Origin of the sequence: Candidatus Venteria ishoeyi, from assembly GCF_030378065.1 — a bacterium.
GTDB classification, from domain to species: domain Bacteria; phylum Pseudomonadota; class Gammaproteobacteria; order Beggiatoales; family Beggiatoaceae; genus Venteria; species Venteria ishoeyi.
The window spans coordinates 23,708-81,378 of the sequence record NZ_JAUCGJ010000014.1; the positions used below are offsets into that span (position 1 = coordinate 23,708).

The window sequence follows — 57,671 nt, forward strand, 5'->3', positions numbered from 1 at the left end:
TAGGTTGTTGACGCTGATTAAGGTATCGGGATGTTCCTTGCTCAGCACGGCTTCACGAACGCGCAAGGCCCGTTGATACAGCGGCTCGGCTTCGCCATAGCGGCCTTGGGATTGATACAAGCCCGCCAGGTTGTTGACGCTGATTAAGGTATCGGGATGTTCCTTGCCCAGCACGGCTTCACGAACGCGCAAGGCCCGTTTATACAGCGGCTCGGCTTCGCCATAGCGGCCTTGGGATTTATACAAGCCCGCCAGGTTGTTGACGCTGATTAAGGTATCGGGATGTTCCTTGCCCAGCACGGCTTCACGAACGCGCAAGGCCCGTTGATACAGCGGCTCGGCTTCGCCATAGCTGCCTTGGGCTTGATAAAGGCCCGCCAGGTTGTTGACGCTGATTAAGGTTGAGGGATGTTCCTTGCCAAACGTCTGTTCTTTCACTCGTAAGGTACGTTCTAGAAGGGGAGTTGCCGAATCGTATTGCCCCAGGGATTGGTACAGTTGCCCTAGATTATTGAGAGCATACAAAGATTTCTGGTGCTGTGCACCAAGTTTTTGCTCAGCGTATTGCCAGGTTTGTTGCGCCAACTCGATAGCTTCGCGGTATTTGCCATCCTGGTAAAGTTTGACTGCGAAGCCGTTTAAGGTGCTTACGAGTTGTTCGGGCTCCGGTGCTTGGCCAGTTTTTTCTTCCAGGACCGCGGCGACGCTGGACACCCATTCGAGTTCGGCGGGATCAAGGGTTTGCTGAGCTTCAACGGCAGTAAGCGCCAGACAGCCAAGCAATAACGGGATGGGTAATTTCATGTTCACTCCTTTCATCAGGAACAACTGCCGTATTGCGGCAAGACCCGCAAGGCCCGCACTTCACCCATAGGAATATGAAGCACCGCCGGTTGCAGACCGGGTTTGTCTTGGTAAGTGTAAAACAACAGTGCCTGCCTGCCGCTTTGCAGCAGCAGGCGATAACAGCCTTTGGGCAGCGCATCGCTAACGACTTGCAAGTCCGGCGGCTGTTGAACCTTGTCTTTGAGCCAGATTTTTACTCGCGGATAAGCGGGATAGTCTTGCTGTTGCTGGGCTTGAAAATGTTGTACCGCACTGTAGCGGGCAAGCTGATAGGCACCCACGAACAGCGCCAGAATCAGTATGGGAACCAGGGCCGTGGCCAGGGCATGTTGAATACGTGGACGCTTGCGCAACAGCCACCAGATAGCGACAATGCCCAGGTAGAGCAGGAGCAGCCACCAGTGATCAGACAAGACCCAAAAGCCATAGATAATAAAGTACTGACCGGGAATGTCGATGGACAACAGACCCAGATTAAACGCAGCATAATAGGCATAAGCATAACTCCAGCCTATCACATATATCAGCGCGGTCATCAAGGAGGGCAGGCTGATCCATTCCCACCAGCGCAGGTTGTCGTTTGCTTGTTGTTTGGCTGCTTCGCTCATGTTTAATCTCCGCTTCTGGGGATGCGATCAGTTGTAGCTGGTTGGTTGTCTTGACAGGGGGTGCAATCGGGGTGGTCGGCGGGTAGTTGTTGCCAGGTCTGTACATTTTTTTGTTCAATCATGATGCCCTCCACGTCAAAACAAAAAATACGTGGTTGGTTTTCATTTTTGCGCTGCTGTCGGGTGCAATTCTTAATCAGATTGTCGGTGGCGGGATCGCGCAGACAAATACAAGCATTCAGTAATGTTAACGGCGTTGCAGGCGGTGAGGGTATTGCGATCTTGGTGGGTGGTGCTGCGCTTGTGGCCTCAGCAGATGGCGTTTTATTGTTATCGGTACCGGTACTAGCCTGGACTTGGACGTGTATACAGAATAGTAGTAGGCTGAAAATATAAATTTTTTCCATGAACATAACAGAAATCCTTTGTTTTTTGAGTTTTTAGGTTTTGTTAAAACTTATTGCTGCTCACTTTATCCATACTTTTTATCCATATTTTGAGATGTTGAATAATTGATATTAACAGAAGCACGCAGAGCATGCTCATTTTGCTGAAAAGTGACTGAAAACAACACAGTTCTTATTAAAATGAGGTACATTAACGTAGTTTATTGATTTAATTTATTATAAATATAAAAAACTGTGCAAGCCATTGGAGTGCTGTGCCATGAAAAAATCTGTATTATTTGTGCTATTACTGCTGATGCTCAGCGGCTGCGCCAGTTTAGGCGTGAACGAGCGGCCTTATGTCAGCCTGAGCAATTTAACGCCACTGGGCATGAGTCTGTTAGAACAGCATTACCAGTTACAACTGCGTATTCAAAATCCCAGTCCGGTGCCTTTGTCCATTAATGGCATGGCGTTTAAGCTGGAAATTAATGGTAAAAACTTTGCGCGCGGGGTCAGTAATAAAAAAACCAGCATTCCGGCATTTTCCAGTCAACTCGTTGAAGCCGAAGTCAGCAGCAGTTTATTTGGCATCCTGCGTCAGGTGCAAAGCTTAAGTGACGGACAGCAAACGCATTTTCGTTATCGTCTGTCCGGCACCTTATATTCCGATGGTTTGATGAGTGTTTCATTTGAAACCAAGGATGAGATTGCCCTGAGCCAATTTCAGTAAGACATTGCATTTTGTTTAAACTCAGCTTAATTTAATAGCTTCCTATAGTAAGATGCTTATTTTTTTGTGCTTTAGGAGTGAGAATTTTATAACTTCAGCAACTTGGCTGGTCTTTTTCTCCATTTTCTACGTTATGAAAACAGTTACATAGCTTGCTATGCGCCTGTTTTCACGCCTTGAAAATGAATAAAAATCCTGCGCCCAGTTTCTGTATTTATTTCATCCTCACTCCTAATGTACAAAAAAATATTTACAATAATATTGAATCAAAGGAAGATTATGAAATCATCAACCCGTGTACTTTCCAACTTAAGTCTGGCGATTGCCATCAGCTTATCACCACTGGCCTTGCATGCTGAAGAAGCGGCTAAGCTCAGCACGGAAAAAGAACGCCTGAGTTACAGCTTTGGTCAGAAAATGGGCGCAAACTTCAAAAAGCAGGGGGTCGAACTAGATATGACGCAACTGACTCGTGGTATTGAAGACGCACTCAGTGGCAAACAAGGGCCAATGACACCTGCTGAAGTTGAAAAAACCATGCAGGAATACCAACGCGCTTATTTCAAGCGTCAGGCAGAATTCAAAAATGAGGCCGCGAATAAAAACCTGGAAGCGGGTAAAGCTTTTCTGGCGGAAAATGCCAAAAAAGAAGGCGTGAAAATCCTGGATAATGGCTTGCAGTATAAGGTCATCAAATCCGGCAGCGGCAAAACCCCTGGTGAGAAAGATTATGTTTCCGTACACTATCGGGGTACTTTAATCGATGGTACCGAGTTTGACAGTTCTTATAAACGCGGAACACCGGCAAATTTCCCGGTTAATGGCGTTATCAAAGGTTGGACTCAGGCATTGCAGAAAATGAAAGAAGGGGATAAATGGATGTTATATATCCCTTCTGATCTGGGTTATGGCCTGCGTGGCAGTGGCCAGAAAATCCAGGCTAATTCAACTTTGGTTTTTGAAGTTGAATTATTAACCGTTAAGGAAAAAGCCAAGTAGTAAAAAAACAGAAGCACGCCCGGTATAACAGCCGGGCGCATCTTATACCGCTGTAGAGGAGAAATACTTATGACTGATATTAGCAAACTCTTAGGTGAAGAAACTCAATATTTATTAGGCCATCAGTGTCAAACCCTTTCTAAAGATATGCTCAGTCTGCCGGGGTCTGATTATGTTTCCCGTGTATTAATGCAAAAAGATCGTAAACCTACGGTGATGCGTAATCTGCAAACCCTGTTTAATACCGGTCGTCTGGCGGGTACGGGGTATCTGTCTATCTTACCCGTTGATCAAGGCGTTGAGCACTCAGGTGGTGCATCTTTTGCGCCTAATCCACTATATTTTGACCCGGATAATATTGTAAAACTGGCGATTGAAGGTGGTTGTAACGCTGTGGCCTCAACCCTGGGCGTGTTATCTTCAGTTGCCCGCAAATATGCGCATCAAATTCCTTTTCTGGTAAAAATCAATCATAACGAAATTCTCAGTTATCCTAATTTTTATGATCAAACACTGTTTGCCAGCGTGGAACAAGCTTTTGATATGGGCGCGGTGGCGGTAGGTGCAACGGTATATTACGGCTCGGAACACACGCGCAGACAGGTACAGGAAATCAGTGAAGCATTTGAGCGCGCACATGAACTGGGCATGGTTACAGTGTTGTGGGCTTATTTGCGTAATCCCGCCTTTAAAAAAGACGGCGTGGATTATCACACTGCTGCCGACTTAACCGGGCAGGCCAATCATCTTGCCGTTACCATTAATGCCGATATTGTGAAACAAAAACAGGCACAGACGAATGGTGGTTACAATGCCATTCAATTTGGCAAAACCCATCCTAAAGTCTATGAGGAACTGACCAGCGAACACCCGATTGATCTGGTGCGTTATCAGGTTGCCAATTGTTATATGGGGCGCGCTGGTTTGATTAATTCTGGTGGCGCATCCAGTGGCGCGGATGATTTGCACCAGGCGGTACGCACGGCGGTGATTAATAAGCGTGGCGGTGGCATGGGGATGATTTCCGGGCGCAAGGCCTTTCAGCGCTCGATGGCGGAAGGTGTTGATTTATTAAATGCAATTCAGGATGTGTATCTGGATAAGCAGATTACAGTCGCTTAGAAGTTGTTGCTAAATGTTTCACGGATAACACCCCTGCGCAGGGGTGTTATCCGTACGTACTATCAAGTGTTAGCATGAGATGTAAGCGACTTTCAGGAGTGAAGCAGATGAATGAAGCTTAGGAGTGAGAATTTTATAACTTCAGCAACCTGGCTGGTCTTTTTCTCCATTTTCTGCGTTGTGAAAACAGTTACATAGCTTGCTATGCGCCTGTTTTCACGCCTTGAAAATGAATAAAAATCCTGTGCCCAGTTCCTGCACTTATTTCATCCTCACTCCTTACATCGAATTCAGGTTACTTCTTCATCACTCAGATAACACCCCGGATCTTCATTCCAGGCATCCCCGGTAACTTGGTAAGCTCGCACCCGGGTATTGCCACCACAGATTTTAAGATATTTGCAGCTGGCACAGCGTCCTTTTAAGGGGCGGGGATTCTGTTTTAAGCCTGCCATCAGTGGATCGGAAGTATCCTGCCAGATTTCAGAAAATGGGCGATCCTGAACATTACCCAAATCATAATTCCACCAAAATGTATCAGGGTGTACTGTGCCGAGGTTGTCGATATTAGCAATATTAACACCTGAAGAATTACCGCCCCATTGCTCCAGTTTTGCCTGTAAATGTGCAGCTTGCTCAGGGAAGTGTTTTTTAGCCCAATGCAGCAGGAAAACGCCATCGGCATCATTATTACCCGTGACAAACTCACGGGTTTTGCCTGCACGCAAGGTATTCAAGCAGGTTTCAAACAGCTTTTCCATCGCCTGCCGGGTCATCTGGTGATAGACATCATCTTTACGGTTTTTATTGCCGCGTCCGCCATAATTTAGATGTGATAAATAGAACTTATCAATCTCTTCAGTTTCCAGCAATTCCAGCATTTTGGGGAATTGTTCCTGGTTATCCTGGGTCAGGGTAAAACGCAGGCCAATTTTTATGTTATTTTGGCGGCATAAACGCACTGCTTCCAGCGAAGCGTCAAATGCCCCTTCCTGACGCCGGAACTGATCATGGGTTTTACCAATGCCATCTAAGCTGATACCGACATAGTCATAACCCATGTCAGCAATCTGCTGGATATTGTCTGCATTAATCAGGGTACCATTGGTAGAAAGCGCAACATAAAAACCCATGTCTTTCGCGCGTTGGGAAATGGTGTAAATATCCTTGTGCATCAAAGGCTCGCCACCGGATAAAATCAATACCGGCACGCCAAAGGCTTTTAAGTCATCCATTACCGTATAAATCTTATCGGTGGATAATTCTCCTGGAAAATCAGTATCTACAGAAATTGAATAACAGTGTTTGCACATTAAATTGCAGCGGCGAATCAAATTCCAGATCACCACCGGACCTTTGGGTTTACGGGCTGGTTTCAGTGGCGTGGGATTGAGTAATTCCTGGATATAAGGGGTGATGCGTAGCATTGGCGTGTTCCCATTTCAAAGCGCTAATATAAGCTGATGTTGATGACTTTTTCTAATATACGATAATAGCCATTAGTGGCAATCTTGAATTTCATCCAGATCAATATCCAGGTCAATTTTTCCTTTGTAATTTTTTAAATCAGAAATTTTTGCTTTTCTAATTAACCCTTTTAAGGCCAGCATAATCACGGCGGTTTTTGTGCCCGTATGCGTAACCATCATGGCTTCATCTATCAGATTTTCAGGTAAATCAAGTATTGTTCTCATCTGTATCTCTTTACAAAAATATGCACAACGGTAATGTTCAGCGACCGACTAAAGCGGACACCATAGCTGAATAGACCATTAGTCGAACCGCTTTGCTTGGTCTGTTGGAACTTTTTGTTAGGGAGTTATGTTGAGTTCGGCATGGTAGTTAACCAATGTCGTATAGCCAAATCTTCTATATATTTCTCTCCCATCCTCTTTCGGGAAGTTTATGTAAGAAGTTAAATATTCCTCAAATTTTTCTTGTATTTTCTTTTTGTTCTTTTTGATTTTGTCATATTCACTTCTGTTTCTAGGTCTAAATGGGGTTGCTCGTAAGTCAATGTCCTCTATTATGAGTGCTTTAGAGTAGTCAATCCCATTCCATTGGCCATTATGAAATACAGTCTTGAATCCATGAGAGTGATTGAGGTTACTGCGAAGAGGTAAAGCGAAGGTGAGGTTGTGTATTTTGATCGTAATGATGCCATATCCCCGGTTTTGCTTGTGCAATACCTCACGTAGAGTGGATATCCTATTGTACGCTTCGTCTGTCAGAAGTCTTAATTGCATTACATATTCACCTAAAAATAAAAAGCCCTCACTACTTTAGATAGTGAGGGCTTTCGCATAGGCAATCCAATGAGGTTGTTACTTATTAACGTGGGGATGCCTCTACCGCCACAAAGTCCAATGAGGTTATTACTTGTTAACGTGGGGATACCTCTACCGCCACATCGCCTACATCTGAAATGATAGTGTACTCAGTTTGAGTTGTCAACCCCCCAATTATATTTCCCTAATATATTAGTCGAAGATATAGATTCCTTCAAGCCTAATGACTGGTACCCGCCGAAAGCGTAATTTTATTATAAACGTTATATTTTCCCGAAGGTTTGTTCATAGGGATGCGTTTGATTTCTTCCAGGGTTTTTGCGTCATAAATAATAATCGCGCCATCTTTGTCCCAGATACTGACAATGGCGTATTTGCCATAGCGATCAAATTCCACATGTGCGGCAGTTTTGCCAGGAACGGGACGCAGGGTTTTGACAATTTCCAGTTTATTTTTGTCGATCACATGCATGGCATCGCGATTCTTGCCAAAAAACACATCAACCCAGGCATAATCGCTGGTTTCATGGCTGCGCATAAAAAAGCCGGGGCCTAAGGTTTTCAGATTTTTAATCTGTTGCCAGTTCTGCATATCAATAATACTGATATTCCCGGTTTTTAAGTTGGGCGTTGCAAATACGGGTTTATCCTGATAGCTCCAGGTAATGCCGGAACCCAGATGTGGCATACCGGGTAAATCCAGTTTACTGATAACGCGCCGCGCATCCAGATCGATCACCTGCCCGCCACCTTGCCGGGAAGCCGCTAACATCAGGATATAATCCTGATCAAAAAAGAAATCATCTAAATACCCCTCAGCCTGGATGCGGCGAATGGGAAATTTTTCCATTTTCCGAACATCACCAGAGTCCTTGCGATAATCATGCACCCAATTGCCAAAACCCGCTGGTGGCTCATCGTCATAAGAAATTTCCCAAGCTTCAGGAAAATCTTTCAGCGCCACCACAAAGCTGTTGCGGGGTCTGGCAGTATACACGGCACTGACCCGGGAACTGTTGCCTTTGCTGTCAATCACCGGAATAATTTTAATCAGACTTAAATCGGAAGCATTGAGCAACACCAGCGTATGCGGCAGGTAATTACCGACTATCACATAACGATTATCCGCTGATACGGCAATATTTCGGGTATTGATCGCTGCCCGGATTTCCGCCACCATTTTCAGCGTGTGCATATCAAATTTACTGATCCAGCCATCGCGGGAGGCAAAATAAACAAAACGCCCATCAGCGGTATATTTTGGCCCACCATGCAAGGCAAAGCGGGAGGGGAAGCGGTGAATCACTTCCAGTTTGTCGCCATCTAGCACACTGACATGATGATCACCGGTTTCCACCACCAGAAACAGATTCAGGGGATCGGCGCTGTAAACAGGTTTAACCTTTTCTATTTTTGTTGTTGCCAGTTCAGGTACATGAACGATGTGGCTGGCTTTAATTTCTGCTTCATTCCAAACCGGCATTTGTGCCAGGGGCGTGTAGATATAATCTGCCAGTGCCTGGATTTGTGGTTGGTTTAATAAGGGGGCAAACGCCTGCATTTGAGTGGCGACCTTACCATGAGTGATGGTTTTAATCGCTTTTGCTTTACGCAGGCGGCTGAGGTTTTCTGGCAGCAGCGCAGGGCCGCTCAATCCTAAGCGATCTTGACCATGACAACTGGCGCAGTGGGTCTGGTATAAAACAGGTGCATCATTTTGTGATAATACCTGTTTTTCTTCAGCCAGGACAAGGTTGTTGGCAGTGATGTTAAGGCATAAAGCAGTTAATAATAAACGAGGTAAAATTATTTTCATATTCCATTTCCAGCAGGCTGTTTCGGGAATGAGTAATAGCATTTCCCAAAACCGGGAAGCACGATATTTCAGTTTCGGGAAATCCCGAAACATAGATATTCTATAGATGTCTATAGCAGCATGAACATTAATAGCCCCGTAAAACCTGCAATAAAAAACAAGCCTATATTCATTATCAACCAGTTTTTCTGTTTTTCCGAAGTCAGTAAATACACAACACCACCACCTGCCGCCAGCACCATCATCAACTCAGCAAAGGCAAAGCCTGCCACCAAAGCCATTTTTATGTGCTCTGTTTCGCTTATACTCAGGTATAAAAATAACCCGATAAGCAGTCCAATGAATGAAAGTAGCGTGGGCAGTATGACTAAATAACTAATGAATGTTTTTTTATTTATTGCCATTATTGGGTTTCATGAATAAAAAAGTGAGCATTAAGCTGCATAAGGAACTGTCCAAGAACCTCAGTCTTATATTATCAGACAGTGTCCTTAGGAGGTAGTGCAAATACAGCTTGATGCTCTACTCCTTAAGAAAACCGCAAGCCGGTTTTCTTCAGAATCTTACGGCTAAACAATACGTCATGTTGTTGATTATGCGCTCCAAGCAGTGTCTTTATTTTTTCAATTTGCTGCTGAATTTCTTCATGACTACGTGCATGTACCATGGCAAACAGGTTATAAGGCCATTTGGGTAAATGACGCGGACGGCGATAACAATGGCTGACAAAATCCAGTTGCCCGACTTGTTGACCCAGCGCATCCACTACGTCATCTTTCACATCCCACACCGTCATGCCATTACTGCAATAACCGAGTTTGTAGTGGTTTGGCACCACGCCGATACGGCGGATCATGCCCTGTTCCAGCATGGTTTGCAGCCTTTGTATAACGCTGTTTTCATCGCTGCCAATTTGATTGGCAACTTCCTGATAGGGTTGTGCGCACAGGGCAAGTCCGGCTTGCGTGGCCTGAATCAATAAGCGATCAAACGACTCCAGGCTGGCGCTTGTTTGGTTTTTTTTCAGCGTGTTAACGGCGAAGCTTTCCGCAGCCTGCCCATCAGGGTTAAGCTTTAACCCCAGATAATATTCTTTTTGTTTTGGAAAATCATAAACCGGCAACCCGGTATGTAAGTGGATTTTATTAATAACCCTGGCTATATCTTCCGGTTTTTCTGTGGCGATCACAAACCACATATTTAATTCATGCTCTCGGGCGTAATTATGCGCAACTTCCGGCAAACTGTTGACATAATCCGCTACAGCATCAAACTCATGTTCTGCTGCCCGCAAAGCCGCCAGAGTCAAGCCACCACCTAAGCGTTCAGCATGATAGAGCGGGCCAAAGCGGGAAAGTATTTTATTGTCCAATAAGTCCCGCAATTGTGTCAGTAAGATATCCTCAGTAATACCTAAGCGACTGGCCGTTTGTTGATAAGGCCGGGAACATAGCGGAAAATCAATTTGCAAATGCCGGATAATGTTTTTACTTAGCGTATCCATGAGTACCAATCGTTATGCGCAGCGGGAGCTATTACGGTAGATCGCGCCACGTTGTTTAAAACAGCGACCGCTGAATAAAATATCATGCTCAATATCCATCAAATCATGTTGTCTGATTAAGTGTTGGATTTTTGTCAAAACGCTATTACGATCCTGTCCATGAATCATACAAAACAGGTTATACGACCAGTGTGGCAGGCGGCGGGGGCGCTGGTAACACAGGGTAATACCGGGGACGGAGCCAAGCTGGTTTGCAACATCATCCACCGCCTTATCAGGAATATTCCAGACGGTCATGGCGTTAGCGCAATAACCCAGTTTGCGATGGCGGACGATGATGCCAAAGCGGCGAATAATGCCCTGCCGCTGCCATTGTTGCAAAGTACCTAATACTTGTGCTTCGCTTAAACCCAGCGTATTTGCCAGTGCTGCATACGGCTTTGATAACAGTGGCAAACCCACTTGAACCGCCTGAATCAATGCTGTAGTTTGTTGTGCATCCAGCGCGGGAAAGTCGGTAACAGTATCCTGAGGAAAACCCTGAAATGATTTACGTTGATGCTTGTGATCTTGCCCGTGCTCTTGATGGGAACTGAGTAAATCAAAGCCCAAATCAATATGGTAATCCTTGAGCATGGGTAAATAGAGAATTTCAAAGCCTGTTTCCTGCTCCATTTGCGCAAGCACCTGCTGCAAATAGTTTTTGTTTTCAGCCGTTACCACAAACCAGAGATTAAAAAAATGCTCACGCTCATAGTTGTGATTGACTTCAGGATAGGCGCTGATTATTGCCGCAACTTGTTGCAATTGTGCCTCGGGTACTGACATTGCTGCAAGTGTGCTGGCACCAATGCTATGAGGCTTAAATACCGGGCCAATACGGCTGATAATACCCGCTTGCTGTAAATCATATACATGTTCCAGCAAATCTGTTTCTGTTTGTTCCAGACGCTGCGCAATACCTTGATAAGGGCGCGAAACCAGAGGAAAACCCCGCTGATAATCATTTAATAAATGACGATAAACAGGATTTTCTAATGTGTCAGTGGTTTTTGGTGAATGCTGAATAACAACAGACATCACGATCCCCTTTTCAAATACTGATTTTTACAGGCCGGTCCAATGCGCGCGGCTGGTAAAAAAGATACCACTGGGTTTATGCGCTGGCAGGCTTGCTCGTAGCTCAAACGTTGCAGTATCGTAAATATTAAGCTTGTCTTCATCCCGCACTGATACCCATACATTTTCACCACGCGGGGTGAATTCCATGTGTAAGGTGCCTTTACCGGATTTGAAGGTTTTAAGGGTTTCCAGCGTAAACGTGTCAATGATTTGCAAACTGTCGTTATTTGGCAGGGCAAAATTGACCCAGACCCGGCGTTGATCAGGCTGTGACATGACAAATATGGGTTGTCCATGTGCTGGAATGGTTTTGACTAACTGCCAGTTGCTTTTATCGATGACCAACACAGCGTGTTGACCCACTGCGGGGACAAATAAATAATTCCCCGCTTCTGCCCAACCTTCCAGATGCGGCATTTTATAAACCGGCAGCTTTTGCTGACCCTTGCCATAATTGGGCAAAATATGTTGTGCGCCTTTTTCTGCCTGCCATAAATCCAATAAGGCCAAGCCATCCTCACCAAATAGTCCCGCCAGATAATAACGTCCATCAGGGGTGATTAAGCCATCATAAGGCTGTTTACCAATATTGCTAAATTTTTGGATGTGGGGTTTTGAAAGTGATTGTTTTGCATCCAGCAGCCAGATTTCCCCAGCATCAAATAAGCTGAAGACAAATTGCTGTCCGGGCGCATCTACCAAACCAATGACTTTGGATTGTTTATTCTGTTCATAAGTTGCTGGAATGTCAGCCAATTGTGCTAAGTCGCTGGCAGCAAATAATTTGACACCACCGGGTTTATAATTGGATACAGCAACAATCTGCCCATCCTGGGAAATTGCGCCGCCAATGCTGTTGCCTGACTGCATCACCCGTTTGACAATTTTTGCCGTTAACAAATCGATCTTAGTCAGACCACCGTCGCGTCCGAAGATATAGGCATAACGGGCATCTCTGGAAAATACAGCAGAAGCGTGAGACAGATCGCCTAAACCCTCAACCCGTGCTAATTGTGTATTGCTACTGTGTTCGATAATCAGCACAGAACCAGTGGCGCGTTCAATAACAATGCCCATATCACCCGTGCCGCGCAAACCTTCAGCCTGGACAAGCGTGACCAACAGACTGAATAACGATACACGTAAAAACATTTTAATCATAACGAGCAACCCCTTAATTTTTTGGGTTAATAGCTAATTGTCTTTGGTTCAATCGCCCCTGGCGTAATTGCGATACCAACCAATTAATTTCTGTCCAGGTCAATAGCGCCCGCCAAGGTGGCATGGCAGTGCCAGGGCGTCCATAAAAAATGGTTGCACCCAGTCCATCAGGCGCTTTTCCCTGCAAATTCTCAGGTAATAATGCAGGCCCCAATCCACCATGTAATAACATGCCATGACAGGAGCCACAATCATGACGCAACATATATAACAATTCCTGCTGCCGTTGCAGAGAAAGTGTTTCAGCAAAAGCGGGGACACTATTGGCGAGCAATAATGCGAGCAGTATCCAGGTTGATTTCATTGCTACGGCTCCGATAATAAAGCGGGCGCAAGATATTCAACGGCAATATGATCATCAAACTTAAGCAAACGAATAAAACGATCTTGATTATCGACTTCCCATGCCCAGAGTGTTAAAGCGGTAACGCCTGGTGGTAAGTCATCTTTGATCTGTTTTAAAACTTCTGCGGTGGCATCCTTCCCCAAAGGCGAACCCAATTGCTTTTCCAGTTCATTAACAATTGGATTTTCGCTGAGCACGCCGGGATAAAATTCAACAATTAATGCCAGTTTCCCCGTTTGTTTGGGAATGACGTAACTAATATCAGTGGTGATAAAGCCTCGGTCACGTTTGGCCTTAATAATTTCTGCATCTTCAGCGTTCACCAACTTCAGGTCATCTTTAGCAATGGCCTCTTTAACCTGCTGCCAGGACATGCCAAACGCTGCACTCAGATAGCCGTTAAAGGTCGTTTGGGCTATATTTTCAGTTGTCATATTTTCAGTTTTTACCTGCTTATCCTCTTTGCTCACGACATGGACGATACCTGTCATTTTAGGATGTGGGCCACAGCGATAAGGAAAATCACCAATCTGATTGAATGTTTTTTCGAAAAATTCTTCTGGAAAAAAATATTCCGGTTCTGGTTCACCGCTTTGTTCAAACCAGACACTGTGGTACTGACGTTTTTCATGGTTTTCCCAGCGCACTGTGGTACCACTTGTCACCGTGATTTCTGCGGGCTGAAACTTAAAGTCCTTGATGATAACGCGGGTTGTAACATCCTCTGCCTGTGCTAAGCTGCATAGGAAAAAGCCAATTAAAAAACTCAATATTTTCATTAGGATTTTGTCTCCTATATTTCATTCCCACGCTTTTGCGTGGGAATGAAGCGTACTTATTTTGCTACGGCGTTGATTTCGGCCTCGTCATTATCAAAACCCAGTTTATATCCTAGCGAAACATGGTGATAACGCGCATCACTGTAATCATCGTGTACCGCAAAACCGATATTATAGAGCTTGTCTTTAGTTAAGCTCAGATCGCCGGGTTGGGTGGATACCAATTTGCGTTTAATCTCTAACGTCCAGGTACCATTTGCCAAAGCTGCGGTTGCTTCAAAGCCCTGTCCACCCGTCATGACACGTTGTTCCAGAATGTGTCCATCTTCAGTTTCGCCTTTGCCTGACTTAAACCGCAACAGATCCATAACGTGACCGGCATCCATTTCTGCTTTCAGCGCTTCGCCATCTTTCAGTTTATCCCAACCGCCCAGTTTTTTACCGCGACGACCTTTTTCTTCAATTTTAGTACGGCTTTCACTGATGTATTTAGTCACGCCCTGGCTGAAATCCAAGGTCTGTGCATGTGCTGACGCGGATAAACTCTCGGCATCAGGATGGGTTGGCATGTCACGGGCATCATGATGACAAGTACCCCAGCAACCCGCTTGACGAGTATATTTTATAGCTGGATTTTCATCTTCATTGATTTCATCACTGGATAACATGATTGCCAGTTTAGTGGGATTTTCCGGATCCATTTTGCCGCCTTCAACAAAGGGTGCTGGGGCGTGTTCGGTATCCGGCCACTGGAAGTGCATATAAAGATACTGTTCATCATATAGCGCCTGTACCGTCAGCGGGATACTACCCCGTTTACCTGGAATCAGGTTAGGTTCTAAGTCTTCTTTGGCACCAGTGACAATTTTTTCACCCATCGCCTGAGTTTCTTTATCATGACAGTCAAAGCAACGATCTCCCGCTTTGAAAGGACGAGCACCACCATGATATTTGCCGACCAGAGTCCATTCCATAGAGGATTGCCCTGGATAGAACAGGCCTACTTCACGACTGGGTGCAACATCCCAGCTAATCCCACTGGCATCAGGGGTTGCAGCTTTTTCTGTATTCTCTGTTGATGCTGTTGTGGCCTGCGTTGCTGCGGCTTCTGCAGCTTTTGCTGCTGCCTGCTCAGCGGCTAATTTTTTCTCGGCAGCACGTTGCTCTCTTTTGGCTTTAGCGGCTACTTTTTCTGCTTGTTCACGCTCTGCTTCCTGTTTTTCAAAATCCAGCCAACGTTGCGGAACTTCACGAATTAAACTGGGGTCGGGCTGGGTCATTTGTTCCAGCTCTTCATCTTCTAACTGATCATGCACTTTTTTGTGCGCAATGCCTTTATGACAATCAATACAAGTCATACCCTGGCGCATGGCATTCATATGTTGCTTACGGGCGCGGGGTTTTTGTTTGGCCGGATCCATCGTGTCGAAATCATGACAATTGCGGCATTCTCGGGAATCGGTCGATTTCATGGAGTGCCAGACATTTTTAGCTAAATGCAGGCGCTTGCCATCAAATTTTTCTGGGGTATCAATGGAACCCAACATTTTATGCCAGACTTCCTTAGATGCCTGGATTTTGCGAATCATTTTATGGCCCCATGATTTAGGTACATGGCAATCTGAACAGGTTGCCCGCACACCACTGCGGTTAGCATCATGGATAGTGCCTTGGTATTCCTGATAGACATTTTCTTCCATTTCATGGCAGGTAATACAGAACTCCATGGTATTTGTCGCTTCCATGGCGGTATTAAATCCACCCCAGAAAATTATACCGACTAGCATGAAAAATAATGCCATGCCAATACTTGCGCCAAACAATCGTTTTCGCGACCAAAATCCTGGTTTTGTATCCGTCATCTTATGTCTCGCCGTGCCTATTTTGTGATTAGGGGAAAATGGAAAAATATGGGATAACGGCATTTCACCAAGCTTATTGAAAGTTGGTGAAATGCCGTTGCTTGCGGGACTAGCCTACGTGATGTACACGATTATAAACGTTGAATTTACCCGTTGGGGTTTCCAAGTTTTTAATCCGTGCTTTTTCTTTCAGAGTTTTCGCATCATAGACAACAATTTCGCCTTTGGCGCGATCACCTTTACCGCGTGCCCAGACAGAAACCCAGACTTCATCACCATCTTTGTTGAATTCCATGTGTACCGCGGCAGCTTTAGGATGCTCGGTGACACGAATGGTTTTGATGATTTCGCGGGTTTTCTTATCCATTACCTGAACGCTCTGCTGAACTTCTGGCTCTGGGTGTTTGGTCTGATCCATCCATACATTATCAGATTTTGGATGGGTACGCAGGAATACGCCAGGACCGTCAGTTTCAACGGAATAGCAGACTTTCCATGCATGATCAGGATGACCTTTAGGATCATTACCCCAAGCAGTCATACGACCTTCACCTAAGTGAACCGTACCACCGACTGGACCACATTTAGGGTCAATCCAGTTAGCACCTGGACCAGGATGTGGTTTTTTACCGGTTTCAATGGAAGCTACAAACTTACGATTGGTCGCGTCCATGATTTCCATACGGTTGGAAGCATTTGCGGCAATCTGGAAATACTGCTGAGTTGGATCAAAGAAGCCATCATGCAGGAACTTATGACTGTTGATCATTTCAATACGCAGATTATCTAAATCGCTGTAATCAACCTGCCATAACTGACCTAACTCCTTGACTGCAACAATCCAGGTAGGTGCAGTTGGGGTGTTATAAATCGCTGCAACACGGGCTTCGTTAACATACTCACCATCAACATTCACGCCACGAGTAGAAACCACTTTCAATGGCTCCATGGTTTTAGCGTCAAGAATTGCAAAGTGAGGAGGCCAGTAAGCACCACCAATTACGTATTTATCTTTCCACTCACCATAATGGGAAACAGCAACGTCACGCGCATCATAAGCGATCTGAGTTTCTGCAACCACTTGTGGTGGGTTCATCCACAGATCGATCTTGGTCATTTTGCCGTCACGACCCTGGGTGTACCAGAAGCGACCATCAGAAGATTCTTTGGCAACATGCACGGCATAACCGGTATCAATCTTAGCAATCACTTTTTTGGTGTCGCCATCGATAATACCCATTTTACCTTCATCACGCAGGATGACGACAAAGAAGTTTTCCCAGTTCAAACCATGCATCGGTTTGGTTGGGTAATCTTCAGGCTTAACCATGGTTTTCCAGCGCTCTTTCATTAACGCCAGATTCATTTCAGGTGGAATAGGTGGTTCCATCTGGATATAAGTAGCCAACATGTTGATTTCTTTTTTACTAAAGATATCATCAAAGTTGTTCATACCGCCTTCGGTACCCAGCGCAATAATGCGCTCTAAGCGTTTTTGCCCCAATTTTTTGGTATTTTTAGGTTCCAGACTTTTACCGGTTGCGCCTTTACGTAACACGCCATGACAACCTGCGCAACGCTGAAAATAAAGCGCTTTGGTTGTTTCAAAATCTGCCTCTGACATGGTTGGCTCACCGGCATGGGTATTGAGTGCCAAACCACTCATAGAGACACCAATAGCCAACGTCAAAGCAGACATACTGAATACTGATTTTTTCATACTCACCTCACAATTTATGGAACAATCTTAAAACCTGATACGGATTTTTAAACACCACCGATCTCAGAAGGATTAATAAAAAACAGATTTTTTAATTCTGTTTTTTAATCGTGCTTACATGAATAGAATTGAATTATTCATTAAAATTTATTCCAAATTACTTAGAATAAATAAGGAGTGAGAATTTTATAACTTCAGCAACTTGGCTGGTCTTTTCCTCCACTTTCTACGCTGTGAAAACAGTTACATAGCTTGCTATGCGCCTGTTTTCACGCCTTGAAAATGAATAAAAATCCTGCGCCCAGTTTCTGCATTTATTTCATGCTCACTCCTAAGCAAGATTAGTTTGACTCTCTTATTAGTTATTAGGATGAAGTATGAATGAATTAACAATAAACCATCCTTGATTTCAGTCAATTTTATAATTTTTAAAGCTCAGCATATTGAGACATAAAATAAATTTATTACCTATAAATAATAATTTGAAGTTATTTATTATTTTATAATATAAGTTATATTGTGCGTATCTTTTGATTTATTTGTATGGAATAATATATGAAATAACCCTGCATTGTCACCTATCTTTAGGTAACTAATCACCCAATTTTAATTTTTTACATAGGTATACCTATGATTTCTTTAAAAAGACTCATATTTATCATTTTTTTGCTAATAACATCTCCACTTTTGAGCATGCCAGCCTTTTCGGCAGAAGCACAACCCGTTGAGCAACAAGCAGCTGTAAGCGCTGCTGAAAGTGGTAGCCTGACCCATCAGATGTGGCGCAATATTATGCTGGGTAATCTGAAAATTGAGGCCGATCATACCGCAGTTGACGCCTTGATTTTGCAGGGTAATATTCCGGTTACTTACGAATATGTTGCAACCTTGATGCGCACCCCTAATGCCTTTGGTGAAGGCCCTGCCTGCATTGTTTGCCATAGCTCCAATGATCCTAAACGCAGTTACCGTGGCCTGGACTTATCGACTTGCGAAGGTATTTTGCGCGGTGCGACAGAAGCCCCGGTAAAACCTGCAATCGTACCTGGGGAACCTATGAAAAGCCGGGTTGTGCAAAAACTGCGCAACAACCGGATGCCGTTGGGCGTATCCTTTTTAGCGCCAATTGACACGGATACTATTAATGGTATTAAAAACTGGATCGATGCTGGTGCTAAAGAGGATGATAATTTCAAAAATACAATTTTGCCACTATTTTCCACGCCAAAAGCGTTTGGATCGGATGTCGCCTGTATTTCCTGTCACAGTTCATTTCGGGACCCCCCTTCATTTCATGGTGTTAATCTGACCAGTTACAAAGGTATCATGAAAGGTGCATTTTCAAAATCTAATGCTAAACTTGGCAAACCACCCGTGCCGATTGTGATTCCTCATGACGCTGCAAACAGTCCCTTATATCAGCGTTTGATTGAAAATCGTATGCCACCAGGCATCGGTCCTAACGATGAAAGCGATCATCCAAATACCCACTTATTGATGCGCTGGATCGAGCAAGGAGCTTGGTGCAAGTAAGGAGTGAAGATGAAATAAATACAGAAACTGGGTGCAGGATTTTTGTTCATTTTCAAGGCGTGAAAACAGGCGCATAGCAAGCTATGTAACGGTTTTCACAACGTAGAAAATGGAGAAAAAGACCAGCTAAGTTGCTGAAGTTATAAAATTCTCACTCCTAAGGATGCAGTTAATCCTGAACTGAGTCTCTATTGACGCTATAGTACTTTTTATTTTAAATGTGAGCGTATTTAAATACTGAAATTAGCAGAATACTGACATACATCAAATATTTTGTGTTGACTACGCTATACAATGCCAGTGACTCATTTAAGAGAATCTTAACCATTTTTTTTTCATTGTTCAATTAAAAGGAGATATGCACATGGCTGAGGTATTTACCAAGTCCATGGCGCGGAATATTTATCTGGGGGGATCGGTTTTCTTCCTGTTGTTATTCCTCGTCTTAAGCTTTGATACGGTCAGAAATGAAATTCCAAAACGCGATAACCGGGAGAACCTGACTGAACAGGTTGTTCACGGAAAACTGCTGTGGGAAGAAAATAACTGCATCGGTTGTCATAGCTTGTTAGGTGAAGGTGCTTATTTTGCACCAGAACTGGGTAATGTTTACGTGCGCTTTGGCAACAGCACGGAAGCCATTAAAGGTTTCATTAAAAGTCGTCCTGCACAGGGCATTCCTGGTCGCCGCAGTATGCCACAGTTTAATTTCTCAGACGAAGAGTTGGAGTCTATTGCTCAATTTTTGAAATATAGCTCTGAAATTAATACGTCTAATTGGCCGCCAAATATTCAAGGTTAAGGAGAAACACTGATGCCATATTCCTCGCAATCCGTTGCAAAACTCTATTTTATTGCAGCTATTGGCCTGTTTGTCGGCCAAATCCTGTTTGGCCTGGTAATGGGCCTGCAATACGTCATGGGTGATTTCCTGTTTCCGGAAATCCCTTTTAATGTCGCCCGCATGGTGCATACCAATCTGTTAATCGTCTGGCTGCTGTTTGGCTTCATGGGCGCATCCTATTACCTGGTGCCAGAAGAATCTGAGCGCGAGCTGCACAGCCCATTGCTGGCAAAAATATTATTCTGGGTATTCCTGGTCGCTGGCGCGCTGACTATCCTGGGTTATCTGCTGGTGCCTTATGCTAGCCTTGCAGAAATGACCGGCAACAGTCTGTTACCAACCATGGGCCGTGAGTTTTTAGAACAGCCTACGATTACCAAACTGGGTATTGTCGTCGTCGTACTGGGCTTCCTGTTTAACATCGGCATGACCGTACTCAAGGGTCGTAAAACCGTTGTTACTATTGTGCTTCTGACTGGTTTAACCGGCCTTGCAGTAATGTTCCTGTTCTCCTTCTATAACCCTGAAAATCTGGTACTGGATAAATATTTCTGGTGGTGGGTTGTGCATTTGTGGGTAGAAGGTGTCTGGGAATTAATCCTGGGTGCAATTCTGGCCTTTGTACTGATTAAAGTAACCGGCGTTGATCGTGAAATTGTTGAAAAATGGCTGTATGTCATTATCGCCATGACCCTGATTACGGGTATTCTCGGCACGGGACATCATTATTTCTGGATCGGAACACCGGACTACTGGCAGTGGATAGGCTCTATCTTCTCTGCAATGGAACCGATTCCATTTTTCATGATGACAGTATTTGCCTTCACTATGGTTAACCGTCGTCGCCGCGAGCATCCTAATAAAGCCGCTGTATTGTGGGCTTTGGGTACTGCGGTCATGGCTTTCCTGGGCGCTGGCGTGTGGGGCTTCCTGCATACTCTGGCACCGGTTAACTACTATACCCACGGCACGCAGATTACTGCTGCACACGGTCACATGGCCTTCTATGGCGCGTATGTCATGGTGGTATTAACCATTATCTCTTATGCTATGCCAATGATGCGCGGACGTGCTGCTAACAGTCAACGTTCTCAAGTATTGGAAATGTGGTCATTCTGGTTGATGACTATCGCCATGACCTTTATCACACTGTTCCTGACGGCAGCAGGTATCTTGCAGGTTTATCTGCAACGTGCTACCGAAACACCGCTGCCATTTATGGCGGTACAGGAAAAGATGGCTTTATTCTATTGGATGCGGGAACTGACCGGTCTGGTTTTCCTGATTGGTCTGATACTGTACATTGCCAGCTTTTTTGTTGACGGTGATGAAGAAGCTAAGGCAGAAGCCTAAGATACTGCTTTGGGAATGAAGTGTAGTGGATTTCCCAAAACAGAAGAAGCAGGCTAAGATCTGAATTAGTTTTTTAATTATCAGGTCTGTATAACAAGGCTTTGCAAACATTTTGCATAAATTTGAAAATGTTTGCAGAGCCTTTTTATATTCTAAACCTTATAGCATGAGAGGGTTTTCATGGAATGAACAACAGCATGTCAAATCAAGAAAAGCCACAAAAAATATTACCTGGCGACTTGGCTATATGGATATTTATTTGTGCTGAATTATTAGTTTTTGGTGTTTTTTTTCTGGCTTATGCCTTTGCCAGAACCGGGGATATTGCCCTGTTTAATGCCAGCCAATCCACTTTAATTCGTGAACTAGGCGCAATTAATACCTTAGTTTTAATTACCAGCAGCTATTTTGTCGTCAGAGCCGTTACTGCCATCCGCGAAAATAATTCTAAATCCTGTGCACACTGGCTGATAGCCACGCTGTTGATGGGTGGTACTTTTTTAATTATTAAAATTTATGAATTTCATGAAAAATTTTCTCATGGCATTAGTTTAACAACCAATACCTTTTATATGTTTTACCTGTCCATGACTTTTTTTCATTTTATGCATGTCATACTTGGCATGGTTATTCTTGCTGCAGTCTTATTAAAAACACGGCGCGGCGGTTATAGCGCACAATCTCATACCGGTGTAGAAACGGGTGCTTCTTACTGGCATATGGTGGATCTGGTTTGGATTGTTCTGTTTCCACTGATTTATATCATGCGTTGACCCCCTATGAATATGAAAACCGTAGCTCACAAAACAAGTTGGATACGCCCCTGTACCCGAGTATGGCTGCTATTAATGAGCCTTACTCTATTGGCTCTGATTATTGGTAAATTAGAATTAAGCGGCACGGTCATTATTTCTGTGCTACTGTTTTCTACTTTACTTAAAGGGCAAATGGTGATTGATTATTTTATGGGCTTGAAATATGCCCCACGCTTATGGCGTTTAATGGTTTCCATTTGGTTATTTTTAGTACTCGGCGGCATTGCACTGGCTTATTGGCTGGGACTTCAAGGAAACTAAAACCATGTCTTCATCTACAGATACAGAATTACCTTTTTATAAACCCTTCGGCAACGAAATGACGTTGTTTGAACAGGCTTACCAAAATCAGTTGCCGGTATTAATCAAAGGTCCCACAGGTTGTGGCAAAACCCGTTTTGTCGCACATATGGCAGCACGCCTGGGCAGACCACTGTATACCGTCGCTTGTCATGATGATTTAACTGCAACCGATCTGGTTGGGCGGCATCTGATCGGTGATGGCGCAACCTACTGGAATGATGGGCCATTAACCCAGGCAGTACGGGAAGGTGCTATTTGTTATCTGGATGAAATTGTTGAGGCTCGCAAAGACACCACTGTTATTTTGCATCCACTCACCGATGATCGCCGTATTCTGCCGATAGAGCGTACCAATGAACAGCTTGTTGCACCACCGGAATTTATGCTGGTGGTATCTTACAACCCCGGTTATCAGAACCTGCTGAAAAGCATGAAACCCAGTACCCGCCAGCGTTTTGTTGCCTTGCGTTTTGGTTACCCCAAAAGCAAACTGGAACAAGAAGTGGTGATTGGTGAAACCGGTATTGATGAGAATATGGCCAAGCGTTTGGTTAATCTGGTTAATGCCCTGCGCCGTTTGAAAGATCACGATATTGAAGAAGGTGCATCCACCCGCCTGCTGGTCTACGCTGCCAGCTTAATTCAAACCGGTTTTGCGCCGGTTGACGCCTGTCGGGCTGCGCTGGTTGAGCCGCTCACCGATGATAAAGAAACCGTTGATTCGTTAATGGAAGTGGTACTGGCAACTTTTGGTCAATGATGCGCTAACGCACGCACCTTGTTTAACAGGGCCGGAGCATCCCATTCCCGGCCACCGAAGCTAACACTAAAACCCAAGTTGCTCTCATTGTTTAGTTTCCACTGAATTTAGGCAAATGGTGGGCAAAATACCGTTCAACATTGTGCCAATATTAAAAATCTCATCGGTATTTCGCCCATCCTTCTCAACTACTTGCTAACCGCAGCACTCAAAGCCTCTTCAATTGCATCCGGTGCACCGGAGATTTCCATAAAACTACCCATGCCTAAATCCGGGAAGCTTTGTGCAATGCGAAACTTGCCATGCAACATATACACCTTGCCATCTGCGGTGACCAGCACGTCATAAGGCAGATGCGCGGCGTGCTTCAGTTTACCGGTATCAATGATTTTCATGATGCCTGCATCTGCGCCTTCGCCTTTGCTGATTGCTGCACCAAATAAAGTTTCTTTTTTACCTGGAATATCAATCCGAAACACTTTTTTAGTGCCACCTTTACCCGCAGACAAACCGGCATCTACTGCTTTCACTGCTGCTTCATAACTGCCATAAGCTGCCAGTTCCACCTGATCATCAAAATACGGCATCATCATCATATAATGATATTCCCGTAAGTCATCAGCATTTTTGCCATCCTCTGAACCAAATGCCTGACTTGCCCCCAGAGCCGCTTTTAATTTTCCCGCAACATCCTGCATGTCACCTTGCATGCGATAAGCATTTGCCATCCATACTGGATTGGTGTAACTCACCTGCACCTGAGCGTCTGCTTTGCTTACGGCAACGCGCTGCGCTACGCCATAACCGCCAAAGTCGGACAAGGCCGCATTTTTCTTGGTCGCATCATTGCTGACAACCAGAATTTCCGTACCCGCATAAGGACTGTATTGAGCTGCAATTTCAAAGCCTTGGTCGGTTAATGCCGTTTTGACTTCGGCGGCTTTTGCCGCTACTTCGCCAGCCCCCTGACTGCCAAGCACATAAGGTTTTAATTTTTCTCCAGCTTGTGCAACTGCCGCAGCGCTTAGTAATAAAGCAAAACTCAGAGAACGTGCCAGCACAGAAACAGGCTTCGCAGAATAGAACATAAACATCTCCCTTCCTTTAGTCGTGTTATTTTTAATGATTATATTTCAGCAAATATTACCGAATAGTTTTTTTACCACAGGGGTAAGGCTTTTGCCAAGTGATATGATCAAGTTAATAGAATAATGCAGCTTTCCTGTATGATTTGCGCATTATGTGAGGATGCTTCATTGCTTTGCTGGTAAGCGGAAAGCCAGGCATGTACTAAAATATATTGCTCTGCAAGGCGTTGGTTTAAAGCGTGCAGCGTGCTGTCAAATTGATTCAATAAAGCGTGTTCTTGCAAGTAATGTGAAAAAGCTTCCACCTGCTGCATGGCTGCCGCTGTAGCGGTAAAGTGTTGTCCACCCACCTGTAATTCAGCTAATAAATAATGCGCTTCCTGTATATAATGACTTGCCTGAGCCTGTGGAAACATCGCTTGCAGTTGATGGGTTTTTACAAAATCGGCGATGGCTTGTGCAAAAGTCTGAGATAATCGCGTTGCATAGCTTTCTCCCGCATGATTAAAAGTCTTTTGCAAGGTATTTAAGGTTTGCGCGGCTGTTTGCCATTGCTGACATTGTTCTCGATCCGTGTGTTCTGCCCAGAACCATTGCGCCAGTGCACGACAAGCTGGTGCGTAAGCCAGTAAGCCCGCGCTATGGTTTAACTGTAGCAAGGTGCGCAAAATTTGTGCGGCATCCACGTCATGCACACCGCGTTCATAGCCTTCTTCGTAACGCTCTGCGGCAATTTTGCGCACCAGGGTCAGCATTTCTTCTTCCACCAACAAGGCTTGTTGCAGTGCTTCGGCTAATTCCGGTTGTTGCTGCGCTGTAAAAAAAATACTGGCGGCAAGATATTCTGCGCGATAAATCTGCTCATTTTCAGAGATCAGGCTTTGTTGCCAATAATCGCGCAGGGCATCTAAATCCGGGTTTTCCAGCTTGTCAAAATAATCTGTACCACTCAAGTGCATGACCAGTTGCAGGCCGTTTTCAGTATTTTTAGGCAATAAGGTCAGATCCAGTTCCTGGGTATTGACGCTGAACTGGTGTTGACCCAGTTGAATCAGCTTGCCACCTTCAGAAAAAATATCCTGACTGTCGCGTAAAGCACGGCCTGCCTGATCCCGGGTGGTTTTGAGTTTACCGCTGAGATCCTCGGCCCGGACGCTGTCACCCAAGGCATCCAGTTCCTGAACCATATCCCGAACTTTCATTACCATGGCATCAGAGGCAAACCAGGCATTTTGCTCATCCAGGCTGTCAAAACTCGCCAGTCGCCGCGTTACCCCCTGCAAGATACGATTAGCCGCAGTTTCCAGGTGCAGCGCACGGCGCTGACGGGCTTCCAGTAGTTGTTGTTTGCGGCTTTCAAAACTGCTGTAAACCGTTTCACGCTGTTCGCTAATCTGCTCTAAAAATTCGTCAAACTCTCCAAAACGTCCTTCCAATTCTTCCAGTTGCACCAGCAAGCGCGATAACTGCTCATCGGCTTTGTCCGGTGTGTCGGCAAGACTTAACGCACCACTGACACTTTGCGAAAACAAGCGAAACTGCGCGGCAAACTCAGCGCTGGCCTCGCGGGAACTGAGTTCCTTGCGTTTAAGTTCCAGTTCAGCGCGGGCACGATTGAGTTTGGCGTAAACTTCAGCAATATCTTCCAGAATCCGGGTGCGGGCATCGCTGTCGTCAATTTTCAGGGTATTAAGCACTTCAGTCAGCAGTTCCAGACCATTGGCTGTGGTTTCCAGTTGTTCTGCCAGTGCCGTAATTTCCTGGGTTTTCTTAACTGCACCAATGTCCTGAATTTGTTGTTCCAGCGCCTGGTGGTAAGGGGCAAAGGCATTTTCTGCAAGGATAAACTTGACTGTGATCTGACTGAGCGTATCAAAGGCTTCGGTGGCTGCTGTGCTGAGTTGATCCAATGCGCTGAGGTCGATATAACGCAATTCCCGCAAGCTGATAAGCTCACCGCGCAGGGCGCGCAGTTGTCCAAGATTAGCTACAAACTCACTGACTTCATGCCAGTTGGCATAACGTTCTGCTTCAAACAGCAGGCTTTTATGTTTGGCCTGAATTTCACTCAGCGCATGAGCAGCCTGTTTGCGCAGTGCCTGCACCTTTTCAAATTCATCAATAATCTGTTCCGCATTTTCCAATACCTGATGGAAAATGTCTGACAAGTTGCCAACTTCTTCATGATCCAGCCAATGATAGCCGTCCATTACCCGCCGCGTGGTGGCGATCAAATGCTCATACATCAAGCGCGTGGGGCTTTGCTCGTCAATCAGATGTTTGATGCCGTAAGCATCGGATAAGCCGCGCACCAGTTCTGCATTGCCGATACGCGCCAGAAAGGAATCCGCTGGCGCAGACTGTGCGGCGTGTTCCGCGCTCATATACGGGGTTTGCCATATTTGCATGGGATGTACGCGGGTTGGCGTATCATCATCGGCGCGAAACACCACCATGCGCCCATCAGCAAAAATTGAATAACCATGACAAATAATCGGATTATCCACAGTTTTGCGAATCAGGTTATAAGAGAATAAAACCAGCTTGCCCAGTTCCTGCTGGTCAAATACATACAACACATCCTCGCCATTTGGTGCACGGATGCGGCGTTTAAAGATCATTTCCGCCAGATGCTCTTCCGGGAAAATCTTAAACTCGCCGTTACTCAGATAATAGCCGCCGGGGAAAATAATGCCGTGATCTTCGGGCAGGGCAATACAGGCCGTACCGATGGCATCAATTCTTTGCACTTTTTCCAGCAAAGGATTAAATACCAGATAACGCCACAGGGTTTCTTTATAAGGGCGGATTTTTAATAAAATCAACGCACCGACCTTGGCATATTGAATCTGGGCATCTGCCAGTGATTGATGCAGGTCTTCAACGGGTTCGCGGTAAATCCCCAGGCCATCTTCAGTATTATTTTCAATTTTAACCGTCAGATCGCCGCCGACGGCTTCAACAAATACTTCATTAAGAATAGAAACATGGGGGTGAGTGCCGGTAACATGGTTTTCGCGAGTGGTGGTTTGCCACTCAAAATCGTGGGAATCCGGGTACACATGATCGCGCTCCCCACGATTATCGATATAACTGACTTTTCCGCGCGCATCCACCGTCCAGCGAAATACCCGGATGTCTTTCAGGGTACGACCAATCTGAAATATCGCCAGACGCTTGCCAGCAACATCGCGCAACTGGCTGAGTTTTGCATCTTTGTAATAACGATATAACTCATTAAAATCATCAACAAACTTGCTTTCATTTAGAAAGTTATGGGTACTGTCAACGGCTGCAAATTCAAAACCTTCTGCTGTTTCTTCAATATGATGCAGGCTGAAAACATCAGCAACATTAATTTCCGCGCGCATCCCCACAAACACGTTATACCCAAATAGCATTTCATGACCAAAAGCTTTAATATCACGCGGCACGCAGTTGTTTTCCGTGCGAATCCGGGTGCGCCCAATCACTTCCATTTTAGTGCTGCCAAACACTTCACTGCGGTGTTGATTTAAACCATTCAGTGAATCACTTAAGCGCTGGCTTTGTTGGCTTAAACGCTGACGAATAATCTCATAAGCGCCGCCGGTGTCAATTTCCCCTTCTTCGCCTGTTTTTGGAAGGTTATTTTCGACAGTTTCTGAACTTTGCTGTTGTTCGCTCATGGCAGTCAGGTCTCACTATAGCCGTGCTGTGGTGTTTTCCTCGTTTCCCCTCATTCCCAATCTCCTGATTGGGAATACAGGCCTTGCAAGCTCTGCTTGACAGCAAACTGGAGCTTGCAAGGTAGGCATTACCAATGCGGAGCTTGGTAACGAGGAAATGGGGAAAATCAAACTCATTTAAAATTTATCTTTCCTTATCTCATATTCATGTCAGAATAGCAAAAAACTAAAAGATTGTATTATGCCTAAACTTTATCTCGCTTCCGCCTCACCCCGTCGTCATCAGCTCCTGCAACAGTTATCTATCAGTTGTGAGGTGCTTCACGCTGATATTGATGAAACGCCCAGGCCCAAAGAATTGCCTGAAGATTATGTACAGCGTCTGGCAATGGAGAAAGCCAAAGCCGTCTATGCTACACTGCGCATTGCACCGTATGTTGAAAAACCTGTTGCATTTTTAGTACTGGGTGCGGATACTGCCGTAGTATTGGAACAACAGATTTTTGGCAAACCAGAACATGCTGAAGATGCCCACAATATGCTGCGGCAGTTATCGGGGTGCAGGCATCAGGTGATGAGTGCCGTGACTTTGTTAGAAAGCCGTGAGCAAGCACAGAATCTACCACTGATTCATCAAGCCTTAAACGTTACCACAGTACAGTTTCGGCAATTGAACAATACGGAAATAGACGATTATATCGCTACTGGAGAGTCGTTTGGTAAGGCCGGCGCTTATGCCGTACAGGGTTTTGCAGCAACTTTTATTCAATCGTTGCACGGCAGCTATTCCGGGGTCATGGGTTTGCCCTTATTTGAAACGGCAAACTTGCTGCAAAAAGCAGGGTTTAATTTACTACCCTCAAAATAAACGAATAAATATAAATTAAACTGATATTACGCAATCAGCATTTCAAATTTTCAAAACCTATGAAAAAGAAGCTGTTGCATAACATCAGATAATAATAAACTGGCAAAGGGATGGATACGGAGAATTTAAGTTTTACAGGTAGGATAGTGCGGGTATTAAAAATACCGCTGTTTCAAAATCAGCCTCATATCTGGAGCATTTTCTTTCGCAGCCTGCGTAACCTGCTTGCCGGTATTGGTTTACTTACCATATTTGCCATATTGTTTTTTTATTATCAGGGCAAGCAAGCGATTAAACCGTTTCAAACGCAGTTTATGGACATCAGTACCGAGTTTGCGCGCAAAGCGCTACTCACGGATGTTGCCAATGCTCTGGTGGTAAAAACTCCGCTGCAAAAAGATGTCACCCTGAAAAAAGCGCGTCAGGCTATGATTAAACGTGGCAAACAAATGAAAATTCCGCTGATCAAACGTTATGTCCTGCATGAAGCCATTGATAAGAAAAAACATGCAGTGATACGCCATACTGAAATTTTACAATTTTGTAATGCTGATATTGCTTATGGGGCACTGCAATTTAATCCCGCTTATCTGGTGCACATGCCTTGTCGTATCGGACTTTATGAAGATGAGCTGGGGCAAGCCTGGTTAATTACCATGGACTTGAATCTGTTAATTTATGGCGGTCGCCCGATGCCGCCCGCCTTACACGAACAAGCCCTGTATTTACAAGATGCCCTGCTGGCAATCATCGCGGCTGGCAGTAGTGGCAAAGCACTTGCTGATTTAAAACCTGAGAAAAAGGAAAACACCAAACCGGCTTTGTCTGAAAAAGGTAAAACAGATAAGAAAGTAGTGAAAAAACCGGAAACCCCTGTCAAGCAAAAACAGGATGTTAAAAAACAGGATAAACAGAAAAAAGTAACGCCTGAAAAGCCTAAAAAAACTGTTAAACCTGAAGCCAAAACGGATAAAAAAGACAAACAGGAAAAAGCTAAAAAGCAAGCACCAAAAATAGCGCCTGAGCAGAAAAAACCGGAAACTAAAGCTAAAGAGAAAACGACACCGAAGAAAACTGCCGCACCACAAAGTGCAGCTAAACCTGTAACCGTGGATAAAGCACAAACTAAACCAAAACCAGCCCCTGACGCTGCACCCAAACTTAACCTGAAACTGCCAGCCATTATTGCTCCTGCGCCTAAACCCGCACCAGCAAAAACAGCGGAAGAATTTCCATCAGCCTTGCAGAAAATTCTCTCTACTGATGAAAATAAAACCAGCACTGGAAAACAGGAAAAACCATCCCCATGATTGGATTGTTACAGCGCGTCACCCGGGCCAGTGTGGTGGTTTCTGAAGAAACCGTAGGCTGTATAGATAAGGGCTTATTGGTATTATTAGGCGTTGAAAAAAAAGATGGCGAAGCACAGGCAAGGCGTTTGCTGGAGCGTTTACTGAATTACCGTGTATTTCCCGATGAAAACGGTAAAATGAATCAAAGTCTGCGGGACATGCAAGGTGGTTTATTATTAGTGCCGCAGTTTACGCTGCCCGCAGATACCCGCAAGGGCAACCGCCCCAGCTTCACCCCGGCAGCGGATCCTGAAACTGGAAAATGTTTATTTGAGTATGTATTGCAGGAAGCGAAAAAGCAGCATTCTACTGTTGCCAGTGGCGTGTTTGGCGCTGATATGCAGGTGCATCTGGTTAATGACGGGCCGGTGACTTTTTGGTTGCAGGTTTAGCTTAGGAGCGAGAATTTTATAACTTCAGCAACTTGGCTGGTCTTTTTCTCCATTTCCTGCGTTCTGAAAACAGTTACATAGCTTGCTATGCACCTGTTTTCACGCCTTGAAAATGAATAAAAATCCTGCGCCCAGTTCCTGTACTTATTTCATCCTCACTCCTTAATAGTTAGAGAGAAAAATTACTTAAATATTATCTTGGTATTATGTTTCCTCTCGTTCCCACTTTTATACCTGGGAACGTAGACCTTGATGCTCCAGCATTAAAATTCCCAATCATTTTCATTATTATCAGGAGTGTATAATATGGAAACCATTAATCTCAATAAGCTTCCGCCGCAGGCAAAGATTGAGTTATTAGATTTTTATAAATTTTTATTAGGCAAATACGCCTCTTTTGAGACACCTCAAATGCAGCAAAAACCTAGCAAAAATATCAATACGCTACAATCTCAATCTGCTATCCCTGAAAATCTTGCATCAGATGGTTTTGCCATGTTGAAAAGCCAGCGACCTGCCGTACCTGTTGACTTCGATCCAGCGAGTTTATTAAGCAAATGATTGGTTTAGATACCAATGTTTTGGCACGTTACTATATTCAGGATGAAAGTGACGAAGAAGCACAAAAACAACATGAAATAGCACGATATTTGATTATGTCAGGCAAACCTCTTATGGTATGTAAGACTGTAATTTTAGAATTGGAATGGGTCATGCGAGGATACTATGACTTTAATTGTACAGAAATTGCAGCAGTATTTCGGCATTTATTGTCTCTTTCTCATATCGTAGTTGAAGATAAAGCGGGGGTAGCACAAGCAGTATTTGCGTATGAGCAAGGATTGGATTTTGCAGATGCGCTACATCATACTGGTTACCAAGATTGTACTGAAATGGTTTCTTTTGATGATAGAAAATTCATCCGACGCGCTACCCGTTTAGGTTTTGAACCACCTGTTAATAAACTTGAAGACTATAAATAGTTACCCTGCCCTATGTCCACAGCCATCCCCGATCTCCCCGCCGCCGGTTTATTTCGTACTCTGGCAGCCATTTTTTACGACAGCCTGTTATTAATTGCAGTATTGATTTTTGCTGGTTTTATCGCCTTGCCTTTTAGTAAGGGCGAATCCAGTATGCTGTTTAATCTTTATATTTATGCCATTTGTTATTTATACTTTTCCTGGCCCTGGATGCGCAGCGGACAAACGCTGGGTATGCGCACCTGGCGCATTCGTTTGTATGCAGAAGACGGCAGTCGCCCTAGTTGGAAAGCGGTACTCATCCGTTTTCTGACCGCAATGTTGTCCTGGTTTTGTTTAGGCATGGGGTATTGGTGGATGCTGATTGACACACAACAACGCAGTTGGCATGACATAACTTCTAAAACCCTGTTATTACGCACACAATAGGTATTATTATGTCAAATAAAACAGCCCTGTATGCGCAGCATGTCGCCGCAGGCGGTAAAATGGTTGATTTTGCAGGTTGGGAAATGCCGCTACACTACGGCTCCCAACTCAATGAGCATCATCAGGTGCGTCGTGATGCGGGGGTGTTTGACGTGTCTCACATGACTGTGGTGGATATCACAGGTTCACAGGCACAGGATTTTTTGCGTTATCTACTGGCAAATGATGTAGCGCGTTTGAAAACCCGTGGCAAAGCCTTGTATTCCTGCATGTTAAATACACACGGTGGGGTGATTGACGATCTGATTGTCTATTTTGTTGCAGAAGACTTTTACCGGATGGTGGTCAATGCCGCAACCCGGGAAAAGGATCTGAACTGGATACAGCAACAAAGTCAATCATTTGAAGTGAGTGTCAGCGAGCGTGATGATTTGGCAATGCTGGCGATTCAAGGCCCTAATGCACGGCAAAAAACACAGTCTTTATTACCACCAGGCCTATCTCAGGCAGTTGCGGATTTAGCCGTTTTTCAGGCTACCTGGGAAGATGCTGTGGCACAAAGTCATGGTGAAAATCCAGGCTGGTTTATCGGACGCACCGGATATACCGGGGAAGACGGTCTGGAAATCATGTTGCCCCAGGCACAAGCCCCGGCTTTCTGGGAAAGGCTGTTAGCTGCGGAGATTACACCGATTGGCCTTGGCGCGCGTGATACGCTACGCCTGGAAGCGGGTATGAACTTGTATGGTACGGATATGACAGAAGCGACCACGCCCGCGCAGTCCGGTTTAAGCTGGACGCTGATGTGGAATGAAAACCGTGATTTTATCGGGCGTGATGCCATTTTGCCGGAAAAAGAGCGCAGTGAACAGGTTTTAGTGGGCTTGATACTGCAAGGCAAGGGCATTCCCAGAGGCCATCAAAGTGTATTAATCGGTGACCCACAGCAGCCTTCCGCTCACGGAGAAATTACCAGTGGGACGTATTCACCAACCATGAAACAAGGTATTGCCCTGGCAAGAATTCCGGCAAAGCATGGTGCTCAGGTTTGGGTCAATATTCGTAACCGTAATATTCCCGCAACGGTTGTTAAACCACCTTTTGTTCGACATGGTAAAATCCTGCATTCAAGCTAATAACGGAGTATAAAAAGATATGAGTAATGTCCCTGAGTCTCTAAAGTACATGAAATCTCACGAATGGCTACGTGACGAAGGTGATGGCACAGTAACCATAGGCATCACTGAACATGCCCAGGAATTGTTGGGGGATTTGGTCTATGTTGATTTACCTGATAATGGGGATGAGCTGGAAGCCGGTGGAGAGTGCGCGGTGCTGGAATCCGTGAAGGCCGCATCCGATGTATACAGCCCGGTTAACGGCACGATTACCGCAGTGAATGAAACTCTGGTGGATGCACCGGAAACCATTAATGAATCGCCTTATGAAGCGGGTTGGATTTGTCGTATTCAACTGAGCAATACCGGACAACTGGATGGCTTGCTGGATGCTGCGGGTTATTTGCAGATTTTGGAAGACGAAGATCATTAAACCATCATGCCCTATATTCCCCACACTGACGCCGATATTCAAACTATGCTGGAAACCATAGGCGTTTCCAGTATTGAACAATTATTTGATGAAATTCCTGCCGCTTTGCGCTGTGGCGAATTGGAAACCCTGCCTGAGTCTGTGACGGAAGCGGAAGTCACGCGCCTGATGCAAAGCCGCGCCAATCAGGATGCAGGCAGCTTGTGTTTTATTGGCGCGGGCGCTTATGAGCATTATATTCCCGCCGCTATTTGGGAAATCACCACCCGTGGTGAATATTATTCTGCCTATACCCCATATCAGGCAGAAGCCAGCCAGGGTACGTTACAACTGCTTTATGAATTCCAAAGCATGATGGCGGCACTGACGGGCATGGATGCTTCTAATGCCTCTTTATATGATGGTGCCAGCGGTCTGGCAGAAGCGATTTTGATGGCGGTGCGCTGTAATCGCAAATCCAAAGCCAAACAAATACTGATGCCACGCAGCGTGCATCCGAACTATCGCAAGGTGGTTGAAACTCTGGTTAAAAATCAGGGTATTTCTTTGCTGGAAGTAGCGTTTAACCCGGATACGGGAAAAATGGATCTGACGGCATTAACCGCATTTGCAGATGAAGATATTGCTGCGGTGGTGATTCCTCAGCCTAACTTTTTTGGCGTGCTGGAAGAGGTTGACGCCCTGACTGATTGGGCGCATCAGCATAAAGCATTGGCAATCGGTCTGGTGAACCCCTTGTCCCTGGGCATATTGGAAGCGCCTGGTAACTGGGGGGAAAGCGGTGCAGACATTGCCTGCGGTGAAGGTCAGCCCCTGGGTATTCCCTTGTCGTCCGGTGGCCCTTATTTTGGTTTTATCTGCTGTAAAAAGGCATTGGTCAGGCAAATGCCGGGGCGTATTATCGGCGCTACCGTGGATATGGAAGGCAAACCTGGCTATACCTTAACCTTACAAGCCCGTGAGCAGCATATTCGCCGCTCCAAAGCCACTTCAAATATTTGTACCAATCAGGGATTGATGGTCACGGCAGCCACAATTTATATGGCAATGTTGGGCGCGAAAGGGCTGGAACAAACAGCGCGCACCTGTCATCACCACACCCGCCAGATACTGGAAAAATTTACTGCCATTGAAGGTATTGAAGCTGTGTTCAATAGCCCTTATTTCCATGAACTGGTTCTGTCTTTTAACATGCCTATACCTCAATTATTGCGCTCATTGGCAGCGCATAATGTATTGGGTGGTTATGATCTCAGCCAGGATTACCCGGAACTGGGCAACAGTTTGCTGGTTTGCGCAACAGAGTTGCGTACCGAGGAAGATATTGAGCGTTATGCGGATTTATTAAATCGAATCGTAGCAAAAGTTGGCAACCGCAATTGTCCTATCAAACCGAAGTTTTAAACAAGGAAAACAACATGGCAAATATCACATTACAAGGCAACGCAATCCACACCAGTGGCGACTTACCAGCAGTAGGCAGCAGTGCGCCTGATTTTAATTTAACCAATGGCGAACTTGGCGATGTTAATCTGGCAACTTATGCCGGTAAGAAAAAGCTGCTGAACATTGTGCCGAGCCTGGACACCGATGTCTGCGCAACTTCCACCCGTAAATTTAATGAAAGCGCGGGTAGTCGCGACAATACCGCAGTATTGGTCATTTCCGCAGACCTGCCTTTTGCGCAGGGGCGTTTTTGCACCACGGAAGGTTTAAAAAATGTGGCTGCGCTATCCTTGATGCGTAATAAACATTTTGCTAAAGATTACGGTGTACTGATTACCGATGGCCCTTTAGCCGGTATTACTGCGCGCGCAGTCGTGATTTTAGATGAAAACAATCAGGTTATTTATACTGAAATGGTACCTGAAATTACCCAGGAACCTGATTATGATGCAGCTTTAGCAGCGCTTTAATCATTTTCATATCGGTTTTTGAGTCTTAAATGCCCGAGATAACTACTGATTCAGGGATAACACCCCTTCAAGGGGTGTTATCCCTCAGTAAAAATATGGAGCTAAATTAAATATGACAAGAAAATTGATCACGCTATTAGGTTTCATGTTATTAAGCGCCCCGGCTTTTGCTGATGTTCCCGTTTCACAACAAGCTGAAGTTAAATATTTACTGGATTTTATAAAAAACAGTGAGTGCTTAATGGAGCGCAATGGCAAACGGCACGCTGGAATAGAGGCGCTGGCTCATATTCAAAAAAAATATAAGCACTTTAAAGATAAAATCCAGAGCACGGAAGATTTTATTCAATACAGTGCCAGTCAAAGTACATTAACGAGCAAACAGTATATCGTTCACTGCACAGCAGCAAAAACCATCAGTAGTCAGCAATGGTTATTAAATGCACTGAAATCTTATCGCTCAGGAACAGGAATTAAATAAAAGGAATCACAATGTTTAAACTGACTGAACACGCCGCGCAAGAAATCGCTAAATCTGCTCAGGATGGGGCAGTTTCCGGTTTGAAACTGCGTATTGCCGCCAAAAAAAATCCAGATGGTAGTATTGAATACGGCATGGGATTTGACCAGGCAGGGGTTGATGACCAGGAAATATGCAGTCAGGACATTGATTTAATTATTGCTTCTGTACATTTACCTTTACTGGAAGGTACCACAATGGATTATGTGGAAATTGAGCCAGGGCAGTTTGCATTTATTTTTCTCAACCCTAACGATGCCAATTACCAACCTCCCGCTACAGAAGATGCCTCATGAAAACCTTTGATGACATGATTGCAGAATGCCTGGAACAGGGCGTACAGGAACTGATGCCCTGGGACTTATCAGAATGGCTGGAAGAAGCAACGCGCAAATCACCCATTTTGCTGGATATTCGTGAACCTTATGAGTATCAACAATTTCATCTGGAAAATTCCATTAATGTACCGCGCGGTATTTTGGAAAGTGCCTGTGAATACGGCTATGAAGAAACTGTACCGGAAATGGCCTGTTCCCGTGAACGGGATATTGTGCTGATTTGTCGTTCCGGCAAGCGTAGTGTGTTGGCTGCTTATACCCTGCATCAAATGGGTTTTCACAATACGATTTCGTTAAAAACCGGGGTTAAAGGCTGGAATGATTTTGACCAACCCATGATTAATAATGAGGGTGCTGAAGTCGATTTAGATGAAGTGGATGCCATTTTAACCGAGAAACCCACACCCGCACAGTTAGGCGTAAAAATATGAGTAGCAGGGTAAGCGCCCTGTATCGTTACCCGGTAAAGGGGCTGAGCGCAGAGCCATTAACTACCGCGCAACTGCTTCCGGGACAAGGTTTGGCTTTAGACAGACAATTTGCCCTGGCCCACGCGGATACGGTTTTTGATCCTGAAAATCCGCAACACCTGCCGAAAACCCGTTTTGTGATGCGCATGAAAAATGAGCAATTGGCAGCAATAGAGAGCCGTTATAGCGCAGAAACCGGTGAATTGCACTTATATCAACAAGGCAAGTGTTTGGCTCAAGGTAATTTATCAACCGCGCAAGGCCGCAGGCAGATTGAATTATTCTTTAAAGATTATCTGGCAGACGTGATTGCCGACACCCCCAAACTGGTGCAGTCTCTTGGGCATATGTTTTCCGATGTCGCGGATAAGGTTTTATCTTTTATTAATCTTGCCAGCGTACGCGCCCTGGAAGAAGTGCTTGGCGAATCCATAGATCCGTTACGCTTTCGGGCCAATGTCTATATTGATGGCTTACCCGCTTGGGCGGAGCTGGCATGGAGTGGAAAAGATATTCAGATTGCTGACACGCATCTGCGTGGCTTAAAACCCACCAAACGTTGTGCTGCAACCAATGTCAATCCTGACACAGCACAGCGTGACATGAATATTCCCAAAGCTTTGGTAAAACATTACGGTCATGCCAATCTAGGCATGTATATGCAGGTTATCAGGGGCGGGATAATCAAGCCGGGTAATGAAATAAAGGATTTACTATAGGAGCGAGAATTTTATAACTTCAGAAACTGGGCGGGTCTTTTTCTCCATTTTCTGCGTTGTGAAAACAGTTACATAGCTTGCTATGCGCCTGTTTTCACGCCTTGAAAATGAATAAAAATCCTGTGCCCAGTTCCTGCACTTATTTCATTCTCACTCCATAGTAGTTTTAGAACCCACATAGCCAGTATCAATAATGCCAGTGACTATGACGCTTCTGCTGTGATTGTGCTGATTAGTCAACATATTACAGAACTGGAAAGCAGCCTGGACGAGAAAGGGGCTTTCTAAAGCAAACTGGAAGTATTTTTATTCAAAATCTGCTCAACGATATTAATCACGCGTTGCGCAGGCATTTCCTGCAAACAACGACTGTCACTTTCCCGGTGACGATCACAGCCTTCCTGATGACAAGGCACGCAATCCCCTTCGCCTTGCAATAAATACACATTGCCTTGTTGTTGCAGCAATGAACAACGTTGGAAGGGTTGGTATGCCAGGTCCTTTAATAGTGGAAAAGGTGCCCATTTAACAGGATTGGTGGGGCCAAATAAAGCAATGCTTGGCGTACCCGTTGCTGCGGCAAGATGCGTCACTGCGGTATCTGGCCCGACATATAAGCGCGCATGTTTAATGAGTAAGGCAACCGCAGAAAATGATAACTTTCCTGCCAGGTTATGCACTTTTCCAGCATATAAATTCATAAAATCCTGCAAATAAGCCTGTTCTTTGCTATCGCTGCCACCCGTGAGCACGATTTCCAAACCTTTTTTCTGTAAAACCCTGGCAAGTTCAGACCAGGCAGGCAAAGGCCAGCGTTTATAACGCCACATTGGAGTTAAATGTAAAACAACAAAATTATCCCGTTGCCAATTGAAATCAAGTTGTTGTGTCAGTCTGTTGTTATCATCAGGCTGGCAAGGAACAATAACACGGGGATGTTGTTGAATACCTAAAACTTCAGCCAGTTGCAGATTTTGTAATACCGTTGGGGTATTTTTATCATCCAGCACCGCCCAGCCTTGATATATGAGGTATTTCCAATAAGACTGCCTGGTTTTAGGGGGGAGCAGACCTATCCGCAACGGTGCAGCAAGCCAGGCGTAGAGTGTCGGGCGATCACCGCTGAGGGTGGATATGGCAAGATCATAATGTCGCCAGAGTCTGCGGATAACACGTAACCAGTCACGCCATTTGGGACGTTCCGGCACTTCAATTAAGGCTTGAATATCAGGGTTGCCGGATAAAATACTTCCTTTTGCAGTAAAAACCAGCATATCAATCCGGGCCTTGGGGTAAGCGCGGGACACGCTGTGGATTAAGGGCGTGGTCAGCAATACATCACCAATTTGGCGAGTGGAGATAATCAGAATTTTAGCTGCTGCTTTAGGTGGCTTTGTAAGCGGGATCATTTGATGCTTTTATGAGCTTGATACTTGTTCCACAGTGCTGTTTTTAAAATCATTAGTATCGTTTTTAAGGTCATTTTGTAAATTCTGTCGAGGTATTTCCCGCTCATGTTGTTTTTCAATTTCAATATAGCGCCAATCTTCAGGGTAGCTATACACAATACACTTTGGTGACGCATCCAGTTTTTCTTCAAGAATATTCCAGATGGCATTAACAAATAACCAGGCACTTTCTTTAATGGGTGTTGCATAGAGTAATATGCCAATATAGTGCTCCTTAAACCATCCTGCTTCATCGGTAATGCGTAAACGCTTGCCTAAGGCATCTAATAATGCGCAAGTCACCGGGTTATTATTGGCATGGTTCTGTCCTACATCAAAAATAACCAGGGAAAAACCTTGCCTGTTGCGGTCAGAACGCGCACATTCCCGTTGAATAGCAATGAGAAACTTCTTTTCAGACAGCAAATCAAATGCACCTGCTTCCTGACGGGGTTTTATTTTTCTAATGCGTCGCCACAATTTTTTAATATACTGGAACAGCGAAGCTTTCTCAGCAGAGGGCATACTTGTTCTACCTCATTTTATAAGCGTTCATAAATAAACCGGGGAATATAATGCCGCCTTTTATTGAAAATGACGCCTAATACGTTACCACCCCGGATTTCAATTTTTTCCCGGGTATTACGTGCAATTTGCCAGCGGGTACTTTCCGCTTCAACAACCAGAAAAACACCATCAACTTTATGTGACAGCGCCAAACCATCAGAAGAACTGATTGCTGGTGGCGTATCGACAATAATAACATCAAAATCCCGTTTTAAGTCTTCCAAAATATTTTCAACGGCGGGGGCATGTACAATCTGGGTAATCGACTCGCCAGGCATCGCCATTTGAGTTAAGGATAACTTGGTATCAGGCACCTGAACCACGGTTTGTTGCGCCGGACGATCTGCCAACGCCACTTCCTGCCAACTGTATTCGGGCCTAACCCCGAAATGATTTAACTGATCACCATACACATCAGCATCCACTAACAAAACCCGGGTATCCAGGCGGCGCACAATAACCTTGGCAAACTCCCGACTGAGAGCTGAGCAGCCTTCATTTTCACGGGAGGAGATAAATTGTACCGTACGTCCCCAGCCGCGTTGATTTTCAAGCAAGGCAATCATTGCGCGATACAAACCAATCATTTGCTCCTCTACCGCGCGACTTTTTGTCTTCAGATAAGCCTCTGAAGTCTGCATTGCCACGGCTGCGTTTTTTTTGCCAAAACGTAAACTGGCTGCTTTTTGTAGTGCTTGATAAATTTTACTCATAATTATTTTGCATCATTAGCAGGAATAAGCGGTAATGGTGTCAATAAAAGTTGTTCACCTGCGTGAATATGCTGTTGCCAGTTAATTTGGGGGTTTTGTGTTTTTAAATGTTTGAACAAGGCTGGTGAATAGCCGCCATAAAACCGGTAAAGTAAATCATAAATTGTGTCGCCTGTTTGTATTTTATACCAAAAATGCTGGATTTGGCTTGAGCCTGAATCAAGTTCAGGCAATGGCACTGCTCGAGATGCCGGATTTTGAGTACCCTGTTGTGTTTTCTGATAGCTGATCATATCAGGCGCAACAAACCATCGTGCTTCAGGCTTTGCAACAGGCTTTGTGGAAATAGCACTTGTTTTGCCATCAAAAAAATCAACAACAGCATTTTTTTGTAAAAAAATAAAAAATAATAAAATTAAAAATAAAATAAATAAAAACAATGGTCGCCAAACAGCCCCCCCTTTATCAGAGTGGTACATTTTATTGATAAAACCACCCTGTATATCACTAAGCACTTCTTTGATGATTTTTGTTGAAACAGGGCGTTGTTGGTAACCAAAGCCTGTAATTAAGGCGTTATCACAAAGAATATTAATCACTCTAGGGTACCCCTGCGCTTGCTTGACGATATATTTTATCGCAGCATGGGTAAATACCGGAACAGTGTCTGTCGCTGAATTAAATTGCGCAGTTTCCAGACGAAAACGAATATAAGCCAGACTCTCTATTTTCGTTAACGCTTTAATATGTGCCCGTACTGCGATACGCTGACGTAACTGGCGTAACTCAAAACGCTGAAGTTTCTGCTCCAACTCGGTTTGACCCACTAAGATTATTTGTAATAATTTATCTTTCCCGGTTTCCAGATTAGATAATAAGCGTAACTGTTCCAGAGTTTCGACTGGCATATGCTGAGCTTCATCAATAATCAATACCACATTGCGTCCAGCCGCATAATCAGCAATGAGTGTTTGATACAACTGTTGTACCAGTTGATTGGTGCTGCAAGTCTTGATCTCCGCAGGCTCAGACAAATCCAGTATATTGCACAGTACTTCAAAAAAACTGAGTTGCGCATTGAGTAAATAAAATGAACGCACCTGTTTATTTTCCAGGCCATTTTCCAAAGTTTCCAGAAAACTGCGCAGCACCGTGGTCTTGCCTGTACCCACTTCTCCCGTCAGCAGAATAAACCCCCTGCGCTCGCTGACACCGTAAACCAGACTCGCCAGTGCTTCTTTATGGGTATCACTTAAAAACAGAAAATCCGGATCGGGTGTAACTGAAAATGGCGTTCTCTGCAAACCATAAAACGTCAAATACACTTTTCAAACTCATTACTGGAAATCATTGCCAGCACCGGTAATTTTAAGCGACGGTTGACATCTTCACTGGTTTTCATGGAATCATCAAAATAATCAATGACAAACACGATACCTATGCCACCGATTAAGCCCAGAATAATACCCAACACGATGTTACGTTTTTTATTAGGACTGACAGATTCATAGGACAGGGTTGCAGGTTCTATGACGCGAACACTGGTAATGCCGCTTCTATCCAGTGCCGCATAGTTTTCACTGCGCTGCATAATTTCTTTTTGTTCATGAAACTCTTTTGAAGCAAACTTTCTATCCCTTTTTAAGCGCTTCAGGGTCATTTCCTGCGCAACCAAGCCAGTCAAGCGTTGTTGAATGGACATCATGCTGGCCCGTAAATCTTTTAACTTTGCATTTGCTGCCTGGTACTCTGCTTTTTCAGATTCCAGATCCAGATTCAGATTTTGATGAATCTGGTTAATACCGGTTCTTTTTTCAATACGTCCACCAGGTTCAACAGCCATTGCGGCTTCCACCCGATTAATTTGTTCCTGGATTTCATTAACCCGCCGTGAACTATCAGGATAACGCGAAGTGGTCTCAACCTCCTGCGTCTTTAACTGTAACAGAGTGCTTTTCATCACTTCCAAAGTATTATTTGCCCGCCCCGTAATTTTTTCTAATAACATTGTTGGCTTATATTGTTTTAAACTGTTTTCCAGACTTTTAATTTTGTCTCGATGCGCGGCAACATCCGCTTGCGCAAGCGTGATGCGCTCTAACAAACCACTGTTCCTAATAATCAACATCTTTTTTTGTTGTTCCATATCAGCAACCTGATATTTCAGGCGAAACTGATGCAATGCCTCCTCGGTCAACTCTAAGCGCCCAGATGCCAGTTTCAAATTGTTGGCAAAAACGTCAGAAGCCTGGGCTTTGCTCAATTCCAGATGACGCTTGGTATAGGCTTTAATTAACGTATCCAGGGTACTTTGCGCCAATTCCGGGTCTTTCATGCTCAGCTCAATCTCGACAATATAACTTCTGGGTTTTGAAGATAAACTCAGGCCACTGAGTAAAATATCGATTGCACCTTCCCGCATTTCCCAACTGACAGGTTTAATTTCTTCAGGCTTGAGTAATAACGGTTTATGACCAGGTTTTCGGAAAAACTGTAGCGCACCAATCACATCCACAGCCCTGCCAGCCACCAATCGGCTTTTAAACACGGCCATTCCATTATTAACTCGCTCCACCTGCCCCTGATTCAGGTTCTGCTCTGGTGCCAAAATTTCCGCAATATCGGTAGGATCGCGCTCTACGCCAATTTGCAGACGCGCTTCTGACATATACACATAAGGCATACGATAAGTAATAATCGTTATCATGGAAACCACAGTGAGAAAAAACAGGCTGATTTTCCACTTATGGCAAAACAGCACGTTCAGTGCATCACGCACTGAATATGCGTGATCCGTTTCAATAATACGGCTATTATCTTCGCTGCAAGGAATAGAACTCATGCAATTAAACCTGAAAAACTAATTTCCAAGGCCGTAGCTATAGCTGGTGTTACCAACTGTTTTTACGACACCAATATTAAATGAACGCGTATCTGGCAACATACGTGTAATATATTGATCGATCCACTGATTCAGCTGCACGATTTTGGTTCTTGGTACATAAACCACATCCAGTGCAGCCAGATAAAAAGGCGGGGTGTTAGGCTGCTGCAATATTTTTTTCAGGTTAATTGTGGTTGCATAATGCATATTATCTGCCTGACGAATTACCACCACATTTTCCACTTCTGCGCTGGTCATATTAAACCCACCTGCGGCCATCACCGCCTGCATCAGGGTCATTTTATTTTTCATTTCCACCTCGCCTGGGGTAAAAACCTCGCCCCCCACATAAACGGTGCGATTAGCCAACATGCGAACCACCACGGAAATCTCAGGGTCTTTTAACTCCTCAGAATATAAATGAGTTAGCTCAGCATCCAATTCTTCTGGCATTAATCCTGCCGCGACCACATCATCAACAATAGGCAAGGTGATTTTACCATCCGGGCGAATGGTTTGGGAATCATCCAGTTCCGACCAGTAACGAAACCTAATATCGATACTATCTCCCGGTTGCAGCGCACCAAACCCCATTTTAGGTGGTGGCGGAAATTGCGGATTTTCTTGATAAGCAGGAGGACGCTTACTACTACAGGCAGCCAGGAACAGGGTCAGCAAACAAACCAGGAAAAATTTTTTGGATAAAAAAATAGACATATTGGTTTAATAAATAACTCATGTGACATAAAAGGTTATTGTTTTTTAAAAATGTGCAAAAAATGCGCCTTTGCACCATACTAAATTTTACCAGCCTTTTTATAAGAGGACTCAAATCATGTTAAAACGTTACCAGAAAATACTAAGCTGCTATTTTATCGTATTTATTCTGCTTCTGTCAGACTCATTGCAACTTTGTTATGCCCAACAGGATCCTAATGCCTGGAAATGGAAAAGCGATATGTCCTTAGTGGCTAAACGCACAATTTCAGCATGTGATGTGAGTACGACACTGATCAAGCAATATTATTATTTTGCCAACCTCGCCTATAGAGCCACTCGGAACTTAAATGAGGAAGTCATAAAAAAGAAGAATTTAGACGAGAGCATGCCACAATTTGGCGTAGCCACCCGACATTTCAGAGAATCACTGAAACACTACCAGGATGCCTTGGACCTATTTGCCAAAGCTAAAAAAATGTACCAAAAAGCCAAAAGAACAGCCAGCCGTTCCTATGATAAAGATTTAAAAAAATTCAAAACCAACACTGCTTACACGCTTAAAGCTGCCAACAAAACATATCAAAATGCCAAACGCACTGTGATCATGGGTAATCGTAAATTTAACCGGGGCAATCGTTTATTTAACGAAGGGGTTGATCTGTTTCAGCGTGCCACTGGTAAAAAATTGCAAAAGCGGACTAAATTCCATAAATGGCCGGCAACCTGATTTTCAAAATTGAAAATCAGCGATCTGCGTGTTACACTTTTTTGCGCGCTGATTGTAATAATATCAGAAGGGCCGTTAGCTCAATTGGTAGAGCAGTGGACTCTTAATCCATTGGTTATAGGTTCAATTCCTATACGGCCCACCAATTAAATCAATTACTTACATTTTTAATACAGTAAAAATATAGCACATTTGTAGCAGATATTGAGCTATCATCAGGTTTGGTAGGTGTGTGCTGCAAGTAAAAAAGAAAGCCTTCCCTTACTTAATATCAATATAGAGGAAAATGGTCTTGGATATTGGGTGATATTGGAATATACGGAAGAACTTCCGCATATTGCCTAAGGGATATACGGAAAAATTGCTCGCATATTGGGGTATATTGGAATAGGCGGCGATATGTCCGGCTATAAACAAGTTAGATAGCATAGGAGAAATTTATAATGGCAGATTTTGGTAAGTGGGTTATTAATGCTTTTAATGAGCTAACACCAAATATTAATGGTATTTATAATGATGCCAAATTAGACAATATCAGTGATTGGCGCATGAAACAGCAGGCAATGGTAACTGGAACTGGCGCAGCAGCAATGGCTATCCCAGGTGCTCATTTAGCAGCATTAGCAGCAGATGTTGCTTTCCTGATGAACAGAATGGCCGTTTGTAGTTATGGTATAGGTGCAATATATGGACATGATAGATTTTCTAAAAATATACTAGAAAATGAAGACTTTGCAAATGTTCTTGCATACTGGGCTGGTGATGAAGAAATTACAACAATGGTTGGAAGCAAAACGGCAGCGGATATAGCCCTTAAAGTAGGCGGAAAAGCAGGAATAAAAATTATAGGAAAAACCATAGCTAAATCAGGAGCTATACTAATTGGAAAAAAACTTGGTGGTAAAGTTGGAGCAAAAATTGGAGCAAAATTTGCGGGTAAACTAGCTGGTAAAGCTGCTGCTGGTATGGTTCCTTTCCTTGGTGCAGCTGTGGGCGGTGGTATTAATCTTTGGTTTATAACGGGAATCGCTGACTCTGCGGAAGCTTACTATAAATTTAAATGTGATGTTATTAGTAATTTATAATCTAACTTAGTCTTGGAGCCGACCTAGCGGCGGCTCAAGAACGGTGTTAGACTAATTTTAACACTCACTACAAAGGATTAAAGAAATGAAGGTTGTTTACATAGTTTTATTTATTTTTTCGCAAGCAGTATTTGCATCTGATGATCAACTATATAGATATCTAGTTCAGAGTAATACGGGAAACTGTGTTGACACTTCTCTTAATACCCGACTTCAAGTATCAAATGTAGAAAAAGTATTTATGCGAGAACAACAAACTTGCAGTAGAAAACATGATTTTATAACAGGAAAGCTTGAATTAATATGTGATCCACATGGAAATCCAGTGCATTTTATATATATGAAAAATATAGACTTATGCCTACATGGAGCTAGTTCTATTACTGGGCAAGAAAATACTCAGCCTGAAGAGAGGAATGAGTCTATTACCCCAGAATATGAAGAAGCCGTTGCCAAACAGGGAGAAGTTTTTGAACAAATGTTTCCTGGTGTAACACGCGAAATGATCGTTAAAAAAGCAGAGCAAGGTGATACTGAAGCAGAAGTTTTGTTAGGCGTTTCATATATGCGTGGATGGTTCGGTTCCGTTAATTATGATAAAGCCCATGAATATTATTTAAGAGCTGCAAAAAAAGGCCATCCCAAAGCTCAGGTTAATTTGGCAATTATGTATGGAGCTGGTATTGGTGTTACACAGAATGAAACCATTGCAAGAGATTGGGTACTAAAGGCAGCAGCACAAGGCTATCCTGAAGCTATTGAAATTTGCAAAGAAACTGGGGGTTGTTGATAACCCACGTATCTAACTTAGCCATGCACCCGACCGCTTCCGCTATGCTCCAGCGTCGGGTGATGGCAAGCGTTATGTAATTTTGGAGTATGTTTAGGTCGATAGGGGTGATAGGTGAGGGGTTGACAACCCCTATGGCGATTGTTATCTCTGTAGCCCTTTTGTTGATTTTGTTGCGTTACGTAAGTATTAGATTGATTCCTTCGGATCACGACAACATTAAGGAGGTGTCTATGGTAAAAACATTGAAAGCTCGTACTCGTATTTTTTTAAGTTCAGTAGTAGAAAATATATGGGCTACTGGGGTCGGGGTCGTTGCAGGACACCTATCTACCTAAGCGTATTCATCACATAACTTTGTGCTCCAGCGGAAAAAAAATCAAGACACCCAACAAAATTTTGAAAAAAATACCATTCCTGTTATCCTGTCCTAAAACCTGAATCCACAGAGGGATAAAGCCATGCCCACACCCCGCAAAGAACAAGTCAGCAAATATAGTAATGGACACTATCACTTAACAAGTCGTGCTGTACGCCGTGCCTTTTTGTGTGGCTTTGATTCACAAAGTGGCTGCAATTATGAGCATAGACGGCAATGGATACTGGACAGGCTGGAAGTGCTTGCCAAGCAGTTTTCAGTTGAGGTTTGTGCTTATGCCATTATGAGTAACCATTATCATCTGGTGCTGCATGTAGATTATGAACAGAGTTTGACCTGGGATGCTGAGGAAGTGGTAAAGCGTTGGTGTACCTTGTTTCCACCGCAGGCTTTGAAAGACTCTGATGATAAGCAAATTGATGTTGAAGTGGTTGATGCTTATTTTGCACGTCTGGCAGCCGATGAAGAAAAAGTAACTTTATGGCGTGAGCGTCTGGCAGATTTAAGCTGGTTTATGCGTTGCTTGAATGAACCCATTGCGCGGCAGGCGAATAAGGAAGATAAGTGTACCGGGCGGTTTTGGGAAGGGCGTTTTAAGTCTCAGGCTTTGCTCGATGATGCCGCTTTAATTAGCTGCATGGCGTATGTTGACCTCAACCCGGTACGAGCCGCGATTGCACAAACCCCGGAAGATTCTGAATTTACTTCTTTTGCAGCACGAGTGGAGACGCAAAAAAGCTCAGCCTCAAAACCAGAACCCCAAACCCAATGGTTGTTGCCTTTTGCTGAAACTAAAAAGACCGGAAAACCACAAGCCATACAGAATGCGCATGTTTGCCTGCCCATCAGCCAGGAAGAATACTTTGAACTAGTGGACTGGACTGGGCGTTGTATTCGTGATGGTAAACGTGGTGCTATTCCTGCACATATTCAGCCCATTCTGCAACGTTTAGAAATTAAGCAAGATAACTGGATAGATGGCATACAGCATTATGGCAATCATTTTTATAAGGTTGTTGGCATTATGCAGCATTTGCTGGAAGAAACTGAACGGCAGGGGCGAAAATGGTTTAAGGGTCAAAGTGCTGCCCGGTTGTTATACCAATAGCTGATATTTCCATTTTTCATTAAGTCATATTGATGGCATAAAATCAAATTTACAGACATCCATGTTTTTGATTGGTTCAAAACATGGGGGGCTTCAAATTTCTTGCCAAATTTCTTGGGTTTAACTGTGGATAATGAGAAGTTACAGTTTTTCAACCTCGAAACTTTAGTAAGGAAAAATATAATACAGAAAATTTAAGAGGCAAGAGATAGTACTTTTGGGTATATCAAACCCTCTCGCTGAACAAAAAATTTAGGAATAAACTCATGTCACGACTTTGAAGGTTCAGCAGCAAAACCCTATAAAATCGGGCGTTCCATAGACCTGACAGGTTTTTAAAAACCTGTCAGGTCTTTGCTCCGGCAGTTCCATTCGAAGCTAACCTTCAAAGTCATGTATGTGGAAAAGGGGGGCGCTGATGATGTATTGGGCTATGTTTGAACTGGCTCAACCTTATCAACAAAGAGGCTTGGCTCAAAGACATGCAAGCCATCGTCGCGCAAGCTGCCTTCACTTTTGCCAAACTGGGCAAACCCGAATGAGCCGTATTAGTTTTAGAGCAAAGATGGGTCAGGAATCTGTCAGACTCCTAATACCGTAGGACTGCCAGTCCTGAAATTATTATTTATTTTTACCGGTTACTGTACTAGAATCAAAGCTCCGGGAAAGCCCTCAGAAGCATTTCCCGGAATAAGAATAACTCGGTTAATTGAGTTTTTTAACTGATGCTCTGTATACAAACCTGCAATAAAGGCTGTGGCAAAATACCTAAGGCCAGAATTGCCAAACCATTAACGCTGACCGCCAGATGCATATCGGTATTGACTTGCAGTGGTGCAGTATCGCTGGGTTCTTCAAAGTACATCAGACGCACAATGCGCAGATAATAGAATGCACCGATAACCGAGAAAATAACGGCTAATACGGCTAGCCAGATAAAGCCATGCGCCACAACCTGACTCAATACTGCCCATTTCGCCCAGAAACCCAGAAATGGTGGAATACCGGCCATGGATAACATAATAACCATCATGATAAAGGCGTACCAGGGGCTGCGGGTATTTAAGCCTTTTAAGTCATCCAGGTTTTCTGCATCAAATCCGGCGCGACTCAGCAGTAACAGCATGGCAAAACCGCCCATGCTCATCAAGGCGTAAACGATAGTGTAAAACATTGCGGCGGAGTAGCCATCAGGTTTTGCCACCAACAAACCCAGCATCAAAAAGCCCATATGCGAAATCGTGGAATAGGCCAGCATACGTTTGATGTTGGTCTGGGCAATCGCTACGATATTACCCAGGGCAATGGATAAGACTGCCAGGATAATCAACATATTCTGCCAGTCATGATGCAGATCCGGCAATGCTTCACTGAGGATGCGCATAACCATGGCAAATGCAGCCAATTTAGGTGCACTGCCAATGAATAGGGTTATCGCTGTAGGCGCACCCTGATAAACATCGGGCAACCACATGTGAAAAGGCACGGCACCGAGTTTGAAGGCAAGACCTGCGATGATAAAGACCAGAGCAAAACTTAGCAGTTGTGGCTCAATTTGCCCCGTAGCAATCGCTTTGGCAATTTCAGACAGTTCCAGCGTGCCGGTCAGACCATATAAGATGGACATGCCGTAGAGCAAAATACCGGAAGCGAGTGCGCCCAGCACAAAATATTTCATGGCGGCTTCACTGGCCTGACTGGAGTCGCGTTGAATCGCAACCAGTGCATACAGTGATAAGGAAAGCAGTTCCAAACCTAAATACAGCGTCAGCAGATGGTGTGCTGAAATCATCACCATCATGCCGAGGGTTGCCATCAGCACCAGCACAAAATATTCACCACAGAATAACTTATGATTATGCAGATAAGCGCGGGAATAGAGCAGTACGGCGAATACGATCAAATATACAAAGCTTTTCAGCACAACGCTCATGGCATCACTGATAAATAAATCACTCATCAGTAACGTGCTGCTTTCAGGCTGTATACCCAAGGTGAGGATTGCCGCCCCCACCAGCGTGCCTTGTGATAACTGATAAGTTAAATCACGCAGGCGCTCAGGTAAGTAAGCATCAACAATCAAGATGATACATGCCATGGAAAGTACAAAAATTTCCGGCAGCATCAGTGACAAATCAGTGACGGTAAAGTTCATTATACTTCCTTGAAATCAACGCGCGCTTTGTATCGCTTGGTGAACATGATCCAATAAATTAGCAACTGTGACATGCATCACATCTAACAATGGTTCGGGCCAGATGCCAAAAAACAGCACCATCACCGCCAGGGTGGAAAGGATAAAAGTTTCACGACCATTAATATCCGATAACTTGCCTACCGTTTCCATTTTATCTTCGGCAATTGAGCCATACAGCACACGCTTAACCATCCACAGGCTATAAGCTGCACCAATAATCAGCGTGGTGGCAGCCAGGAAAGCGATCCAGAAACCCGCTTCAAAACTACCCAGTATGACCAGAAATTCACCGACAAAACCAGAAGTGCCGGGTAAACCGGAGTTTGCCATGGCAAATAACACCACAAACATCGCAAACAAAGGCATGGTATTGGCGACACCGCCATAGTCATAAATTTGGCGACTGTGTACGCGGTCATACAGCACGCCTACACAGAGGAATAGAGCGCCGGAGATGAAACCATGTGAAATCATCTGCACAATTGCGCCTTCCATGCCCAATACGGAACCATTGCCAATTTGGCCGGTTTTATCATAAATCAGAAAGGCGATAAAAAAGCCTAAGGTGACAAAACCCATATGTGCAATGGAAGAATAGGCAATCAGCTTCTTCATGTCTTTTTGTGACAGTGCGACAAAACCAATATAAACCACGGCAATCAGTGATAACACCACCATCATCCAGGCCAGTTGATGACTAGCTAAGGGCGTAATCGGCAGACTGAAGCGTAAGAAACCGTAAGCACCCATTTTTAGCATGATTGCTGCTAACACCACAGAGCCACCTGTAGGGGCTTCAACGTGCGCATCAGGCAACCAGGTGTGTACCGGCCACATGGGTACTTTAACCGCGAAGGCGACCAGAAATGCCAGGAAAATCAGGGTTTGCGCAGTCATGCCCATTTGCAGTTGATGGAAATCCAAAATACCAAAACTACCTGATTGGTTATACATGTATAACAGGGCAATCAGCATCAACACGGAACCGAGCAGGGTATATAAAAAGAATTTAATCGCTGCGTATACGCGATTAGGGCCGCCCCATACCCCGATAATAATAAACATCGGTACCAGCATGGCTTCCCAGAGCACGTAAAACAACATGGCATCCAGTGCGGCAAACACGCCGTTCATTAAACCGGTCATAATCAGGAAGGCCGCCATATACTGCGCGGGTTTTTTCTGAATGACTTCCCAGCCCGCCAACACGACTAAGACGTTGATAAAGCTGGTCAGAATAATCAGCGGCATGGAAATACCATCCACGCCCAAGTGATAATAAGTATTCAGCGCGGCAATCCAGTTGTGTTTTTCAACAAACTGCATGGCTGCGGTGCTTGAATCAAAACCGCTATATAAAAACAGGGACAGCAGAAAAGTAATCACAGCAACAAACAGTGCAACCGGGCGCACTGTCGCCATATCCTTGTTCTTACCCTGTAACAATACCCAGGCACCACCGACAATGGGTAACCAAATCAGTAAACTTAATAAAGGTAATTCAGCAAACATTCTTTTCCCTTGCTCATAATTTTTTACTTAAAGTAAAAAATTAAAACGATCCCATTAAAAATGGACGAACCAACCTAATAATAATAATAAACCAATAATCATGGCAAATGCGTATTGGTATAACAGTCCAGTTTGCAATTGACGCAATATGCCAGAGATACGGTTGACTAAATGTGCCGAACCATTCACAAAAAAGCCATCAATAATTGTTTTGTCGCCTATTGAGGAGAACAGATTACCCGTTTGGCGTGCACCGCCTGCAAAGAACCAGTCATTAAAGCGGTCAAAACCATATTTATCCATCAGAATACGGTGCAGCATAGAGAAACGATGCTGGATACGCGCGGGTATGTCGGTCCATTTCATGTACAGCATATAAGCGGTGAACACCCCAGCCGCAGCCAGATAAACCGGCGGCTGCATTAAGCCGTGTAAGACAAAACCCAGGATGCCATGATAATCAGTAAAGACCTGATGTTCTTTGGCAATATAAATGGCATCGCCGAAGAAGTTGCCATACAGCAGGGCTTGTAATGCAATAACACCCACTAATACTGAAGGGATTGCCAATAGGATTAAAGGCAAGGTGACAACCTTAGGGGGTTCATGTAAATGTGAACGGGTATGTTCATCCATACGCTCTTGACCGTGGAAGGTCAAAAAGAACATACGGAAAGAATATAAAGCAGTGATGAATACACCAATCACCACGGAATAATAAGCAAACATGGCACCAGGACGGTCTGCTTCATAGGCAAAATGCACCGCTTCAATGATGGCATCTTTGGAGAAGAAGCCTGAAAACCCAGGGAAGCCGATAAGTGCCAAAGAACCAATTAAAGCTGTCCAGTAGGTAATGGGCAGGTATTTTTTCAGGCCACCCATTTTGCGCATATCCTGCTCATGGTGCATGGCGATAATCACCGAACCTGCACCCAGGAATAACAATGCTTTGAAAAAGGCATGGGTCATTAAATGGAAGATTGCGGCGTTATACGCAGAAGCGCCTAAGGCCACGGTCATATAACCTAATTGTGACAAGGTGGAATAAGCCACCACACGTTTAATATCATTTTGTACCAGACCCAGGAAACCCATAAACAAGGCAGTAATTGCACCAATGACTAAGACAAAGCTCAGTGCCGTTGTGCTCAACTCATATAAGGGCGACATGCGCGCAACCATAAAGATACCCGCAGTCACCATGGTGGCGGCGTGAATCAAGGCAGAAATCGGGGTCGGGCCTTCCATAGAATCTGGCAGCCAGACATGCAGGGGGAATTGTGCGGACTTACCCATGGCACCGATAAATAACAGGATGCAGATAACCGTCATCAACGACCATTCAACGCCGGGAAAGACCTGTATGCTAATACCTGCCAGATTATTGGCATTGGCAAAAACATCCGCATAATTCAAGCTGTTGAAATACATCAATACCGCAGCAATACCGAGCAGAAAGCCGAAATCACCGACACGATTGACCAGAAATGCTTTTAGATTGGCATAGACGGCAGTTTCACGTTGAAACCAGAAGCCAATCAAAAGATAAGAAACCAGGCCAACCGCTTCCCAGCCAAAAAATAATTGCAGGAAGTTATTCGCCATCACCAGCATCAGCATGGAGAAGGTAAACAGAGAAATATAACTGAAAAAACGCTGATAACTGTTTTTGCCTGCACCACCTGGGCCAGACCAGTTATGCTCATCGTCTGCCATGTAACCAATGGTATAAATATGCACCATCCAGGAAACGAAGGTAACCGTGACCATCATGATCGCGGTCAACGAATCAATCAGAAAACCGATTTCAAAAATACTGTTACCGCTGCTAAGCCAGGTATATAAAGTTACTTCTTTTGCAGTACCGTCCGCAAAAGGTAATAAGCCATCTAGTACCACCTGCTTAAAGACAACAAGTGACAGGATAAATGACAGACCGACCCCAGTAATGGTGATACGGTGTGCAACTTTGCGGGAAACTGAAAATAACCCGGCGAGAATAGCACCTGCTAAGGGTGCCAAAACAATGATTAGCGCAATGGATTCCATGCTAGCCCTTCATACTGTTTATATCTTCGACATTAATCGTGTGTTTGTTACGGAACAAGACCACCAGAATTGCCAAACCAATTGCCGCCTCAGCAGCCGCAACCGTGAGAATAAAGAATACAAAAACCTGCCCGGCAATATCTCCGCTGAAGTGGGAAAAGGCAATAAAGTTCATATTAACGGCCAGCAACATCAGCTCTATGCACATTAACAGGATAATAATATTTTTCCGGTTCAGAAAAATACCGGCAATACTGAGACAAAACAGTACTGCGCCAACGATTAAGAAATCAGATAAGGCAAGCATGATAAATCCTTTTATTGCGCTTTTTCAGCAGGCATTTTCAACACTTTAAGGCGGTCATGAGCAGATACTTCAACCTGACGCGCAGGATCCTGGTATTTATTTTGACGTTTAGAGCGCATCGTCAAAGCAATTGCAGCCACCATCGCCACTAATAAAATAACTGCGGCAATTTCAAAAGCATATAAATATTCAGTATATAACACGCGACCTAAAGCCACGGTATTGGGTACAGTGGATGCTGTATCGGGAACCTGGAATTTATCCAGACCAAAATAATTAGGGCCAACCAGCAGCAGCATTTCTATTAAAATCAATGAACCGACCAAAGCGCCAACCGGGAAATAACGTGCAAAACCTTCTCTTAATACAGTCAGATTAATATCCAGCATCATGACCACGAATAAAAACAGCACCATAACTGCACCGACATACACCAGCACCAGGGTCATTGCCAGAAATTCAGCTTCCAGTAATAACCAAATGGCTGCTGAAGAAAAAAAACTTAATACCAGAAACATGGCAGCATGAACCGGATTTTTCACCGTAATAACACGCGTTCCTGCAAAAATCAGAATCCCTGCAAAGAGATAAAAAATCAGTTTAATCATCAAATTATTCCGTTATAAAACACATATTCTGTAAAAATCTAAATAGCGTGAGATTTTGCTGGCTTTCAGTGCTGTAAGCGCTGAATGAAGTCTAAATCGAACTCAGATGATTTACTTGCGCACCCGTTTTACCAGCTTGTCATTTTTATAATAACGCTTGGCCTGGAGTTTACCTTTTTTATTATATTCTTTGGAAACACCATCTATTTTTCCATCACTAAATTCATGCACCAGATATTTTTCTCCGGTCGAATAAAAAATTGTTGCAGCAATTGGTACACCATTTTTAAATGTCCAATCACCCTGTACCCGACCATTTCTGAAATAACCTTTAGCGCTGCCATTTTTTTTGCCACCGATATAAGTACGTTCTGCTTTGAGTTTACCGTCAGGAGCATATTCTTTTTCCATACCTTCCTGAATACCACCAACCAGATGGCGTTCGCGGAATAGTTTGCCACTGGAATGGAACTCACGCACGACTTCATGCTTTTTATTTCTTTTATAGGTAAATTCGTATTCGATCTGACCATCTTGACGATAGCGTTTTTCAGCCGTTAATTTACCTTTTTCATAAAAAAACTCAGTTTTTAAGTTATTGTTTTCATGAAATTCTTTGCTGACACCATGACGCCTGTTACCATCGTAGTTATAGATAAAATGTACTGCACCCGATGGATATTTTTTAATCTCTTCTTTTGCTAATACAGCCTGCAAGGGCAATAATAACAAAATGGAGAATAATACGTGTTGATAGCGCATACATAGTCTCTCATAAGTATTCTAACGATAAGGCGCATCTTGCGCCCGGTCCGCAGCTATCTGAGGTTCAAGCTCATCACCAATCGCCAATAACTTGTCTTTGGTTAAGAGCAAATCACCTTTAACTGCGCCGTGATATTCAAATTTTCGGGTTTCAACAATGGCATCGACTGGACAGGCTTCTTCACAAAAACCACAAAATATACATTTATATAAATCAACATCATAGCGCGTCGTGCGCCGACTGCCATCATCACGCGGCTCCGCTTCAATGGTAATTGCCAATGCCGGACAAACTGCTTCACAGAGTTTACAGGCAATGCAACGCTCTTCGCCATCAGAGTAACGACGCAATGCATGATGACCACGAAATCGCGGTGACATTGGCGTTTTTTCTTCAGGATATTGTACGGTTATTTTCGGTCTGAAAAGATAACGCCATGTGACACTCATGCCCTTAAACAATTCATGCAGGGAGAGGCTTTTAAGATAATTAAAAATGGCCATCTGTCATACTCCAGCAGTAGAAAACCAAGGGGGTAATTCTACTAAAATAAGGATACCCAGCACTAAAATCCAGACAATTGTCAAAGGAATAAACACTTTCCAGCCCAATCTCATAATCTGGTCATAACGATAACGTGGAAATGTTGCCCTCAGCCACAAAAACAGGAATAGGAAGATACTGGTTTTCATCAAGAACCAGGCAATCCCCGGTACCCAGGCAAAAGCAGTTTCCAACATTGTACCCTGAAAAGGGGATAACCAGCCACCCAGAAACAACAGTGCAGTTAAAGCAGCTATCAGAATCATATTCAGATATTCTGCCAGGAAAAATACCGCAAACAACATGCCTGAATATTCTACATGGAAACCGGCGACAATTTCCGACTCACCTTCGGCAACATCAAAAGGTGCGCGATTGGTTTCAGCCAGGCCAGAAATAAAATAAATCAGAAATAAGGGTAATAAGGGCAACCAATACCAGTTTAGAAAACCATAGTCACCGCGTTGAGCATTGACAATATCACTCAGGTTCAAACTGCCTGCTGCCATCAATACGCCAACCAGGGCAAAACCCATCGCAATTTCATACGCAACAATTTGTGCGGCAGAGCGCATGGCACCGAGAAATGCGTATTTGGAGTTGGAGGCCCAACCCGCGAGAATAACGCCATAAACGCCCATGGAAGTCATTGCCAGAATATACAGCAAACCGGCATTAATATCGGCAAACACCCACTTATCATCAAAAGGAATGACAGCCCAGGCAGCCAAGGCAGGTGCCATCGTTAAAGCAGGCGCGGCAACAAATAAAAAGCGGTTAGCGGTGCTGGGGAAAATAATTTCCTTAAACATCAGCTTGACGGCATCGGCGATAGGCTGCAACCAACCGCGTGGCCCAACGCGGTTAGGGCCGATGCGCACCTGTATATAACCGATGATTTTGCGCTCGGCATAAGTTAAATAAGCAACGCCCAGCAATAAACCGGCAACGGTGATAACCAGTAAGGGTATGGTTATGATAGGTAACTGCCATAATACGAGAATTACGCCAGCCAGCAGAAAAAACAATAAACCAGCAATAATACCAATCGGTTTAAAGGGCATTGAAATCTTCATTTAAAGCACCTTAATCTGAATTGCGCCATACCAATCCGCCAGTGTCGAGGTCTCTGATTGTCCCCCGTACAATAGCACACACCCTGGGCTGACTCTTGAGTCCAATACCGCATTAAGTTCTGCCTGTCGGCCATTTTGTTCCAGTAACACAGATTGCCCATCCTGGATATTCAGCTTTTCAGCATCATCCGGGTGTAAATGTGCACCGCTGGCTTGTTTGCCATCAGTCGTTTTTTGTAATACCGTAGCGCGACGCACCATGGCATCCGTGGCATACATGCCCATTTCTGTTAAGCGCTGCAAACCATTGTTGTTCGCACTTGGCAGTGCCTCAGGTAGCGACCAGGCATTTTCCTGATCCGGTACAATATTTTCCAGCATTTGACTGCGCATCTCGCTGGCAATTTGATCCGAAGCGGTATACTCAAAGCCTTCAAGATACAACAAATTAGCCAGTACACGCAATATTTTCCAGCCGGGACGTGCTTCACCTGCGGGAGAAACCGCGCCTGCAAAAGACTGCCAAATCCCTGCGGCATTCACAAAAGTCCCTGAAGTTTCTGCAAACAAGGCCTTTGGTAATAAAACGTCGGCATATTCTTGCATGGTTTCAGTTTTAAATGCACTCAGAGAAACCACAAAATCGGCTTGCTTTAAGGTTTCAAGCGACTGGGTACCATTCCAGCTATCCAGTTCAGGCTCTAAATCAAGTAATAAATAAGCATTGAGGGGATTGCTTAACATGCTGTTTGCATTTTCCCCTGCCTGAGTGACAACTGTTCCACCGACACCACGATGCGGCAGGACGCCAGCTAACCAGGCTCCGGCACTGTTGCCAGCTTCACTTAAATAGCCTAATTTAGCCCCGCTTAGTTTTGCAATCAGACCGGAGAGTCCGCGTAAGATGGCAAAATCCGGCTGAGAAAAGGCAAGCT

The 57,671-nt window shown here is 44.3% G+C and carries 59 protein-coding genes and 1 tRNA gene (1 of these 60 cut by a window edge); 28 read left to right on the forward strand and 32 right to left on the reverse strand.

All coding sequences use genetic code 11. The features are described 5' to 3' along the window. The 3 genes from QUF61_RS06390 to QUF61_RS06400 all read right to left on the reverse strand — a co-directional run. Positions 1-804: tetratricopeptide repeat protein (locus QUF61_RS06390; protein WP_289681023.1), on the reverse strand; the 804-nt coding region annotated here is incomplete at its 3' end. A gap of 14 nt (positions 805-818) precedes the next feature. Next, positions 819-1,454, reverse strand: a complete 636-nt coding sequence (locus QUF61_RS06395; RefSeq protein WP_289681024.1) for a hypothetical protein — start codon at positions 1,452-1,454, stop codon at positions 819-821. Positions 1,455-1,456: 2 nt separating this feature from the next. Continuing rightward, a complete protein-coding gene (locus QUF61_RS06400) occupies positions 1,457-1,867 on the reverse strand; it encodes a hypothetical protein (RefSeq protein WP_289681025.1) in 411 nt (136 codons plus the stop codon). 253 nt (positions 1,868-2,120) lie between these two features. On the opposite strand from QUF61_RS06400, the gene QUF61_RS06405 reads away from it, so the two are divergent. From QUF61_RS06405 to QUF61_RS06415, 3 genes are all read left to right on the forward strand, one after another. After that, positions 2,121-2,573, forward strand: coding sequence for an LEA/WHy family protein (locus QUF61_RS06405; protein ID WP_289681026.1), 453 nt, complete (start codon positions 2,121-2,123; stop codon positions 2,571-2,573). Between the two features lie 279 nt (positions 2,574-2,852). Beyond that, positions 2,853-3,572 carry a BamJ family beta-barrel-assembly machinery protein gene (locus tag QUF61_RS06410; RefSeq protein ID WP_289681027.1) on the forward strand — a complete coding sequence of 240 codons (720 nt, stop codon included), beginning with the start codon at positions 2,853-2,855 and terminating at the stop codon, positions 3,570-3,572. A gap of 69 nt (positions 3,573-3,641) precedes the next feature. Next, the gene (locus QUF61_RS06415) at positions 3,642-4,694 is read left to right on the forward strand and encodes a class I fructose-bisphosphate aldolase (RefSeq protein WP_289681028.1); all 1,053 of its coding nucleotides are present in this window, start codon (positions 3,642-3,644) and stop codon (positions 4,692-4,694) included. Positions 4,695-4,984: 290 nt separating this feature from the next. Here QUF61_RS06415 and nirJ read toward each other — a convergent pair whose 3' ends face one another. The 12 genes from nirJ to QUF61_RS06475 form a co-directional block, all read right to left on the reverse strand. Continuing rightward, entirely contained in the window at positions 4,985-6,121 is a 1,137-nt protein-coding gene (gene nirJ / locus QUF61_RS06420) for a heme d1 biosynthesis radical SAM protein NirJ (protein ID WP_103921567.1), read from the reverse strand. 72 nt (positions 6,122-6,193) lie between these two features. Then, positions 6,194-6,388, reverse strand: a complete 195-nt coding sequence (locus tag QUF61_RS06425) for a type II toxin-antitoxin system VapB family antitoxin (RefSeq protein WP_289681030.1) — start codon at positions 6,386-6,388, stop codon at positions 6,194-6,196. A 117-nt stretch (positions 6,389-6,505) separates the two neighbouring features. Continuing rightward, positions 6,506-6,940, reverse strand: a complete 435-nt coding sequence (gene tenpIN / locus QUF61_RS06430) for a type III toxin-antitoxin system TenpIN family toxin (RefSeq protein WP_103918864.1) — start codon at positions 6,938-6,940, stop codon at positions 6,506-6,508. Between the two features lie 262 nt (positions 6,941-7,202). Further along, positions 7,203-8,798, reverse strand: coding sequence for a cytochrome D1 domain-containing protein (locus tag QUF61_RS06435; RefSeq protein ID WP_289681031.1), 1,596 nt, complete (start codon positions 8,796-8,798; stop codon positions 7,203-7,205). A gap of 110 nt (positions 8,799-8,908) precedes the next feature. Continuing rightward, the gene (locus QUF61_RS06440) at positions 8,909-9,202 is read right to left on the reverse strand and encodes a hypothetical protein (protein ID WP_103921569.1); all 294 of its coding nucleotides are present in this window, start codon (positions 9,200-9,202) and stop codon (positions 8,909-8,911) included. Positions 9,203-9,327: 125 nt separating this feature from the next. After that, positions 9,328-10,302, reverse strand: a complete 975-nt coding sequence (ahbB, locus tag QUF61_RS06445) for a siroheme decarboxylase subunit beta (protein WP_289681034.1) — start codon at positions 10,300-10,302, stop codon at positions 9,328-9,330. A 12-nt stretch (positions 10,303-10,314) separates the two neighbouring features. Then, the gene (gene ahbB / locus QUF61_RS06450; protein WP_177428596.1) at positions 10,315-11,382 is read right to left on the reverse strand and encodes a siroheme decarboxylase subunit beta; all 1,068 of its coding nucleotides are present in this window, start codon (positions 11,380-11,382) and stop codon (positions 10,315-10,317) included. A 27-nt stretch (positions 11,383-11,409) separates the two neighbouring features. Next, positions 11,410-12,585 (reverse strand): cytochrome D1 domain-containing protein, encoded by a 1,176-nt coding sequence (locus tag QUF61_RS06455; RefSeq protein ID WP_103921571.1) that lies wholly within the window; start codon positions 12,583-12,585, stop codon positions 11,410-11,412. Positions 12,586-12,598: 13 nt separating this feature from the next. After that, positions 12,599-12,949 (reverse strand): c-type cytochrome, encoded by a 351-nt coding sequence (locus QUF61_RS06460; RefSeq protein WP_103921572.1) that lies wholly within the window; start codon positions 12,947-12,949, stop codon positions 12,599-12,601. Positions 12,950-12,951: 2 nt separating this feature from the next. After that, a complete protein-coding gene (locus QUF61_RS06465; RefSeq protein WP_289681037.1) occupies positions 12,952-13,770 on the reverse strand; it encodes a plastocyanin/azurin family copper-binding protein in 819 nt (272 codons plus the stop codon). Between the two features lie 56 nt (positions 13,771-13,826). Next, on the reverse strand, positions 13,827-15,632 hold the full coding sequence (locus tag QUF61_RS06470) for a NapC/NirT family cytochrome c (RefSeq protein WP_289681039.1): 1,806 nt from the start codon (positions 15,630-15,632) through the stop codon (positions 13,827-13,829). A 109-nt stretch (positions 15,633-15,741) separates the two neighbouring features. Further along, the gene (locus QUF61_RS06475) at positions 15,742-17,352 is read right to left on the reverse strand and encodes a nitrite reductase (protein ID WP_103921575.1); all 1,611 of its coding nucleotides are present in this window, start codon (positions 17,350-17,352) and stop codon (positions 15,742-15,744) included. A gap of 693 nt (positions 17,353-18,045) precedes the next feature. Here QUF61_RS06475 and QUF61_RS06480 point away from each other — a divergent pair. From QUF61_RS06480 to QUF61_RS06505, 6 genes are all read left to right on the forward strand, one after another. Then, positions 18,046-18,885: a c-type cytochrome domain-containing protein gene (locus QUF61_RS06480; RefSeq protein WP_146066847.1), complete on the forward strand. Its 840-nt coding sequence runs from the start codon at positions 18,046-18,048 to the stop codon at positions 18,883-18,885. A 364-nt stretch (positions 18,886-19,249) separates the two neighbouring features. Further along, entirely contained in the window at positions 19,250-19,687 is a 438-nt protein-coding gene (locus QUF61_RS06485) for a c-type cytochrome (protein WP_103921577.1), read from the forward strand. 12 nt (positions 19,688-19,699) lie between these two features. After that, the gene (locus tag QUF61_RS06490; RefSeq protein WP_103921578.1) at positions 19,700-21,082 is read left to right on the forward strand and encodes a cbb3-type cytochrome c oxidase subunit I; all 1,383 of its coding nucleotides are present in this window, start codon (positions 19,700-19,702) and stop codon (positions 21,080-21,082) included. A gap of 197 nt (positions 21,083-21,279) precedes the next feature. Beyond that, a complete protein-coding gene (locus QUF61_RS06495; RefSeq protein WP_289681040.1) occupies positions 21,280-21,855 on the forward strand; it encodes a cytochrome c oxidase subunit 3 family protein in 576 nt (191 codons plus the stop codon). 12 nt (positions 21,856-21,867) lie between these two features. Then, a complete protein-coding gene (locus QUF61_RS06500; protein ID WP_286019513.1) occupies positions 21,868-22,158 on the forward strand; it encodes a cytochrome C oxidase subunit IV family protein in 291 nt (96 codons plus the stop codon). 4 nt (positions 22,159-22,162) lie between these two features. Further along, positions 22,163-22,960, forward strand: a complete 798-nt coding sequence (locus tag QUF61_RS06505) for a CbbQ/NirQ/NorQ/GpvN family protein (protein ID WP_103921581.1) — start codon at positions 22,163-22,165, stop codon at positions 22,958-22,960. A gap of 188 nt (positions 22,961-23,148) precedes the next feature. On the opposite strand, the gene QUF61_RS06510 is transcribed toward QUF61_RS06505, so the two are convergent. After that, the gene (locus tag QUF61_RS06510) at positions 23,149-24,048 is read right to left on the reverse strand and encodes a hypothetical protein (protein WP_289681041.1); all 900 of its coding nucleotides are present in this window, start codon (positions 24,046-24,048) and stop codon (positions 23,149-23,151) included. A 107-nt stretch (positions 24,049-24,155) separates the two neighbouring features. Beyond that, a complete protein-coding gene (locus tag QUF61_RS06515; protein WP_289681042.1) occupies positions 24,156-27,716 on the reverse strand; it encodes a DNA repair ATPase in 3,561 nt (1,186 codons plus the stop codon). A 241-nt stretch (positions 27,717-27,957) separates the two neighbouring features. Between QUF61_RS06515 and QUF61_RS06520 the strand changes: the two genes are divergently transcribed. From QUF61_RS06520 to QUF61_RS06585, 14 genes are all read left to right on the forward strand, one after another. Then, positions 27,958-28,584, forward strand: a complete 627-nt coding sequence (locus QUF61_RS06520; protein ID WP_289681043.1) for a Maf family protein — start codon at positions 27,958-27,960, stop codon at positions 28,582-28,584. A gap of 110 nt (positions 28,585-28,694) precedes the next feature. Then, a complete protein-coding gene (locus QUF61_RS06525; protein WP_103921584.1) occupies positions 28,695-29,894 on the forward strand; it encodes a DUF302 domain-containing protein in 1,200 nt (399 codons plus the stop codon). Next, entirely contained in the window at positions 29,891-30,328 is a 438-nt protein-coding gene (gene dtd / locus QUF61_RS06530; protein WP_289681044.1) for a D-aminoacyl-tRNA deacylase, read from the forward strand. Before QUF61_RS06525 ends, dtd begins: the two co-directional genes overlap by 4 nt. A 306-nt stretch (positions 30,329-30,634) precedes the next feature. After that, positions 30,635-30,889, forward strand: a complete 255-nt coding sequence (locus tag QUF61_RS06535; protein ID WP_103921586.1) for a DUF2281 domain-containing protein — start codon at positions 30,635-30,637, stop codon at positions 30,887-30,889. Beyond that, positions 30,886-31,311, forward strand: a complete 426-nt coding sequence (locus QUF61_RS06540) for a type II toxin-antitoxin system VapC family toxin (protein ID WP_289681045.1) — start codon at positions 30,886-30,888, stop codon at positions 31,309-31,311. Before QUF61_RS06535 ends, QUF61_RS06540 begins: the two co-directional genes overlap by 4 nt. Before the next feature lie 12 nt (positions 31,312-31,323). After that, entirely contained in the window at positions 31,324-31,740 is a 417-nt protein-coding gene (locus QUF61_RS06545; protein WP_289681046.1) for an RDD family protein, read from the forward strand. 8 nt (positions 31,741-31,748) lie between these two features. Beyond that, complete coding sequence (gene gcvT / locus QUF61_RS06550; RefSeq protein WP_289681047.1) at positions 31,749-32,876, forward strand: glycine cleavage system aminomethyltransferase GcvT; 1,128 nt, start codon at positions 31,749-31,751, stop codon at positions 32,874-32,876. Positions 32,877-32,895: 19 nt separating this feature from the next. Then, positions 32,896-33,291, forward strand: coding sequence for a glycine cleavage system protein GcvH (gcvH, locus tag QUF61_RS06555; RefSeq protein WP_103921590.1), 396 nt, complete (start codon positions 32,896-32,898; stop codon positions 33,289-33,291). Between the two features lie 6 nt (positions 33,292-33,297). Next, a complete protein-coding gene (gene gcvPA, locus QUF61_RS06560; protein WP_289681048.1) occupies positions 33,298-34,695 on the forward strand; it encodes an aminomethyl-transferring glycine dehydrogenase subunit GcvPA in 1,398 nt (465 codons plus the stop codon). A gap of 14 nt (positions 34,696-34,709) precedes the next feature. Next, positions 34,710-35,207 carry a thiol peroxidase gene (gene tpx, locus QUF61_RS06565; RefSeq protein ID WP_289681049.1) on the forward strand — a complete coding sequence of 166 codons (498 nt, stop codon included), beginning with the start codon at positions 34,710-34,712 and terminating at the stop codon, positions 35,205-35,207. Between the two features lie 112 nt (positions 35,208-35,319). Beyond that, positions 35,320-35,688: a DUF5329 family protein gene (locus QUF61_RS06570; RefSeq protein WP_103921593.1), complete on the forward strand. Its 369-nt coding sequence runs from the start codon at positions 35,320-35,322 to the stop codon at positions 35,686-35,688. A gap of 11 nt (positions 35,689-35,699) precedes the next feature. Continuing rightward, on the forward strand, positions 35,700-36,023 hold the full coding sequence (locus tag QUF61_RS06575; protein ID WP_103921594.1) for a HesB/IscA family protein: 324 nt from the start codon (positions 35,700-35,702) through the stop codon (positions 36,021-36,023). After that, positions 36,020-36,496, forward strand: coding sequence for a rhodanese-like domain-containing protein (locus QUF61_RS06580; RefSeq protein WP_289681050.1), 477 nt, complete (start codon positions 36,020-36,022; stop codon positions 36,494-36,496). Before QUF61_RS06575 ends, QUF61_RS06580 begins: the two co-directional genes overlap by 4 nt. Further along, positions 36,493-37,254 carry an MOSC domain-containing protein gene (locus tag QUF61_RS06585; protein WP_103921596.1) on the forward strand — a complete coding sequence of 254 codons (762 nt, stop codon included), beginning with the start codon at positions 36,493-36,495 and terminating at the stop codon, positions 37,252-37,254. The genes QUF61_RS06580 and QUF61_RS06585 overlap by 4 nt, the downstream gene beginning before the upstream one ends. 284 nt (positions 37,255-37,538) lie before the next feature. Here QUF61_RS06585 and rfaQ read toward each other — a convergent pair whose 3' ends face one another. From rfaQ to QUF61_RS06615, 6 genes are read right to left on the reverse strand one after another with little or no spacing between them, the layout of a single operon-like run. Continuing rightward, on the reverse strand, positions 37,539-38,663 hold the full coding sequence (gene rfaQ / locus QUF61_RS06590) for a putative lipopolysaccharide heptosyltransferase III (protein ID WP_103921597.1): 1,125 nt from the start codon (positions 38,661-38,663) through the stop codon (positions 37,539-37,541). Between the two features lie 9 nt (positions 38,664-38,672). After that, a complete protein-coding gene (locus tag QUF61_RS06595; RefSeq protein ID WP_103921598.1) occupies positions 38,673-39,227 on the reverse strand; it encodes a hypothetical protein in 555 nt (184 codons plus the stop codon). A gap of 17 nt (positions 39,228-39,244) precedes the next feature. Next, entirely contained in the window at positions 39,245-39,982 is a 738-nt protein-coding gene (locus tag QUF61_RS06600; protein ID WP_103921599.1) for a CpsD/CapB family tyrosine-protein kinase, read from the reverse strand. A gap of 2 nt (positions 39,983-39,984) precedes the next feature. Beyond that, the gene (locus QUF61_RS06605) at positions 39,985-41,307 is read right to left on the reverse strand and encodes an ExeA family protein (RefSeq protein ID WP_103921600.1); all 1,323 of its coding nucleotides are present in this window, start codon (positions 41,305-41,307) and stop codon (positions 39,985-39,987) included. Further along, positions 41,298-42,824 carry a GumC family protein gene (locus QUF61_RS06610; RefSeq protein ID WP_103921602.1) on the reverse strand — a complete coding sequence of 509 codons (1,527 nt, stop codon included), beginning with the start codon at positions 42,822-42,824 and terminating at the stop codon, positions 41,298-41,300. Before QUF61_RS06610 ends, QUF61_RS06605 begins: the two co-directional genes overlap by 10 nt. An 18-nt stretch (positions 42,825-42,842) precedes the next feature. After that, positions 42,843-43,583, reverse strand: a complete 741-nt coding sequence (locus tag QUF61_RS06615) for a polysaccharide biosynthesis/export family protein (protein WP_103921603.1) — start codon at positions 43,581-43,583, stop codon at positions 42,843-42,845. A 118-nt stretch (positions 43,584-43,701) separates the two neighbouring features. Here QUF61_RS06615 and QUF61_RS06620 point away from each other — a divergent pair, with 118 nt between their 5' ends. From QUF61_RS06620 to QUF61_RS06640, 5 genes are all read left to right on the forward strand, one after another. Then, the gene (locus tag QUF61_RS06620; protein ID WP_103921604.1) at positions 43,702-44,313 is read left to right on the forward strand and encodes a hypothetical protein; all 612 of its coding nucleotides are present in this window, start codon (positions 43,702-43,704) and stop codon (positions 44,311-44,313) included. 69 nt (positions 44,314-44,382) lie between these two features. After that, positions 44,383-44,458: transfer RNA gene (locus tag QUF61_RS06625), tRNA-Lys, on the forward strand. A gap of 298 nt (positions 44,459-44,756) precedes the next feature. Next, a complete protein-coding gene (locus QUF61_RS06630; RefSeq protein ID WP_289681053.1) occupies positions 44,757-45,398 on the forward strand; it encodes a hypothetical protein in 642 nt (213 codons plus the stop codon). A gap of 85 nt (positions 45,399-45,483) precedes the next feature. Further along, positions 45,484-46,188 carry a tetratricopeptide repeat protein gene (locus QUF61_RS06635; RefSeq protein ID WP_289681054.1) on the forward strand — a complete coding sequence of 235 codons (705 nt, stop codon included), beginning with the start codon at positions 45,484-45,486 and terminating at the stop codon, positions 46,186-46,188. Between the two features lie 461 nt (positions 46,189-46,649). Continuing rightward, on the forward strand, positions 46,650-47,675 hold the full coding sequence (locus QUF61_RS06640; RefSeq protein WP_289681055.1) for a hypothetical protein: 1,026 nt from the start codon (positions 46,650-46,652) through the stop codon (positions 47,673-47,675). 718 nt (positions 47,676-48,393) lie between these two features. On the opposite strand, the gene nuoN is transcribed toward QUF61_RS06640, so the two are convergent. The 9 genes from nuoN to nuoG all read right to left on the reverse strand — a co-directional run. Further along, complete coding sequence (gene nuoN / locus QUF61_RS06645; protein WP_289681056.1) at positions 48,394-49,830, reverse strand: NADH-quinone oxidoreductase subunit NuoN; 1,437 nt, start codon at positions 49,828-49,830, stop codon at positions 48,394-48,396. A gap of 15 nt (positions 49,831-49,845) precedes the next feature. After that, on the reverse strand, positions 49,846-51,384 hold the full coding sequence (locus QUF61_RS06650; RefSeq protein ID WP_289681057.1) for an NADH-quinone oxidoreductase subunit M: 1,539 nt from the start codon (positions 51,382-51,384) through the stop codon (positions 49,846-49,848). A 54-nt stretch (positions 51,385-51,438) separates the two neighbouring features. After that, positions 51,439-53,436 carry an NADH-quinone oxidoreductase subunit L gene (gene nuoL / locus QUF61_RS06655; RefSeq protein ID WP_103921609.1) on the reverse strand — a complete coding sequence of 666 codons (1,998 nt, stop codon included), beginning with the start codon at positions 53,434-53,436 and terminating at the stop codon, positions 51,439-51,441. A gap of 1 nt (position 53,437) precedes the next feature. Further along, positions 53,438-53,743 carry an NADH-quinone oxidoreductase subunit NuoK gene (nuoK, locus tag QUF61_RS06660; protein WP_103921610.1) on the reverse strand — a complete coding sequence of 102 codons (306 nt, stop codon included), beginning with the start codon at positions 53,741-53,743 and terminating at the stop codon, positions 53,438-53,440. 11 nt (positions 53,744-53,754) lie between these two features. Then, positions 53,755-54,351: an NADH-quinone oxidoreductase subunit J gene (locus tag QUF61_RS06665; protein ID WP_103921611.1), complete on the reverse strand. Its 597-nt coding sequence runs from the start codon at positions 54,349-54,351 to the stop codon at positions 53,755-53,757. 111 nt (positions 54,352-54,462) lie between these two features. Next, positions 54,463-55,113 (reverse strand): toxin-antitoxin system YwqK family antitoxin, encoded by a 651-nt coding sequence (locus tag QUF61_RS06670; RefSeq protein WP_103921612.1) that lies wholly within the window; start codon positions 55,111-55,113, stop codon positions 54,463-54,465. Positions 55,114-55,134: 21 nt separating this feature from the next. Beyond that, the gene (nuoI, locus tag QUF61_RS06675; protein WP_289681059.1) at positions 55,135-55,620 is read right to left on the reverse strand and encodes an NADH-quinone oxidoreductase subunit NuoI; all 486 of its coding nucleotides are present in this window, start codon (positions 55,618-55,620) and stop codon (positions 55,135-55,137) included. A 3-nt stretch (positions 55,621-55,623) separates the two neighbouring features. Next, the gene (gene nuoH / locus QUF61_RS06680) at positions 55,624-56,736 is read right to left on the reverse strand and encodes an NADH-quinone oxidoreductase subunit NuoH (protein WP_286019511.1); all 1,113 of its coding nucleotides are present in this window, start codon (positions 56,734-56,736) and stop codon (positions 55,624-55,626) included. After that, on the reverse strand, positions 56,737-57,671 hold the 3' end of the coding sequence (gene nuoG, locus QUF61_RS06685; protein ID WP_289681060.1) for an NADH-quinone oxidoreductase subunit NuoG. Its footprint extends 1,468 nt past the window's final position; the window shows 935 of its 2,403 coding nt (coding positions 1,469-2,403); its start codon lies off the right edge, out of view; it ends in the stop codon at positions 56,737-56,739.

Bases quoted from the DNA above. Each gene is read 5' to 3' on its own strand.
- QUF61_RS06395 (WP_289681024.1), bottom strand. From the start codon at position 1,454: ATGAGCGAAGCAGCCAAACAACAAGCAAACGACAACCTGCGCTGGTGG.
- QUF61_RS06400 (WP_289681025.1), bottom strand. From the start codon at position 1,867: ATGTTCATGGAAAAAATTTATATTTTCAGCCTACTACTATTCTGTATA.
- QUF61_RS06405 (WP_289681026.1), top strand. From the start codon at position 2,121: ATGAAAAAATCTGTATTATTTGTGCTATTACTGCTGATGCTCAGCGGC.
- QUF61_RS06410 (WP_289681027.1), top strand. From the start codon at position 2,853: ATGAAATCATCAACCCGTGTACTTTCCAACTTAAGTCTGGCGATTGCC.
- QUF61_RS06415 (WP_289681028.1), top strand. From the start codon at position 3,642: ATGACTGATATTAGCAAACTCTTAGGTGAAGAAACTCAATATTTATTA.
- nirJ (WP_103921567.1), bottom strand. From the start codon at position 6,121: ATGCTACGCATCACCCCTTATATCCAGGAATTACTCAATCCCACGCCA.
- QUF61_RS06425 (WP_289681030.1), bottom strand. From the start codon at position 6,388: ATGAGAACAATACTTGATTTACCTGAAAATCTGATAGATGAAGCCATG.
- tenpIN (WP_103918864.1), bottom strand. From the start codon at position 6,940: ATGCAATTAAGACTTCTGACAGACGAAGCGTACAATAGGATATCCACT.
- QUF61_RS06435 (WP_289681031.1), bottom strand. From the start codon at position 8,798: ATGAAAATAATTTTACCTCGTTTATTATTAACTGCTTTATGCCTTAAC.
- QUF61_RS06440 (WP_103921569.1), bottom strand. From the start codon at position 9,202: ATGGCAATAAATAAAAAAACATTCATTAGTTATTTAGTCATACTGCCC.
- ahbB (WP_289681034.1), bottom strand. From the start codon at position 10,302: ATGGATACGCTAAGTAAAAACATTATCCGGCATTTGCAAATTGATTTT.
- ahbB (WP_177428596.1), bottom strand. From the start codon at position 11,382: ATGTCTGTTGTTATTCAGCATTCACCAAAAACCACTGACACATTAGAA.
- QUF61_RS06455 (WP_103921571.1), bottom strand. From the start codon at position 12,585: ATGATTAAAATGTTTTTACGTGTATCGTTATTCAGTCTGTTGGTCACG.
- QUF61_RS06460 (WP_103921572.1), bottom strand. From the start codon at position 12,949: ATGAAATCAACCTGGATACTGCTCGCATTATTGCTCGCCAATAGTGTC.
- QUF61_RS06465 (WP_289681037.1), bottom strand. From the start codon at position 13,770: ATGAAAATATTGAGTTTTTTAATTGGCTTTTTCCTATGCAGCTTAGCA.
- QUF61_RS06470 (WP_289681039.1), bottom strand. From the start codon at position 15,632: ATGACGGATACAAAACCAGGATTTTGGTCGCGAAAACGATTGTTTGGC.
- QUF61_RS06475 (WP_103921575.1), bottom strand. From the start codon at position 17,352: ATGAAAAAATCAGTATTCAGTATGTCTGCTTTGACGTTGGCTATTGGT.
- QUF61_RS06480 (WP_146066847.1), top strand. From the start codon at position 18,046: ATGCCAGCCTTTTCGGCAGAAGCACAACCCGTTGAGCAACAAGCAGCT.
- QUF61_RS06485 (WP_103921577.1), top strand. From the start codon at position 19,250: ATGGCTGAGGTATTTACCAAGTCCATGGCGCGGAATATTTATCTGGGG.
- QUF61_RS06490 (WP_103921578.1), top strand. From the start codon at position 19,700: ATGCCATATTCCTCGCAATCCGTTGCAAAACTCTATTTTATTGCAGCT.
- QUF61_RS06495 (WP_289681040.1), top strand. From the start codon at position 21,280: ATGTCAAATCAAGAAAAGCCACAAAAAATATTACCTGGCGACTTGGCT.
- QUF61_RS06500 (WP_286019513.1), top strand. From the start codon at position 21,868: ATGAAAACCGTAGCTCACAAAACAAGTTGGATACGCCCCTGTACCCGA.
- QUF61_RS06505 (WP_103921581.1), top strand. From the start codon at position 22,163: ATGTCTTCATCTACAGATACAGAATTACCTTTTTATAAACCCTTCGGC.
- QUF61_RS06510 (WP_289681041.1), bottom strand. From the start codon at position 24,048: ATGTTCTATTCTGCGAAGCCTGTTTCTGTGCTGGCACGTTCTCTGAGT.
- QUF61_RS06515 (WP_289681042.1), bottom strand. From the start codon at position 27,716: ATGAGCGAACAACAGCAAAGTTCAGAAACTGTCGAAAATAACCTTCCA.
- QUF61_RS06520 (WP_289681043.1), top strand. From the start codon at position 27,958: ATGCCTAAACTTTATCTCGCTTCCGCCTCACCCCGTCGTCATCAGCTC.
- QUF61_RS06525 (WP_103921584.1), top strand. From the start codon at position 28,695: ATGGATACGGAGAATTTAAGTTTTACAGGTAGGATAGTGCGGGTATTA.
- dtd (WP_289681044.1), top strand. From the start codon at position 29,891: ATGATTGGATTGTTACAGCGCGTCACCCGGGCCAGTGTGGTGGTTTCT.
- QUF61_RS06535 (WP_103921586.1), top strand. From the start codon at position 30,635: ATGGAAACCATTAATCTCAATAAGCTTCCGCCGCAGGCAAAGATTGAG.
- QUF61_RS06540 (WP_289681045.1), top strand. From the start codon at position 30,886: ATGATTGGTTTAGATACCAATGTTTTGGCACGTTACTATATTCAGGAT.
- QUF61_RS06545 (WP_289681046.1), top strand. From the start codon at position 31,324: ATGTCCACAGCCATCCCCGATCTCCCCGCCGCCGGTTTATTTCGTACT.
- gcvT (WP_289681047.1), top strand. From the start codon at position 31,749: ATGTCAAATAAAACAGCCCTGTATGCGCAGCATGTCGCCGCAGGCGGT.
- gcvH (WP_103921590.1), top strand. From the start codon at position 32,896: ATGAGTAATGTCCCTGAGTCTCTAAAGTACATGAAATCTCACGAATGG.
- gcvPA (WP_289681048.1), top strand. From the start codon at position 33,298: ATGCCCTATATTCCCCACACTGACGCCGATATTCAAACTATGCTGGAA.
- tpx (WP_289681049.1), top strand. From the start codon at position 34,710: ATGGCAAATATCACATTACAAGGCAACGCAATCCACACCAGTGGCGAC.
- QUF61_RS06570 (WP_103921593.1), top strand. From the start codon at position 35,320: ATGACAAGAAAATTGATCACGCTATTAGGTTTCATGTTATTAAGCGCC.
- QUF61_RS06575 (WP_103921594.1), top strand. From the start codon at position 35,700: ATGTTTAAACTGACTGAACACGCCGCGCAAGAAATCGCTAAATCTGCT.
- QUF61_RS06580 (WP_289681050.1), top strand. From the start codon at position 36,020: ATGAAAACCTTTGATGACATGATTGCAGAATGCCTGGAACAGGGCGTA.
- QUF61_RS06585 (WP_103921596.1), top strand. From the start codon at position 36,493: ATGAGTAGCAGGGTAAGCGCCCTGTATCGTTACCCGGTAAAGGGGCTG.
- rfaQ (WP_103921597.1), bottom strand. From the start codon at position 38,663: ATGATCCCGCTTACAAAGCCACCTAAAGCAGCAGCTAAAATTCTGATT.
- QUF61_RS06595 (WP_103921598.1), bottom strand. From the start codon at position 39,227: ATGCCCTCTGCTGAGAAAGCTTCGCTGTTCCAGTATATTAAAAAATTG.
- QUF61_RS06600 (WP_103921599.1), bottom strand. From the start codon at position 39,982: ATGAGTAAAATTTATCAAGCACTACAAAAAGCAGCCAGTTTACGTTTT.
- QUF61_RS06610 (WP_103921602.1), bottom strand. From the start codon at position 42,824: ATGAGTTCTATTCCTTGCAGCGAAGATAATAGCCGTATTATTGAAACG.
- QUF61_RS06615 (WP_103921603.1), bottom strand. From the start codon at position 43,583: ATGTCTATTTTTTTATCCAAAAAATTTTTCCTGGTTTGTTTGCTGACC.
- QUF61_RS06620 (WP_103921604.1), top strand. From the start codon at position 43,702: ATGTTAAAACGTTACCAGAAAATACTAAGCTGCTATTTTATCGTATTT.
- QUF61_RS06630 (WP_289681053.1), top strand. From the start codon at position 44,757: ATGGCAGATTTTGGTAAGTGGGTTATTAATGCTTTTAATGAGCTAACA.
- QUF61_RS06635 (WP_289681054.1), top strand. From the start codon at position 45,484: ATGAAGGTTGTTTACATAGTTTTATTTATTTTTTCGCAAGCAGTATTT.
- QUF61_RS06640 (WP_289681055.1), top strand. From the start codon at position 46,650: ATGCCCACACCCCGCAAAGAACAAGTCAGCAAATATAGTAATGGACAC.
- nuoN (WP_289681056.1), bottom strand. From the start codon at position 49,830: ATGAACTTTACCGTCACTGATTTGTCACTGATGCTGCCGGAAATTTTT.
- QUF61_RS06650 (WP_289681057.1), bottom strand. From the start codon at position 51,384: ATGTTTGCTGAATTACCTTTATTAAGTTTACTGATTTGGTTACCCATT.
- nuoL (WP_103921609.1), bottom strand. From the start codon at position 53,436: ATGGAATCCATTGCGCTAATCATTGTTTTGGCACCCTTAGCAGGTGCT.
- nuoK (WP_103921610.1), bottom strand. From the start codon at position 53,743: ATGCTTGCCTTATCTGATTTCTTAATCGTTGGCGCAGTACTGTTTTGT.
- QUF61_RS06665 (WP_103921611.1), bottom strand. From the start codon at position 54,351: ATGATTAAACTGATTTTTTATCTCTTTGCAGGGATTCTGATTTTTGCA.
- QUF61_RS06670 (WP_103921612.1), bottom strand. From the start codon at position 55,113: ATGCGCTATCAACACGTATTATTCTCCATTTTGTTATTATTGCCCTTG.
- nuoI (WP_289681059.1), bottom strand. From the start codon at position 55,620: ATGGCCATTTTTAATTATCTTAAAAGCCTCTCCCTGCATGAATTGTTT.
- nuoH (WP_286019511.1), bottom strand. From the start codon at position 56,736: ATGAAGATTTCAATGCCCTTTAAACCGATTGGTATTATTGCTGGTTTA.